The 56010-nt window shown below is 63.3% G+C and carries 58 protein-coding genes and 1 pseudogene (2 of these 59 only partly in view); 36 read left to right on the top strand and 23 right to left on the bottom strand.

All coding sequences use genetic code 11. From position 1 onward, the window contains the following. Positions 1 to 88, top strand: partial view of a hypothetical protein gene (locus FGW20_RS01185; protein ID WP_048114358.1) — the final stretch only. Its footprint begins 146 nt before the window's first position; only the last 88 of its 234 coding nucleotides appear in the window; its start codon lies beyond the left edge, outside the window; its stop codon occupies positions 86 to 88. Positions 89 to 109: 21 nt separating this feature from the next. On the opposite strand, the gene FGW20_RS01180 is transcribed toward FGW20_RS01185, so the two are convergent. Together FGW20_RS01180 and FGW20_RS01175 are read right to left on the bottom strand one after the other, a co-directional pair. Continuing rightward, positions 110 to 601: an SdrD B-like domain-containing protein gene (locus FGW20_RS01180; protein ID WP_301676278.1), complete on the bottom strand. Its 492-nt coding sequence runs from the start codon at positions 599 to 601 to the stop codon at positions 110 to 112. A 343-nt stretch (positions 602 to 944) separates the two neighbouring features. Beyond that, a complete protein-coding gene (locus FGW20_RS01175) occupies positions 945 to 3779 on the bottom strand; it encodes an SdrD B-like domain-containing protein (RefSeq protein ID WP_301676277.1) in 2835 nt (944 codons plus the stop codon). 436 nt (positions 3780 to 4215) lie between these two features. Between FGW20_RS01175 and FGW20_RS01170 the strand changes: the two genes are divergently transcribed. From FGW20_RS01170 to FGW20_RS01155, 4 genes are all read left to right on the top strand, one after another. Further along, on the top strand, positions 4216 to 4731 hold the full coding sequence (locus tag FGW20_RS01170; RefSeq protein WP_301676276.1) for a DJ-1/PfpI/YhbO family deglycase/protease: 516 nt from the start codon (positions 4216 to 4218) through the stop codon (positions 4729 to 4731). Further along, positions 4725 to 5438 (top strand): dolichyl-phosphate beta-glucosyltransferase, encoded by a 714-nt coding sequence (locus tag FGW20_RS01165; RefSeq protein ID WP_301676275.1) that lies wholly within the window; start codon positions 4725 to 4727, stop codon positions 5436 to 5438. Before FGW20_RS01170 ends, FGW20_RS01165 begins: the two co-directional genes overlap by 7 nt. 209 nt (positions 5439 to 5647) lie before the next feature. Further along, positions 5648 to 6604, top strand: a complete 957-nt coding sequence (locus FGW20_RS01160) for an HD domain-containing protein (protein ID WP_301676274.1) — start codon at positions 5648 to 5650, stop codon at positions 6602 to 6604. A gap of 53 nt (positions 6605 to 6657) precedes the next feature. Next, on the top strand, positions 6658 to 7053 hold the full coding sequence (locus FGW20_RS01155) for a hypothetical protein (protein ID WP_301676273.1): 396 nt from the start codon (positions 6658 to 6660) through the stop codon (positions 7051 to 7053). A gap of 156 nt (positions 7054 to 7209) precedes the next feature. Here the strand turns inward: FGW20_RS01155 and FGW20_RS01150 are convergent, their stop codons facing one another. Continuing rightward, positions 7210 to 7356, bottom strand: a complete 147-nt coding sequence (locus tag FGW20_RS01150) for a YHS domain-containing protein (protein ID WP_301676326.1) — start codon at positions 7354 to 7356, stop codon at positions 7210 to 7212. Next, positions 7346 to 9811 carry a heavy metal translocating P-type ATPase gene (locus FGW20_RS01145; protein ID WP_301676272.1) on the bottom strand — a complete coding sequence of 822 codons (2466 nt, stop codon included), beginning with the start codon at positions 9809 to 9811 and terminating at the stop codon, positions 7346 to 7348. The genes FGW20_RS01150 and FGW20_RS01145 overlap by 11 nt, the downstream gene beginning before the upstream one ends. Positions 9812 to 9974: 163 nt before the next feature. Between FGW20_RS01145 and FGW20_RS01140 the strand changes: the two genes are divergently transcribed. Next, on the top strand, positions 9975 to 10910 hold the full coding sequence (locus FGW20_RS01140) for a HEAT repeat domain-containing protein (RefSeq protein ID WP_301676271.1): 936 nt from the start codon (positions 9975 to 9977) through the stop codon (positions 10908 to 10910). A 19-nt stretch (positions 10911 to 10929) separates the two neighbouring features. Beyond that, positions 10930 to 11850 (top strand): HEAT repeat domain-containing protein, encoded by a 921-nt coding sequence (locus FGW20_RS01135; protein WP_301676270.1) that lies wholly within the window; start codon positions 10930 to 10932, stop codon positions 11848 to 11850. A gap of 272 nt (positions 11851 to 12122) precedes the next feature. Here FGW20_RS01135 and hisD read toward each other — a convergent pair whose 3' ends face one another. Next, complete coding sequence (gene hisD, locus FGW20_RS01130; RefSeq protein ID WP_301676269.1) at positions 12123 to 13373, bottom strand: histidinol dehydrogenase; 1251 nt, start codon at positions 13371 to 13373, stop codon at positions 12123 to 12125. Between the two features lie 129 nt (positions 13374 to 13502). Here hisD and FGW20_RS01125 point away from each other — a divergent pair, with 129 nt between their 5' ends. The 6 genes from FGW20_RS01125 to FGW20_RS01100 all read left to right on the top strand — a co-directional run bounded on the left by FGW20_RS01125 (position 13503) and on the right by FGW20_RS01100 (position 19509). Then, entirely contained in the window at positions 13503 to 14474 is a 972-nt protein-coding gene (locus FGW20_RS01125) for an ABC transporter substrate-binding protein (RefSeq protein WP_301676268.1), read from the top strand. 60 nt (positions 14475 to 14534) lie between these two features. After that, a complete protein-coding gene (locus tag FGW20_RS01120) occupies positions 14535 to 15230 on the top strand; it encodes an ABC transporter permease (protein WP_301676267.1) in 696 nt (231 codons plus the stop codon). Between the two features lie 4 nt (positions 15231 to 15234). Then, entirely contained in the window at positions 15235 to 16320 is a 1086-nt protein-coding gene (locus FGW20_RS01115; protein WP_301676266.1) for an ABC transporter ATP-binding protein, read from the top strand. Positions 16321 to 16441: 121 nt separating this feature from the next. Further along, positions 16442 to 17509 (top strand): tungstate ABC transporter substrate-binding protein WtpA, encoded by a 1068-nt coding sequence (gene wtpA, locus FGW20_RS01110; RefSeq protein ID WP_301676265.1) that lies wholly within the window; start codon positions 16442 to 16444, stop codon positions 17507 to 17509. A 70-nt stretch (positions 17510 to 17579) separates the two neighbouring features. Next, positions 17580 to 18455, top strand: coding sequence for an ABC transporter permease (locus FGW20_RS01105; protein WP_301676264.1), 876 nt, complete (start codon positions 17580 to 17582; stop codon positions 18453 to 18455). Then, on the top strand, positions 18442 to 19509 hold the full coding sequence (locus FGW20_RS01100; protein ID WP_301676263.1) for an ABC transporter ATP-binding protein: 1068 nt from the start codon (positions 18442 to 18444) through the stop codon (positions 19507 to 19509). Before FGW20_RS01105 ends, FGW20_RS01100 begins: the two co-directional genes overlap by 14 nt. On the opposite strand, the gene FGW20_RS01095 is transcribed toward FGW20_RS01100, so the two are convergent. Together FGW20_RS01095 and FGW20_RS01090 are read right to left on the bottom strand one after the other, a co-directional pair. Next, positions 19490 to 19669, bottom strand: coding sequence for a SemiSWEET family transporter (locus tag FGW20_RS01095; protein WP_301676262.1), 180 nt, complete (start codon positions 19667 to 19669; stop codon positions 19490 to 19492). The genes FGW20_RS01100 and FGW20_RS01095 overlap by 20 nt on opposite strands. 331 nt (positions 19670 to 20000) lie before the next feature. Next, the gene (locus FGW20_RS01090) at positions 20001 to 21134 is read right to left on the bottom strand and encodes a putative sulfate/molybdate transporter (protein ID WP_301676261.1); all 1134 of its coding nucleotides are present in this window, start codon (positions 21132 to 21134) and stop codon (positions 20001 to 20003) included. 178 nt (positions 21135 to 21312) lie between these two features. Here FGW20_RS01090 and modA point away from each other — a divergent pair, with 178 nt between their 5' ends. Genes modA through FGW20_RS01070 form a run of 4 tightly spaced genes read left to right on the top strand, consistent with a single transcriptional unit; the run spans position 21313 to position 24522 of the window. Further along, the gene (gene modA, locus FGW20_RS01085; RefSeq protein ID WP_301676260.1) at positions 21313 to 22131 is read left to right on the top strand and encodes a molybdate ABC transporter substrate-binding protein; all 819 of its coding nucleotides are present in this window, start codon (positions 21313 to 21315) and stop codon (positions 22129 to 22131) included. Between the two features lie 26 nt (positions 22132 to 22157). Next, a complete protein-coding gene (gene tsaA, locus FGW20_RS01080) occupies positions 22158 to 22661 on the top strand; it encodes a tRNA (N6-threonylcarbamoyladenosine(37)-N6)-methyltransferase TrmO (protein WP_301676259.1) in 504 nt (167 codons plus the stop codon). Next, complete coding sequence (locus FGW20_RS01075; protein ID WP_301676258.1) at positions 22658 to 23455, top strand: ABC transporter permease; 798 nt, start codon at positions 22658 to 22660, stop codon at positions 23453 to 23455. The genes tsaA and FGW20_RS01075 overlap by 4 nt, the downstream gene beginning before the upstream one ends. Before the next feature lie 11 nt (positions 23456 to 23466). Continuing rightward, the gene (locus FGW20_RS01070) at positions 23467 to 24522 is read left to right on the top strand and encodes an ATP-binding cassette domain-containing protein (protein WP_301676257.1); all 1056 of its coding nucleotides are present in this window, start codon (positions 23467 to 23469) and stop codon (positions 24520 to 24522) included. Here the strand turns inward: FGW20_RS01070 and FGW20_RS01065 are convergent. Together FGW20_RS01065 and FGW20_RS01060 are read right to left on the bottom strand one after the other, a co-directional pair. Beyond that, positions 24495 to 24863 (bottom strand): hypothetical protein, encoded by a 369-nt coding sequence (locus FGW20_RS01065; protein WP_301676256.1) that lies wholly within the window; start codon positions 24861 to 24863, stop codon positions 24495 to 24497. The two genes, FGW20_RS01070 and FGW20_RS01065, sit on opposite strands and share 28 nt — an antisense overlap. A gap of 48 nt (positions 24864 to 24911) precedes the next feature. Further along, a complete protein-coding gene (locus FGW20_RS01060; protein ID WP_301676255.1) occupies positions 24912 to 25145 on the bottom strand; it encodes a hypothetical protein in 234 nt (77 codons plus the stop codon). A 91-nt stretch (positions 25146 to 25236) separates the two neighbouring features. Here FGW20_RS01060 and FGW20_RS01055 point away from each other — a divergent pair, with 91 nt between their 5' ends. The 6 genes from FGW20_RS01055 to FGW20_RS01030 all read left to right on the top strand — a co-directional run bounded on the left by FGW20_RS01055 (position 25237) and on the right by FGW20_RS01030 (position 30687). Further along, complete coding sequence (locus FGW20_RS01055; RefSeq protein ID WP_301676254.1) at positions 25237 to 26043, top strand: amino acid kinase family protein; 807 nt, start codon at positions 25237 to 25239, stop codon at positions 26041 to 26043. Positions 26044 to 26123: 80 nt separating this feature from the next. Further along, complete coding sequence (locus tag FGW20_RS01050) at positions 26124 to 26822, top strand: ABC transporter substrate-binding protein (protein WP_301676253.1); 699 nt, start codon at positions 26124 to 26126, stop codon at positions 26820 to 26822. A gap of 125 nt (positions 26823 to 26947) precedes the next feature. Next, positions 26948 to 27874, top strand: a complete 927-nt coding sequence (locus FGW20_RS01045) for an ABC transporter substrate-binding protein (RefSeq protein ID WP_301676252.1) — start codon at positions 26948 to 26950, stop codon at positions 27872 to 27874. Between the two features lie 50 nt (positions 27875 to 27924). Continuing rightward, positions 27925 to 28626: an ABC transporter permease gene (locus FGW20_RS01040; protein ID WP_301676251.1), complete on the top strand. Its 702-nt coding sequence runs from the start codon at positions 27925 to 27927 to the stop codon at positions 28624 to 28626. Positions 28627 to 28630: 4 nt separating this feature from the next. Next, positions 28631 to 29728, top strand: a complete 1098-nt coding sequence (locus FGW20_RS01035; RefSeq protein ID WP_301676249.1) for an ABC transporter ATP-binding protein — start codon at positions 28631 to 28633, stop codon at positions 29726 to 29728. A 173-nt stretch (positions 29729 to 29901) separates the two neighbouring features. Then, the gene (locus tag FGW20_RS01030; RefSeq protein WP_301676248.1) at positions 29902 to 30687 is read left to right on the top strand and encodes an MBL fold metallo-hydrolase; all 786 of its coding nucleotides are present in this window, start codon (positions 29902 to 29904) and stop codon (positions 30685 to 30687) included. A gap of 4 nt (positions 30688 to 30691) precedes the next feature. On the opposite strand, the gene FGW20_RS01025 is transcribed toward FGW20_RS01030, so the two are convergent. Both FGW20_RS01025 and FGW20_RS01020 read right to left on the bottom strand, forming a co-directional pair. Continuing rightward, positions 30692 to 31951, bottom strand: a complete 1260-nt coding sequence (locus FGW20_RS01025) for a PAS domain S-box protein (protein ID WP_301676247.1) — start codon at positions 31949 to 31951, stop codon at positions 30692 to 30694. A 265-nt stretch (positions 31952 to 32216) separates the two neighbouring features. Further along, positions 32217 to 33392: a hypothetical protein gene (locus FGW20_RS01020; protein ID WP_301676246.1), complete on the bottom strand. Its 1176-nt coding sequence runs from the start codon at positions 33390 to 33392 to the stop codon at positions 32217 to 32219. A 289-nt stretch (positions 33393 to 33681) separates the two neighbouring features. Here FGW20_RS01020 and FGW20_RS01015 point away from each other — a divergent pair, with 289 nt between their 5' ends. The 7 genes from FGW20_RS01015 (at position 33682) to FGW20_RS00985 (ending at position 40027) form a co-directional block, all read left to right on the top strand. Continuing rightward, positions 33682 to 34092 (top strand): PaaI family thioesterase, encoded by a 411-nt coding sequence (locus FGW20_RS01015; RefSeq protein WP_301676245.1) that lies wholly within the window; start codon positions 33682 to 33684, stop codon positions 34090 to 34092. A 136-nt stretch (positions 34093 to 34228) separates the two neighbouring features. Beyond that, the gene (pyrG, locus tag FGW20_RS01010; RefSeq protein WP_301676244.1) at positions 34229 to 35818 is read left to right on the top strand and encodes a CTP synthase; all 1590 of its coding nucleotides are present in this window, start codon (positions 34229 to 34231) and stop codon (positions 35816 to 35818) included. A gap of 9 nt (positions 35819 to 35827) precedes the next feature. Continuing rightward, on the top strand, positions 35828 to 36745 hold the full coding sequence (guaA, locus tag FGW20_RS01005; protein WP_301676243.1) for a glutamine-hydrolyzing GMP synthase: 918 nt from the start codon (positions 35828 to 35830) through the stop codon (positions 36743 to 36745). A gap of 7 nt (positions 36746 to 36752) precedes the next feature. Then, complete coding sequence (locus tag FGW20_RS01000; protein WP_301676242.1) at positions 36753 to 37877, top strand: aspartate aminotransferase family protein; 1125 nt, start codon at positions 36753 to 36755, stop codon at positions 37875 to 37877. Beyond that, a complete protein-coding gene (gene hisC, locus FGW20_RS00995; protein ID WP_301676241.1) occupies positions 37861 to 38919 on the top strand; it encodes a histidinol-phosphate transaminase in 1059 nt (352 codons plus the stop codon). Before FGW20_RS01000 ends, hisC begins: the two co-directional genes overlap by 17 nt. Next, the gene (locus tag FGW20_RS00990; protein WP_301676240.1) at positions 38916 to 39428 is read left to right on the top strand and encodes an adenylate kinase family protein; all 513 of its coding nucleotides are present in this window, start codon (positions 38916 to 38918) and stop codon (positions 39426 to 39428) included. Before hisC ends, FGW20_RS00990 begins: the two co-directional genes overlap by 4 nt. Then, entirely contained in the window at positions 39425 to 40027 is a 603-nt protein-coding gene (locus FGW20_RS00985) for a CDP-alcohol phosphatidyltransferase family protein (protein WP_301676239.1), read from the top strand. Before FGW20_RS00990 ends, FGW20_RS00985 begins: the two co-directional genes overlap by 4 nt. Positions 40028 to 40138: 111 nt before the next feature. On the opposite strand, the gene FGW20_RS00980 is transcribed toward FGW20_RS00985, so the two are convergent. The 8 genes and pseudogenes from FGW20_RS00980 to nifS form a co-directional block, all read right to left on the bottom strand. Then, positions 40139 to 40624, bottom strand: a complete 486-nt coding sequence (locus FGW20_RS00980; RefSeq protein WP_301676238.1) for a TspO/MBR family protein — start codon at positions 40622 to 40624, stop codon at positions 40139 to 40141. Positions 40625 to 40731: 107 nt separating this feature from the next. After that, positions 40732 to 42711 carry a hybrid sensor histidine kinase/response regulator gene (locus tag FGW20_RS00975; RefSeq protein WP_301676237.1) on the bottom strand — a complete coding sequence of 660 codons (1980 nt, stop codon included), beginning with the start codon at positions 42709 to 42711 and terminating at the stop codon, positions 40732 to 40734. 734 nt (positions 42712 to 43445) lie between these two features. Next, positions 43446 to 43721, bottom strand: a complete 276-nt coding sequence (locus FGW20_RS00970) for a DUF1894 domain-containing protein (RefSeq protein ID WP_301676236.1) — start codon at positions 43719 to 43721, stop codon at positions 43446 to 43448. Continuing rightward, positions 43700 to 44173, bottom strand: coding sequence for a DUF1890 domain-containing protein (locus FGW20_RS00965; protein WP_301676235.1), 474 nt, complete (start codon positions 44171 to 44173; stop codon positions 43700 to 43702). Before FGW20_RS00965 ends, FGW20_RS00970 begins: the two co-directional genes overlap by 22 nt. Beyond that, positions 44170 to 44913, bottom strand: coding sequence for a formate dehydrogenase accessory sulfurtransferase FdhD (gene fdhD, locus FGW20_RS00960; RefSeq protein WP_301676234.1), 744 nt, complete (start codon positions 44911 to 44913; stop codon positions 44170 to 44172). Before fdhD ends, FGW20_RS00965 begins: the two co-directional genes overlap by 4 nt. Continuing rightward, positions 44913 to 45230: a divalent-cation tolerance protein CutA gene (cutA, locus tag FGW20_RS00955; protein ID WP_301676233.1), complete on the bottom strand. Its 318-nt coding sequence runs from the start codon at positions 45228 to 45230 to the stop codon at positions 44913 to 44915. The genes fdhD and cutA overlap by 1 nt, the downstream gene beginning before the upstream one ends. Before the next feature lie 26 nt (positions 45231 to 45256). Beyond that, entirely contained in the window at positions 45257 to 45700 is a 444-nt protein-coding gene (locus FGW20_RS00950) for an iron-sulfur cluster assembly scaffold protein (RefSeq protein ID WP_301676325.1), read from the bottom strand. After that, a pseudogene (nifS, locus tag FGW20_RS00945) lies at positions 45700 to 46899 on the bottom strand (cysteine desulfurase NifS). The gene FGW20_RS00950 and the pseudogene nifS overlap by 1 nt, the downstream one beginning before the upstream one ends. A gap of 114 nt (positions 46900 to 47013) precedes the next feature. Here nifS and FGW20_RS00940 point away from each other — a divergent pair. The 5 genes from FGW20_RS00940 (at position 47014) to FGW20_RS00920 (ending at position 52530) form a co-directional block, all read left to right on the top strand. Beyond that, a complete protein-coding gene (locus FGW20_RS00940; RefSeq protein WP_301676232.1) occupies positions 47014 to 48162 on the top strand; it encodes an LL-diaminopimelate aminotransferase in 1149 nt (382 codons plus the stop codon). Continuing rightward, positions 48159 to 49451 carry a diaminopimelate decarboxylase gene (lysA, locus tag FGW20_RS00935; RefSeq protein ID WP_301676231.1) on the top strand — a complete coding sequence of 431 codons (1293 nt, stop codon included), beginning with the start codon at positions 48159 to 48161 and terminating at the stop codon, positions 49449 to 49451. Before FGW20_RS00940 ends, lysA begins: the two co-directional genes overlap by 4 nt. A gap of 16 nt (positions 49452 to 49467) precedes the next feature. Continuing rightward, a complete protein-coding gene (locus FGW20_RS00930; protein WP_301676230.1) occupies positions 49468 to 50757 on the top strand; it encodes an OB-fold nucleic acid binding domain-containing protein in 1290 nt (429 codons plus the stop codon). Between the two features lie 100 nt (positions 50758 to 50857). Beyond that, the gene (radA, locus tag FGW20_RS00925) at positions 50858 to 51832 is read left to right on the top strand and encodes a DNA repair and recombination protein RadA (RefSeq protein WP_301676229.1); all 975 of its coding nucleotides are present in this window, start codon (positions 50858 to 50860) and stop codon (positions 51830 to 51832) included. Continuing rightward, positions 51826 to 52530: a phosphoglycolate phosphatase gene (locus FGW20_RS00920; RefSeq protein ID WP_301676228.1), complete on the top strand. Its 705-nt coding sequence runs from the start codon at positions 51826 to 51828 to the stop codon at positions 52528 to 52530. Before radA ends, FGW20_RS00920 begins: the two co-directional genes overlap by 7 nt. Positions 52531 to 52660: 130 nt before the next feature. Here FGW20_RS00920 and FGW20_RS00915 read toward each other — a convergent pair whose 3' ends face one another. After that, positions 52661 to 53506 (bottom strand): hypothetical protein, encoded by an 846-nt coding sequence (locus FGW20_RS00915; RefSeq protein WP_301676227.1) that lies wholly within the window; start codon positions 53504 to 53506, stop codon positions 52661 to 52663. Between the two features lie 79 nt (positions 53507 to 53585). Here FGW20_RS00915 and FGW20_RS00910 point away from each other — a divergent pair, with 79 nt between their 5' ends. Continuing rightward, positions 53586 to 54152, top strand: coding sequence for a hypothetical protein (locus FGW20_RS00910; protein ID WP_301676226.1), 567 nt, complete (start codon positions 53586 to 53588; stop codon positions 54150 to 54152). Between the two features lie 512 nt (positions 54153 to 54664). Here FGW20_RS00910 and FGW20_RS00905 read toward each other — a convergent pair. The 3 genes from FGW20_RS00905 to FGW20_RS00895 form a co-directional block, all read right to left on the bottom strand. Continuing rightward, positions 54665 to 54916, bottom strand: a complete 252-nt coding sequence (locus FGW20_RS00905; RefSeq protein WP_048113333.1) for a PRC-barrel domain-containing protein — start codon at positions 54914 to 54916, stop codon at positions 54665 to 54667. A 238-nt stretch (positions 54917 to 55154) separates the two neighbouring features. Then, positions 55155 to 55364 carry a histone family protein gene (locus tag FGW20_RS00900; RefSeq protein ID WP_301676225.1) on the bottom strand — a complete coding sequence of 70 codons (210 nt, stop codon included), beginning with the start codon at positions 55362 to 55364 and terminating at the stop codon, positions 55155 to 55157. Positions 55365 to 55507: 143 nt separating this feature from the next. Further along, positions 55508 to 56010 carry the 3' portion of a CBS domain-containing protein gene (locus FGW20_RS00895; RefSeq protein WP_301676224.1) on the bottom strand. Its footprint extends 379 nt past the window's final position, so only the last 503 of its 882 coding nucleotides appear in the window; its start codon lies beyond the right edge, outside the window; it ends in the stop codon at positions 55508 to 55510.

Below are 56010 nucleotides of genomic sequence, written 5' to 3'. Positions count from 1 at the left end.
CGCGGCTCTCCGGGAGACGGCGCTTGAGATCGCCGACCGCTACAGGCCCGACACGATGCTCCGGCAGCACGTCGCTGAGCACCAGTGAAAATAGGTGATGCGGCCGCCGTCAGGCAGCGGCCGGCACCAGACCGGCATCCCTGACGACGAGATCCATCGTCTGAACCGCCTCTTCCGTCAGGTCGATGGTGGTGGTCGTGCCGTTCGCCGCATCGACGGTGCTCGCCGTCTCGCCGGGAGCCCCCATACCGGGGACGGTGAAGCCGTAGCCCTCCGGCGGGACGATCTCGACGGTGTAGTTCCCCGGGATGACGCCGCTGAAGATGTAGAGCCCTTCGCAGGCGTGGGCGAACGTCTCCGCGGTTGCGATCCGCTCCCCTGCGGCGTCGAGGAGGTGGGCGGCAACGCCGCTCAGGCCCCGCTCGCCGGGGCCCTGGACGCCGTCCGCGTCGGTGTCCAGAAATATCGTGCCCCCGATCGTGCCGACGGTTCTCTCATACACTGCACCCGATCCGGGCCGCGCCGGGACTGCGGCGCTTGCGATCGAACCGAAGACGAACGCTGATATGATGACTGCTGCAAGAACGCTGATAGATTTCATTCGATTCACCTCGTCTGCCCGGACGCCCCGGGCGTGTAACCCTGGTGATGAGGCCGCTGTGCCTGTCCATACCGATTTTTGGCGGACTGCAGGGTCGGGATTTTTTCCGATCCGGTACCGGCCCCGGGGTTCGGTTCCTGATAGGTTTTAAAATATATTAATATTTTTATACCTCTGAGTGAGATGGCCGGGGAGTCCACTGGTTCGCCCGGGCAATCCGTCCGAATCTCATCCTGAAAAGAGAAAATATCCCGGCTTCCGTGGCCCGAACCGGTCGGGGACAGAGAGCCGTACCGGTCAGAAAACTGTAGCAGGAGCGCGCGCACAGCCGCACCCCTTCCGATCAATCATCTTCGTCCCTGTCTTCGTCGCCCCGGGCGCTCTCTCTCACCTCATCCGGCCTCTCCCGGTCATCTACCTCGTTCCGGTCGTCGTCTCCCGGCTCTTCACGATCATCATCGTCATCTCTCACCGTTTCACGATCATCATCGTCGTCTCTCACCGTTTCACGATCATCATCGTCATCTCTCACCGTTTCACGGTCATCATCGTCGTCTCTCACCGTTTCACGGTCATCATCGTCATCTCTCACTTCTTCACGGTCATCATCGTCGTCTCTCACTCCTTCACGGTCATCATCGTCGTCTCTCACCGTTTCACGGTCATCATCGTCATCTCTCACTTCTTCACGGTCATCATCGTCGTCTCTCACCGTTTCACGGTCATCATCGTCATCTCTCACTTCTTCACGGTCGTCATCGTCGTCTCTCACCGTTTCACGGTCGTCGCCGCTCTCCCGCTCGCCGGCGCCATCGCCGTCATCTCCGGCCTCACCCCCCGGAACCCGGGGAGTGTCGGTCACGGGCGGAGCGGCCGGAGACAGGGAGGTGGGGGAGAGGAACATCCCCGCACCCCTGACGACCGCTTCCCCCCCGCCGACCGCGAACGGGCCGGTCGTGCCGGTCGAGGGGTCGGCGTGGCTGTCCTGGCCGGGACTCGTGAAGGCGTAGCCGTCCGGCGCAGTGAACGCGACGGCGTACTCCCCGGGCGGGAGCGGGCCAAAGAGATACATGGAGAAGTGACTGTCATGGTACCTGGTCCGGGTCGACGCTGCTACGTTCCCGTCCACGTCCAGGAGGCGGACCTCGACGTCCGTCAGCCCGTAAGTCTCGTCCCGGACCCCGTCCCGGTTACTGTCGCTCCAGACCGTCCCGAACACCCACCCGTATTCCGCCGCCGGGGTTCCGGGCAGGAGATTCCCGACGAGTCCCGCATTCAGGGTCTGCCGGTCAACCCCGCCTTCGGCGAATATCACGTCCGTGTCGAGAGGGGCGGCGTGGTTGTCCAGGCCCGGGATGGTGCAGGAATACCCGTCCGGGAGAACGAACTCAACACCGGCGTAGCCGACGGAAGGGATGGCCGCGAACCGGTATGACCCGTCCGGGCCGGTGGCGGTGTAGTCAAGCATAGTTCGCTGGCCGATCAGCCGCACGTTGATCTCGGGGATACCCGGTTCGCCGGGATCGCGGACGCCGTCACCATTCAGGTCGAACCAGACCGTCCCCGAGAGCGATCCGTTTTCGGCGCCGCCGGTCTGGTTATTGCCGTCGTCATTGTCATCATCATCGTCATCGTCGTCGTCCCCGACCGGCGTCATGGTCGGAGACGGCCCGGCCGTCATGGTCGGGGACGGTGCACCCGTCATCGTCGGCGCGGCCGTGGGCGTCGTCGTCCAGGTGGGCCCGGATGTCGGGGCCCCCGTCGGGACTGTGGTCGGCGACGGTGGGGCGGTCCCCGTCGGAACCGTCGTCGCTCCCCCCGGGCTTGTCGGGGCCGGGGCGGCAGTCATCGTTTCAGTCGGGACCGGCGGCTTCTGGGAGATTATCGGCGCTTTCGAGGGTTTCGAAGGTGGCGCCGTGGGTTCGGGTGTCGGGGTAGCAGTCGGTGTCAGTGTCGGCGTGGGCTCCGGCCCCAGTTTCACCGCCCAGGCATCCATGTTCGCCGTCCCTCCGCTCACCGTGGCGTTGAACGTCCCTGCAAAGACGAACTCGCCCGGTGCGGACTCGACAAGCGCTGCGGCCGTGTCGCCGGGGTTTACGCCGCCGAACGTCCTGCTCCACGCCACCGCTCCGCCAGCGTCGGTCGCGACCAGCCAGGCATCGGTATCATCCACCCCGGGGTAAGCCGTCTCCCCGGCAAAGAGGTAGCCGCCGTCCGCGGTCTCGACAACGGCCGCCGCCGTCTCGTCCACACCGAAATCGCCGTAGATCCAGTTCCAGACGATATCCCCGTCAGGCGTGAGTTTGATGAGGAGGGCGTCGGTATCGACCGTCGTGTTATCGGGCCGTTCCGTGAACGTGCCGGCGACCAGCAGGTTGCCGTCGGAGGTGTTGATCACCGCCCGGCCGGCGTCGTCGTCGGGGCTGCCGAACGTCTTGTTCCAGACCTCACTACCCGACCCGTTCAGCCGGAACACCCAGACGTCGGCCATGCCCGCTCCCGAGGACTCGGTTCTGCCGGCAACGACAAGATCGCCGCCGGGGATCCGGGTTACGGCGTTCGCGGCATTCTCTCCGGTTCCGCCGAACGTCTTGTTCCAGACCTCACTCCCCGTCTCGTTCACCCTGACCACCCAGGCCGAGGATTCGTTCCCCTCCCGCGGCGCGGTGGACCCGACGAAGACGTAACCCCCGTCTTCCGCCTCGATGACCGCGGCCGCCGAGGCGTTGACGTCCGGCCCGCCGTAAGTCCGGTTCCAGACCTCGCTGCCGGAGGGGTCTATCTCCACGAGCCAGGCATCGGTGTCGGCCTCCGTCCCGTTCGTGACGAGGGTGAGGTTCCCCGCGAAGAGGAGGTTGCCGTCGTCGGTCCGGATGATGGAGCGTGCGGTGTCGCTCTCCTCCCCGCCGTAAGTCCTGTTCCATTCCTCGGTGCCTTCCGGCGTCAGCCTGCTCACCCGGGCGTCCGTCTTCCCCTCTCCGGGCAACGCCGTCTCGCCGGCGAGGAAGAATCCGGTACCTCCCGGGTCCGGGACGAACGCATATCCCGCTTCCCGGGCATCCGGTGCTCCGTAGGTCTGGTTCCAGATAACAGTCGTGTCTCCTGTCTGCGCTCCCGCGACTGCGATGAGCGCGAGTGCCGAAAGGAGAATGATCCCGAAATAGGTGCTGCGTTGCATGATGTACCTCTTCCCATCTTCACCCCGGGAACGCGCTGCGGTCCTTGCCGGGACCGCCGGTACCCTCCCCCATCTTCCGGGGTTTACGGCGAACCGAAACACGGGTTTATCGTCGAAGACCGGATCGCCTGTAGCGATCGCCGGTCCCGTAGCACTGCGGGGCCTGCACTTCAATAGCGCAATTATTATAATAAGTTTGTTTCAAAATACGGGTACGGCAGAGGTTCGGGATTACCCGGTATCGAGGGGCCGAACATCCGCGATCCTCCCCCCAAAAGGAGCGGGGGTACGCCGGTCAGGTTGCCCTCCGGCTTCCGTCCGGGGGCACGGCCCGGTTCCGCGGCTGCAGCGACCCCGGTGATCCGGCACCGCCGGCGTATCCCCCGCTCCACAACCATCAATACGCTTATGAACAAACCCTTGATAGAAGACCCTTATGAGACTCTTGCTTGCGATTGCACCTGAACGGTTCAGGGACGAGGAACTGGAGATCCCGAAACGCACCTTTGAGGAGGCGGGGATCGGCGTCGATCTCGCCTCTACGGTCGCCGGCACGTGCACGGGGATGCTCGGGGGCACCGCGGAGGCTTCCATGACGCTGGAGGACGTGAACAGCGACGACTACGCCGGGATCGTGATTGTGGGCGGCAGCGGTTCACAGGAGCATCTCTGGGGAAGCGAGCGGCTCCGGGACCTCGTGCGGTCGTTCTTCGAGCAGGGCAAAGTCGTCGCCGCCATCTGCCTCGCGCCGGTCGTGCTGGCACGGGCGGGCGTCCTCGCCGGACGGCATGCGACGGTATACCCGAGTCCGGCGGCTGTCGCGGAGATGAAGAAGGCGGGCGCAAACCTCCTTGAGATCCCCGTCGTCGCCGAAATGCAGGTCGTGACCGCGAACGGCCCCGAGGCCGCCGCACAGTTCGCCGACACCATCATCACGAAACTGGAATGCTAGACGATACCCACGCCGGCGGCGTGAATCCGGCGGACTGCACCCTGGTGATCCCCGCATACAACGAGGAGCGGCGGATCCGGTCGCTCCTCAAGGATGTCTCGGATTTCGGGGGCGAACTCGTCTTCGTCTGCGACGGGACCGACGCCACTGCAGAGATCGTCAATGCGTTTGCGGACGCTCACCCGTCGCTCTCCATCCGGTGCCTGACGTTTCCAGCCCGGCTCGGGAAGGGGGGAGGCGTCGTGGCCGGGATGACGGCGGCGGCGACGCCTTTCGTCGGCTACATGGACGCGGACGGCTCGACCGCGCTCTCCGAGATGGAACGGCTCTTCGACCATCTCGCAACCGCCGACGGCGCCATCGGCTCGCGCTGGGTTCCGGGCTCGGTTCTCACCGTGCGGCAGGGGTTCCGGCGCCGGGTCGAGAGCCGTCTCTTCAACCTGATGGTCAGGGCGCTCTTCGGGCTCGGTTACCGGGACACCCAGTGCGGCGCGAAGGTCTTCCGGAAAGATGCACTTGATGCGGTTCTCTCCTCGCTCCGGTCGACCGGGTTCGAGTTCGACGTCGAACTCCTCTGGAGGCTGCGCCGGAACGGCTACCGGGTGGACGAGGTTCCGATCACCTGGGAGAACCGGGACGAGTCGAAGGTAGCGACGTCGGACGCGAAGGCGATGCTCCGCGGGATGTTCCGGCTCCGGTTCAGGTGAGGGAGTCCAGGGACGCAGGCCGTGGCTTCGCGGCCGTCGCGCGAGACCTGTTGCTGTCCCTGCACTGTTCCTTCATACAAGGGAGAGTTCACAGATTAGCGCAAGGACGTCTCGCTTTCATGTGAGACCGGACTGGGTCTCCATACCGGAACAAATCGCCGGGTTTTAAGGTTTTCGGGGCAAACGGATGGTACAGGAACAGTGATCCGGTGCTTGAAAAGACGGTCTTTGTCGCGGGGATAAACGGGGGCATGCAGGTCGACGCGCCTTTCGTGGTGGACGCTGCAGAACTGAAGGAGAAGCGGGACGGCGGCCGGTACATCCAGCTCTCCATCTCCGATAATACCGGCCGGGGAGCCTGTAAGGTCTGGGGGGCGTCGGATAACAGCGCGGAGCAGATGGAGGCGTTCTGCCGTGCAATCCGGCCTGGCGAGGTCTATCGCATCCAGGGCTACGCGAAGGTCTACAACGGCACCTGCGAGGTGAACGTGAACGAGGGGATCGCCTGCCTCGCTGACCCGGTGCCGCCGGAAACGCTTGAACCGTCCCTGTTCGTCTACGCGCCCGTCGATATCAAAAGCATCCGGGAGAGGCTGGGGCGTATGACCGCGAAGATCGAGGAGCCCGGCATAAAGTCTCTCGTCCTGGAGGTCATCGACAGCATTCCGGAGTTCTTTGACGCGCCTGCAGCAAAATTCCACCATCACGCCTACATCGGCGGCCTTGCGGAGCACACCCTCGAGACCGCGGAGATGGCGCTCTCTCTTGCGGGCACGATCTCGCGGGCCGAGATGGATACCGACGTGACCCTCGCCGGAGCCCTCCTCCACGACGTCGGGAAGGCGTCCTGCTTCTGCCGCCGGGGGTTCTCGTTCGTCGCGCTCCCGGATTACACCCTCGTCGGGCATACGGCGCTCGGGGCCGCGGCGCTCATGAAACATTCCGCCAGGGTCGACCCTGCACGGTTCGGCCACATCCTCCATATCGTGATGTCGCACCACGGCTCTTACGGCGAGATCAAGCCCCGGACGCCGGAGGCCTGGGCAGTTCATTTCGCCGACAACGCGAGCGCGTACCTCCGGGCGACCTGCGACGACGCCGCGGATCTCGCGCAGGGAGAGGAGAGGCAGGGGGCACGGTGCCGTGTCCCGGTCTACCGGTTCTGACGGCATCTCACTATGGAGAGAAGAGGAACGACGATGATTGGAGGATGCGAGGCATGAATATAACCGTCATCACCGCATTCGGGGTGAGCGATATCGACACTCCCGGGATCTCGCCGGCAGTCCTTGAGATTGCAGTAGAGCCCGGGCAAGGCCGTGCTGCGGAAGACAAACTCATCGTCCACGCGGTTGCAGGGAGGTTCCAGTACGTTGCAGGGCCGAGCCCCGATAGGTTCCGGATCTCGCTAGATCAGTATACCGACCTTTACCATCTCAGAGAGGCACTGCTGGAGATTGCAGAGCTGGAGTCTCACCGCAGCGTTGATATATCCGCTATCCGGGACCTTATCGAAGATCTGCAGCAGCAGCGCGGGAAGACAATCGCGAGAAAGGATACCAATACCATCGAGGACGAGACCGCGACAGGGTTTACGGGGATGAGTTTTTTTTGAGCAGGCTCAGGACCCTTCACCAACACCTGACATAAACCGCGGGCTGCTATATTAAAAATACCGTCAGGTGTTTCCCTGATTCGCAAATATCCTATTATTCTTCGAGTATATGGGCCTTCCGATCCGCACCGGAACACCCGCCGGAAAAAAAGGTTATTATTCCTTCAGATACGCCTCAGGGTCGCGCTCGAAGAGTTTCTTGCACCCCGGGGCGCAGAAGTAGTAGGTCTTGCCCTGGTACTCGGCGGTGTACTTCGCACTCGCCTCGTCGACATCCATCTTGCATACCGGATCAAGTGCCACGTGCATCAGCCTCCGATAACGTCCCTCTCTTCGCCGGAGGTATATAAGTCTTGAGCAGCAGGGAGAGCGAGACGACCGTCACCGACGAGAGGGCCATCGCGAGCGCCGCAAGTTCCGGGCGGAAGGTTATCCCGAAGAACGGGTAGAGCACCCCCGCGGCGAGGGGGATGAGGGCGGAGTTGTAGGCGAACGCCCAGAAGAGGTTCTGCTTGATCCGGCTCATCACCTTCCGGGAGAGTTCGACGGCCGCGACGGCGTCGACAAGGTCATCGCGGATGAGGACGATATCCCCGCTCTCGATAGCGACGTCGGTTCCGCTCCCGATGGCGATCCCGACGTCCGCCTGCGCGAGCGCCGGGGCGTCGTTGATCCCGTCGCCCACGAACGCCACGACCTCGCCCCGTTCCTGGAGCGCCCGGACTTCCTGTGCCTTCTCCTGCGGCAGCACCCCGGCGTGGACGTCATCGATCCCGACCTCGCGGGCGATGGCGTTCGCCGTCCGTTCGTTGTCACCGGTGATCATCGTAACCGACAACCCCATCCGTTTCAGTTCCGCAATGGCGCTCTTCGTCGTCGGTTTGAGGGTATCGGCGATGGCGAGGATGCCCGCGAGCCCGGCCCCTGCGCCGACGAGAACCGCGGTCTTCCCCTCGTCCTGGAGGGCAGCAATCCGGTCTTCCGCCACGGGAGGAACAGGGATGCCGTGCTCTTCGAGGAACGGCTGGTTCCCGATCAGCACCTCGTCACCCTCCACTACGGCGCTGACCCCGCGGCCGCCGAAGGTCGTGAACCACTCCGACGCCGGGACGCCGACCCCGGCGCTCTCTGCCCGGCGCACGACCGCCTCCGCGAGCGGGTGCTGCGAGTTGTGCTCGACCGCCGCGGCGACCGCCAGCAGCCGGTCTTCCGGCACCGTGAGCGCCACGATATCGGTGACATCGGGTTTCCCCCGGGTGAGCGTCCCGGTCTTGTCGAAGACGATCGCGGTCAGTTTCTCCGAGACCTCCAGCGCCTCCCCGTTCCGGATCAGCAGTCCGAGTTCCGCGCCCCGGCCGATCCCGACGGTCACGGCGGTCGGGGTGGCGAGCCCGAGCGCACAGGGGCAGGCGACGACCAGGACGGAGATCAGCACCGTGAGCGCAAACAGGAGCGAGGAACCGAGCCCCACGTACCAGACGAGGAAGGCGCCGGCCGCTATCGCGAGGACGACCGGGATGAAGTAGGAGACCGCGACGTCGGCGATCCGTTCCACCGGGGGTTTCGAGCCCTGGGCGTCCCGGACGAGCCTGATGATCTGTGAAAGCACCATATCCTTCCCGATCTTCTCGGCCCGGATCCGGAGCACACCGTTCACGTTCAGGGTGCCGCCGACGGCCTCGTCACCCTCCTGCTTGTCGACCGGGATGGGTTCGCCGGTGATCATCGCTTCATCGACCGAACTCTCGCCGCCGACGACCGTCCCGTCCACCGGCACCTTCTCGCCCGGCCGGACCAGGATGACGTCGCCGACGACGACGTCCTCGACCGGAACCTCGACCTCCTGTCCATCCCGGATCACCGTCGCGGTCCGGGGCCGGAGCCCGACGAGTTTCTTGATGGCTTCAGACGTCCGTCCCTTCGCCCGGGCTTCGAGGTAGCGCCCGAGGGTCAGGAACGCCGCGAGCATCACCGCGGTCTCGTAGAAGTTGAAGTCCGGGGTGAGGACGATCTGAAACGTCCCGAGGAGGCTTGCGCCGTAGGCGACGCCGATCCCCATCGCGTACATGACGTCCATCGTCAGCGCCCGGTTCCGGAGCGCGGCGGCCGCGGCCCGGAAGATGGGGGCGCTGACGTAGAGGAAGACCGGCAGGGTGATGACCAGCATGACGAGATTGATGGAGACCGGGAGGGCGGCCGCCCCCGGCATCCCGAAGAGCATGTAGAAGAAGAGCGGGATGCTCACGGCGAACCCGACGGCAAACCGGCGGAACTTGTCCCGGAGATTCTCTTCCCGCATCCGGGCCTCGACGTCCTCGGGGATCTCCTCCTCGAGCCCGAGATACCGGTAGCCGGCATCCTCGACGGCGGCCCGGATATCCGCGGTCGTGACAAGCGCGGGGTTGTAGACGACGTGTGCGTTCTCGTTTGCGAGGTTGACGCGGGCCTCGTAGACCCCGTCGAGGTCGGCGAGCGAGGTCTCGATCACCTGGGCGCAGCTCGCGCAGACCATCCCCCCGATCCTGACGGTGGCCTCGCTCCTGACAACCTCGTAACCGGCGTCCGAGACCGTCCTCTCAAGGTCGGCGAGGGTTGTCTTCGCCGGGTCGTACTCGACGGTAGCGGTCTCGTTTGCGAAGTTGACCCGGGCGTCGTAGACGTCGTCCCGGCCCTGGAGAGCGCGTTCCACGTTGAGCGCGCAGGACGCGCAGTGCATCCCGGAGATCTTTAGTTCAGCCTTTCTCTTCTCCTCCGGCATGATATCCACCTCACCCTGCGCGGATAAAATACCTGCTCTCGCCGGCCCGTGTTCGCGCACCCTCTCCCGGGAGGGGCTGGATTCTCAATACAGCGCATACCGATTTTTATACACAATATTATTATACTCATGGCCGATTATATCGCCGCATCCTGAGGTGATTGTGGTGCAGAGACGGGATATTCCAACAGGTGAGAAGCAGTACGATGTCGAGCACATGACGTCGAGACAGGACGTCGACGGCCTTATCGAGGCACTGCAGAGCGGTAATCCGGCCTCCCGCCGGAGCGCCGCACTCGGTCTCGGGGCGCTCGGAGAATGGCGGGGGGTGGACCCCCTCATCCGGGCGCTCACCGATCCGGTGCAGGACGTCCGGGAGGCGGCGGCGAACGCGCTCGTCATAGTCGGAACACCGGCGGTCGAACCGCTCATCGACGTCCTCGAACGTCGCGGCGCTGCGGTCGGGGAAGGGCCGGCGCGGGAAGCGTCCGGGGAAGGATTGACCCAGGTCGATCTCCTCGGGGGCCCTGAAGGCATACCGGCCACGAAGAGGACGCTCCGGCACCGGGGAGGCATCAGGCAGCACGATGCGTTCGGCGGACCCGCCGATATCCGGGAGGCGGGAGGCGGACGCGCCCGCGACGTGGAGGAAGGGTTCGCCCAGCACGACGCTTTCGGCGGCCCGGAGGATATCAGGAGATCGGGCGCCAGAAGGGCCGTCGAAGGGGAGGAGGAGATCACCCAGCACGACCTCCTCGGCGGGCCCGGGGACGTCGGGACGAAAAAGGGTCTCCGGCACTCCGCAATCGCGCAGCACGACCTCTTCGGCGGCCCGGAGGATGCGAGGGAGCACGAGGTTCTCTTTCCTGGTGCGAGGAGGGCCGGCGCCGTGAAAGAGGGAACCGTGCCCGGCACAGGGCTCCGCCGGGCTTACGCCGCCGTCACCCTCGGCGAGATCGCTGATCCGCGGGCGGAAGGAGCGCTCGGCCGGTCGCTCTCCGACCCCGACCCCGCTGTCCGGAGGGGAGCCGAGGACGGGATGACGCGGTTCCGGCAGAGGCGGGGCGAGGCCACGCCTGTTCCGCCGGCGTCACGGTGACAAAGTGGAGGTGAACGCGTTGGAGCAAGAGAACGTGGAGAAGCGGTTCAACATCGATATGCTGAGAGCGGAGAAGAATGTCGACGGCCTGATCGAGGCGCTCGGGAGCAGCGACGGCCTGACCCGCCAGCGGGCCGCCCTGGCGCTCGGGGACTTCGGCGGTGCCGAAGCGGTCGGGCCGCTCATCCGGGCGCTCGGCGACCCGTTGACAGCGGTGCGGGAGGCGGCGGCGGACTCGCTCACGCTGCTCGGGACGCCGGCGGTCGAACCGCTGGCCGAACTCCTCGAGAACCCGGAGGCGTCGGGGAAGTACGAGGAGGAGGCCGTGAGCCCGCCGACTGTGACCGGGGCCGGCGGCCAGACCTGGGAGGTTGACACCGCGAAAGAGCTCCGGCGAGTCTACGCGGTCGCCATCCTCGGCGAGATCGGTGATCCCGCTGCGGTCGATCCACTGGCCCGGGCGCTCCAGGACGAAAACGACGATATTCGGTGCCAGGCGTCGGGAGCCATAGTAAAGTTCGGTGCCGGAGCGGCGGAGCCGCTTCGCCGGATGCTCACCGACCCGAACCCGGATACCCGGATCCTCGCGGCCGGTGTCCTCGGGGATAGCGGGGAGACGTCCGCGGTCGAGCCGCTCATCACGGCGCTCCGGGACGAAAACGACGACGTCCGGGGGGCGGCGGCGGGCGCCCTCATGCGGATGGGCGGTGCCGCGGTCGAGCCCCTCGTCGCGGCGACGAAGGATGCCGACCGGAACGTCCGGCTCTACGCGGCGGGGGCGCTCAAGTACATCGGCGACCCGCGGGCGATCGACGCTCTCAAAGACCTCGCCCGGAGCGGGGATCAGGACGAACGAACCGTCGCAGAGGACGCGATCGAGAGCATCCGGATGGTCCACGGGGAGGTTGCCCCGGAGCCTTCGCCGCCGACGTCGCGATAATTCATCTTACCATTTTGTCCAGAAGATGACCGGAGCAGGGGTCCTGTTTCTAGGCATCGATTCCGAATTATCGGACTCTGCTTGCCGCTCATCGCCCCTCCGGAGGTGCTGGATCTGGTTCTTCCCCGGGGTCATCCCGGACAGTGGACCGTGGCGATATCCTATGGAAAGCCGTGCACGGGGTTGTGACCAGTTGGAAAGTTGGCGTTCGAGAAGCGATCAGATCTCCCAACGGCTCCCATAGAACAGTCCCGATAAGATGAATTATTCGCCTATCCTCTTCTCCGAACCCGCACCGACTCCGCGTGAGCGTGGAGGCCTTCCGCGTCGGCGATCGTCTCCACCACGTCGCCAATGGCGTCAAGCCCCTCCCGCGTGATCACCTGGACGGTCGAGCGCCGGCAGAAGTGGTTCACGTCGAGGCCAGAGTAAAGGCGAGCGTAGCCCGCCGTCGGGAGGACGTGGTTCGTCCCCGAGGCGTAGTCGCCGCAGGCCACCGCCGCGTAGGGGCCGACGAAGATCGACCCGGCGCTCCGGATGCGGTTGATGACCGAGAGCGGGTCGGCCACCTGGATCGAGAGGTGTTCGGGGCCGACCCCGTCGACCGTCGCGACCGCTTCGTCGATGTCAGCGGCAACGATGTAACCGGAGTGTTCAAGCGCCTTTGCGACGATATCGCGGCGTTTTGCCTCTCCGGCCATCCGTTTCACCTCGGCGCCGACCGTTTCCGCGAGAGCCGCGTCGGTCGTCACCAGAACACAGGCGGCGTTCGGGTCGTGCTCGGCCTGGGCGAGGACATCGGCCGCGATGAACGTCGGGTTCGCCGTGCCGTCCGCGAGGATCGCGATCTCGCTCGGGCCCGCCGGGAAGTCGATCTCGGCCTCGTCGCGCAGAAGCATCTTCGCCGCGGTGACGTAGACGTTCCCAGGGCCGACGATCTTCTCCACCCGTGGGATTGACTCGGTCCCGAGCGCCATCGCCGCGATCGCCTGGGCGCCACCGACCCGGTAGACCTCGTCAACCCCGGCGATATCGAGCGCGACGAGAGTGATTGGATTGACCGGCGGCGGGGTGCAGCAGCAGATCTCCGCGACCCCCGCGACCTTCGCCGGGATCGTGCACATCAGCGCCGTCGAGGGGTAGGCCGCCCGCCCTCCGGGGACGTAGGCGCCGATCCGGGAGAGGGGCGTCGTCTTGACGCCGAGGGTGATCCCGGGCTCCATCTCCTGCAGCCAGAGGTCGCGCCCGCGCTGCAGTTCGTGGAACCGGCTGATCCGCTCCTCCGCCTCCACGAGACTTTCGACCAGCCGTGCATCCACCTCATCGTAGGCCGCCTCCCGCTCCTCGTCGGGGACGGCGATCTCCTCGAGATCGATCCCGTCAAACCTCTTCGTCAGGTCGATGAGGGTAGCGTCGCCCTCTGAGCGCACCCTCTCGATGATCTCCGAGACCGATCCTTTCACCCGGTCAAGGTCCGACCGCCGTCCGGCGATCCAGGTCTCGATATCCAGCGCCTGCCACATGAGGAAAAGAATCGGCGGGCCAGAGCGTTAAGGTTTCGACCTCGGTGGCAACCTCCCCCCGGAACGAAGCCCATTAACTTTCCGGCCAGGATAACTATATATCCGAGGAGGGCTCCCTAACGCGCTGGTATGAAGACGAATGCTACTCATCTGACGGCAGGCATCGTTGCGATCCTGCTCATCTTCGCCCTCTCTGTGGGATGCACGGAGACGGCGCCGGGCGAAAACGAGACGCCGGGGGCCGGGGCGACGACCGCTCCCGCCGGCGGAGGGGACATCCTGCGGATAGCCACCACGACGAGCCTCGAGAACACCGGGCTGCTCGCGGAGCTCGAACGGGTCTACGAGGGCGAGACAGGAATGGATCTGCAGTTCATCGCCCAGGGCACCGGACAGTCCATCGACTCCGGGAGGCGCGGCGACGTGGACCTGGTGCTCGTCCATGCCCCGGACCTTGAGCAGCAGTTCATCGACGACGGCTTCGGGATCAACCCGCGATGCATCGCCTACAACTACTACATCATCGTCGGCCCCGAATCCGACCCGGCGGGGATCGCGAACATGACCCCGGTGGAGGCCTTCCGGACGATCTATCTCGCCGGCACGAACGACACGCAGGGTGTCGCCTTCGTCTCCCGCGGCGACAACTCCGGGACACACACCCAGGAGCAGGTGCTCTGGGAGGAGGCGGGCTACGACTACGACGGCGAGATCCTGAACGCCGGGGGCTGGTATGTCGAGGCCGGCAAAGGCATGGGGGACACCCTGATCCTTGCAAACGAGCAGCAGGCATACACCCTCTCCGATGAGGGCACCTATCTCTCGTTCGCCGACCGGCTCGACCTGGTGCCGGTCGTCGCCGAGGGTGCGGAGCTCATGAACCGCTACAGCGCGATCGCCGTCAACCCCGAAGAGCACCCCGGAGTGAACGCAGAGGGGGCCGCGGACTTCATCAACTGGCTCACCACGAACGAGACGAAGCAGATGATCGGCGAATTCGGGACCGAGGAGTTCGGCAAACCGCTCTTTACACCCCTCTACGCACCCGAGTGCACCGAGCCGCCGTTCAACTGCACCTGCGCGGAGCCGGTGACTGCCTGAAACGTGGAGTGGTAACAAGGTGATCGGCAGGGTGACAGGGAGTCCGGAGGGTGAGGGAGTGTGGTGAACGGGAACCCAATCATCGAGGGATTCATCGAAGCAATCGAGCTCATCATCACCCTCGACCCGCAGGTGGTGGAGATCACCATCCGCTCGCTCTATGTCTCCCTCACCGCCACCTTCTTCGCCGCGCTCATCGCCCTGCCGCTCGGGGCGCTGATCTACTTCTACGAGTTCCGGGGGAAGCACGCGGTCGTCTCCACGCTGCAGACGCTGTACGCCCTCCCCACCGTCATCGTGGGTCTGGTCATCTTCCTGCTCCTCTCCAACGTCGGCCCCTTCGGGTTCCTCCGCTTTCTCTACACCCCCGGCGGCATGATCGTCGCCCAGACCGTCCTCATCATCCCGCTCCTGATGGGGCTGACGGTCTCGGCGCTCTCCGGGATCGACCGGGACAAGCGCTACACGATCACCGCGCTCGGCGCGAGCAGGCTCCAGACGGTCATGACGATCATCGCGGAGGCGCGGTTCGCGGTCATGTCCGGCGTCCTCCTGGGCTTCGGGCGGGCGATCGCCGAGGTCGGGACGGTGATGATCGTCGGCGGCAACATCCGGGGCGCCACCCGCGTCCTCACCACCGCGATCGCGCTCAACACCTCGATGGCAAACTACTCCCTCTCGATTGCACTCGGGATCATCCTCCTCGCGGTGGCGCTCGGGGTGAACATAGCCCTCTCCCTGGTGCAGCGGCGGTGATACCATGACGGTCATCGAAGCACACAACATCAGAAAATCCTACGGCAGCCTTGAAGTCCTGCACGACGTCGACCTCTCGGTCGAAGAAGGCGAGATCCTCGCGCTCATCGGCCCGAGCGGGTCGGGGAAGAGCACGCTTCTGCGGCTCCTCGACCTGATCGAGCCCGCGAACGCCGGGGAACTCTCGGTCTTCGGGGTCGACACGGTCGCGGATCACGGCACCTGGCTCGACCTCCGCCGCCGGATGGGGATGCTCTTTCAGAGGCCGATCGTCTTCAACTCGTCCGTCTACGACAACGTCGCGATGGGGCTCCGGTACCGGCGTGCTCCCGGCGACAATATCGACCGGAAGGTGAAGGAGGCCCTCGAAGCCGTCGGGCTCTCCCGCTACATCAAGAGCCGGGCGATCGATCTCTCCGGCGGCGAACAGCAGCGGGTGGCGCTCTCGAGGGTGCTCGTGACCGATCCCGAGATCCTCTTCCTGGACGAACCGACGGCGAACCTCGACCCGACATCGACCGCCACCATCGAGGCGATCGTGACCCGGCTGAATCGCGAGGCCGACATGACCGTCCTCATAAGCACCCATGATCTGGCGCAGGGTCAGCGCCTTGCCGACCGGGTCGGGGTGATGATCGAGGGCACGATCGCCCAGACCGGGCCGTCCCGCGAGATATTCCGCGAACCGAAGAACCAGCAGATTGCCCGGTTCGTGGGCGTCCAGAACATCATTCCCGCCCGGGTCGTCTCCCGGAGAGGGGACTTCACCGTCGTGGAGGCGAGGGAAAAGGAGATCCTCTCGGCGACCCCGCCGCCCGCCGACGAGGTGAAGATGGTCATCCGTGGGGAAGACATCTCCCTGCACCGGAGGAAGCCCGGCTACGAGGAGGCCGAGAACCTCTTCCCGGCGACGGTCACCGCCATCGAGCCCACGGCGCCGTTCGTGAACGTGACGGTGCGCTGCGGGTGCGATCTTGTCGCACTGGTGACCGCGAGGAGGGCGGAGGCCCTCGGTCTTCACGAGGGGATGGAGGTCTGGGTCTCTCTCCAGGCGAAGGCGGTTCATCTCATCCCGCGGAAAGGGGCCTGAATCCCCATCAAAGCCCTTTCCACCGGAATCTGATCCGTCCGGGAATGCCAGGTAAATCAATTTGATTAACATTTGCCGAGATGAATACTTTTAACATTGGGCCACCGCCAAACGTTATTTCATGAAACTAACCCGCCTATGTGCGTTTATCGGTCTCATCGTCGCTGCCGCGGTTCTGTTCTCCGGCTGCACGGGGACGACCGAAGACCCGACGACGACCCCCACGCCGACGGCGACCGCCGCCGAAGACGTCCAGGTGAAGGTCTTCCATGCCGGGAGCCTGACCGGACCGTTTGAGAAGGTGAAAGCAGAATACGAAGCAGAACATGCCGGCGTCACCGTGCTCCTCGAGCCAGCCGGCAGCGTCGACTGCATCAAGAAGGTGACCGAGAACGGCAAACCCGCCGACGTCGTCGCCTCCGCCGACTACTACCTCATCCCGGAGATGATGATCCCGGAGCACGCCGACTGGTACCTCACGTTCGCGAAGAACCGGATGGTCCTGACCTACTCTAACGAGAGCAAGTACGCAGACGAGATCACCGCCGAGAACTGGTACGAGATCCTCGACCGTGACGGCGTCCGGTGGGGCTTCTCCGACCCGAACTCCGATCCCTGCGGCTACCGCACCCCGATGGTGATCCAGCTCGCCGAGGCCTACTATGAAGACGACCAGATCTTCGAGACCCTAGTCAGCGAGCACAGCGCGATCACCGTCACCGACGAGGACGGGGTCTACACGATCCACGCCGCCGACCCGAAGCCCGACAGCACCACCCTGACGATCCGCCCGAAGAGCGTCGAACTCGTCCAGATGGTTCAGGCCGGCGGACTTGACTACGCCTGGGAGTACCGGAGCGTTGCCGTCCAGAACGACCTCGAGTTCATCGAACTCCCTGAGGAGATCGATCTCTCGTCGATAGACTTCGCGGAGAACTACGCGACCGTCCAGACCGAGGCAAAGAAGGGCGACGGCACCACACTCTACGTGGGCTCGCCGATCGTCTACGGCGTGACTGTCCCGAAGATCGCCGAGCACCCCGACCTCGGTATCGAGTTCGTGGAGACGCTGATCGGCGCCACCGGACAGGAGATCCTCACCGGCGACGGCCAGCCCCCGATCGTGCCCGCGGGCGGCTACGGCGACGTTCCTGACGCTCTCCAGTCGCTTGTTGAGATGAAAGCCTGAACCCCACTCTTCTTTTTCCCAACCGGTTATCAGTGAAGCGTGCATACCAGTTATCAGCGAATACACGGACATGAAGACTGAAGCGCTCTCAACCGATCCCTTCCCGGCAAAGACAGTCGCCACCCGGTGGAAAGAGCACCTGGGGCGGCATATCGACTGGTGCACCCTCGGGTTCTGCATCATGGGCGGGCTGCTTGTCGGGATCACGGTGCTTGCGCTCGCGAACATCGCAACGACGGAACTCGCCGACCCGGCTCACCTCCTCAAGGTCGCGGCGTCGTCGCAGGTGATCGAATCCATCCTCCTCACGTTCGGCGCGGGGGCGAGCGCCGTCCTCCTCCTCATCCTCTTCGGAACCCCGCTCGCCTACGTTCTCGCGCGATCCCGCCCCTCCCGCCTCAAGGGCGCCGTCGAGAGCATCGTCGACATCCCGCTCATCCTGCCGCACACCGTGGCGGGCCTGCTCGTCTACCTCCTCTTCATGCGCCGGGGATGGCTCGGCGCGCCGCTCTCGGAGATCGGGCTTGCGTTCGAAGACGCGCTCCCGGGGACGATCGTCGCGATGCTCTTCGTCGCCTCGCCGTTCTACGTCAACACCATGCGGGAGGGGTTCGAGAAGGTGCCGGTTCACCTGGAGAACGTCGCCCGCACGCTCGGGGCGGGCACCTTCACCACGTTCCGCACGGTCACGCTCCCCCTGAGCCTCCGGCACATGTACAGCGGGGCCATCCTCGCCTGGGGGAGGGCGATCGGGGAGTTTGCCGGCGTTATCATGATCGCCTACTACCCGTTCATCATATCGACGCTGATCTACTACTCCTTCACGACGGACGGCATCCACACGAGCAGGAGTATCGCATTCACGGTCATCCTGGTCAGTTTCGGGGTCTTCTACCTCCTGCGAAGAATGACCCGGTACTTAGGGAGGTACGATGATAGAGTTTGACCGTGTCTCGCTCGCACTCGGCTCGTTCCGCTTAAACGACGTCAGCCTGACGATCAGGAAGGGCGACTACTACTTCATCGTCGGGCCGTCGGGTGCGGGAAAGACGGTGCTCCTCGAGGCGATCGCCGGACTCCACCGGCCGGACAGCGGCCGCGTCCTCCTCCGGGGCGAGGAGATCACCGCACTCCCCCCGGAGAAGCGGAAGGTCGCTCTCGTCTACCAGGACTACTCGCTCTTCCCGAACATGCGGGTCAGCGACAACGTCTCCTACGGGCTCCGGGTGCAGGGGATGGGGAAGAAGGAGGCCCGGGCCGAGGTCGCCCCCCTCCTCGAGCGGTTCGGGATCGCTCACCTCACCGACCGCTACCCGGGGACGCTCTCCGGCGGCGAACAGCAGCGGGTGGCGCTCGCAAGAGCCATCGCGGTGAAACCCGACATCCTCCTCCTCGACGAACCGCTCTCGGCGCTCGACCCCGTCACGCAGGAGAAGTTCATCGACGACCTCCGGCGGCTCCACCGGGAGGACGGGCTCACCGTCGTCCAGGTGAGCCACTCGCGCCGCGAAGCGCACCTCCTCGCCACCAGAATGGCGGTGATCATCGATGGGGCTCTCGTCGACGAGGGGAAGGCCGGTATCGTGCTGAACACCCCGAAGAGCCGCGAAGTCGCGTCGTTCGTCGGGATCGAGAACATCCTGGACGGAACGGTGACGGCAAACGAGGACGGGCTCGCGACGGTGGTTGCTGGAGGGCTGGTCTTCGAGGCGGTGACCGACGCAACGGCGGGCGAGGAGGTCACGCTCTGTATCCGGGCCGACGACGTCGTCCTCGCCGCCGGGGGCGGACGGCGCACCAGCGCCCGGAACACGCTGGCCGGGACGGTCGTCCAGGTTGTCGAGAACGGCCCCGTCGCCGAGGTGCGGGTTGACGCGGGCGTCACGCTCACCGCGGTCCTGACCCGGCGGTCGGTGCAGGATCTCGGCATCGTTTCGGGAACGCCCGCCACCCTCTCCGTGAAGGCGACGGCGATCCACGTCATCCGTTCTTTTTCTTGAGCGAGGGGGTAAGCCCGACCAGGACGGCTGTCGCGGCGTTCGCCGCCACGATGGCGATATCCCCTCTCACCACCCCGTAGGCGAGCCAGAGCAGGACGCCCGCGAGGAGCACGACGAGTGTCGCGAGCGAGAGGTCGGCGGTCGAGCGCGTGGCAGCCACGCCCGGAAGGCCTGCGGTGCGAACGCGAGCGTCGTGAGCGAGCCGGCGAGAAGACCGAGTGTGGTGACGGTGTCCATCTCCCCCCGGTCTTACGCCGGATGAGATAAACCCTGGTCAGATCCTTCGCGGCTTCGCGCTCTTCGAAGCCTGATGGCTTCTCAAGCTCCGGATGCCCCATCCGTCGCACTTCGCGTGAGGCTGTATCGTTGCTCATCCCGGTTAACTCACGCGAAGAACGACGCTTCGCCAGAAGCGGAGCTTGAGCACCGCAGGTGCGAAGGACGCGAAGTTCAGTAGATAAAGGGTGGCTCCCTTTCGCAAACGACCCTTATCATGACCGGGACGCTGCCGCACTCCTCCGCCGCTCGATGATGTAGGCCAGGATCATCCCGACGATGAACGCGACCGTGAGGCCGATCGCGAGGGTGAGGACGGCGATGGTCCCCGTGACCAGGTAAGAATCCGTCTTGGCGCTGTGCTTCCCGAGTTCGAGCGCCACGAAGACCAGGAGCGCGCCGAAGACGCCGAAGGGGATGAGGGTCAGCACCTCCGGCGGGGCGAAGGCGACGGCGAAGATGAGGATGAAAATCCCGGCGACGATGTTCGCCCCGCCGGTTCTCGCGCCGAACCGGTACATCGCCGCAAGCCCCCCGGCGCCATGGCACATCGGAAACCCGCCGAGCGGCGTCGAGACCAGGTTCATCGCCCCGATCGTCCGCGAGAGCCTATCAGGGTTCACGCCCTGCTTCGGGAAGAGGTCGTAGGTGAGGAGGGATGTCGCGAGGATGGCGTTCGTGAGCGTGAGCGGTATCTGCGGGAGGGCGAGGTCCCAGGTTCCGGTGATGAAGTCCATCGGCATCGGGATGACGAGGGCGGGGAGGGGCATCAGGCGGAACGGCGGCATCCCCTGCGTTGCGATACCGGCGGCGAGCCCAATGCCGAGCACCAGCAGGGCGGAGACGTCCGGGATCCGGGTGCGTTGCGATGCGACGAAGAAGACGAGGATGATCCCGATGGATACGGCCGCAAAGAGAGCGTCGGGAACGATGTAGCCGAGCGACGTCCTGAGGAGGATGAGCGCAAGACCCGCCTGCACCCCCCGGACGACGCTTTTTGGGATTCGCTCCCCGATCCAGGTCATGCCGCCGACGAGGCCGAGGACGAGGAAGAGCGCCCCGACGACAAGGCCTGACGCCACGATCTCGCCGGCGCAGAGCCCTTCGGCGATGACGATGGCGCCGATCGCCTTCATCGGCTCGATTGGCATGGGGAGGCGGTAGTAGAACCCGGCGATGATGTACCAGGCGGCGAGGAAGAGGAAGAAGTGGCTGACGTTCACGTCCGGGCAGACGATAGCGACGCCGAGCAGGATGGGAAAGATGGTGCCGAAGTCGCCGACGGCTCCGGCGATCTCCTCGAGGGAAAACCTGATGCTTCTTTCCTCCGTTCCAGTGTTCTCCGCCATTGTGCAATTCCCGGTATGTATCGTCTCCATTTCTCGGTTTCGGATTGGTTCCGGCCCGCTCCGAACGGATGTTACGAACCAACATTACCATTTCGGACAAAGTAAATCCATTAAGTTATTTAGGTTAATTTGATCCGATGTATAAACGTTTATTTTGCTCTCCTGAGTAATTATCCTTATGAAAGCACACCTGCTTCTCATTCTCACACTGCTTGTCGCGGCATCCGCCGCTTTTGCATGCGGATGCACCGGAACCACCGCCGATACGCCGGCGGTGTCCGACACGACAAAACCCGAGCTGCTCGTCTACTGCGGCGCGGGCATGCGCGAACCGATGGACGAGATCGCGATGACCTTCACGAACGAGACCGGCATCCCGATCAACTTCGTCTTCGGCGGGTCGAACACCCTGCTCACCCAGATGGAACTGACGGAGATGGGCGACGTCTACATGCCAGGCGCGACCGCCTACTTCGATGCGGCCCACGAGAAGGGGCTGGTCGAGGAGGAGCACCTGGTCGTCTACCACGTCCCGATCATCGCCGTCCCGAAGGGCAACCCGGCCGGCATCACCTGTCTTGAAGACATGACAAAGCCCGGGGTGCGGGTGGCGCTCGGCGAGAACCCCGGCACCGCCATCGGGCAGCTGACCAACAAACTCCTCGAAAAGAACGACCTTCTTGAGGATGTGGAGAAGAACCTCGTGACCCGCAGCGGCACGGTGAACGAACTGCTGGTCTACATCTCCATGGAACAGGCCGATGTCGGTATTATCTGGGAAGACCTCTACGTGCCCGAGAAGATGGATATCATCTACATCCCGAACACCAACAACCTGGTCAAGATCGTTCCCATCGGCGTGCTGACGTCATCAGAACACCCCGATGAAGCCCATCAGTTCAATGCGTTCGTCATCTCCGACGAAGGAAAGGAGATCTTCACCAAACACGGTTTCGTCACCTACCCAAGCGACACCTACGCGGACGTCGAACCCTGATATACGAGGAAGGAGGGAGAAGTCGCATGGAAGTCACCTACCAGATCATAGGAACCATTCACTCACCGTTCACCGAACAGGACACCACGCCCATCCAGAGCATCTTCTCCGAGGCGGAAGGGACGATCGAGGTCTTTCCCGAGTATGCGGAAGGGCTGCAGGGGGTTGAGGGGTTCTCCCACATCATTCTCCTCTACCATTTCCACCAGGCAAAGGGTTTCCGCCTGCTCGAGCGCCCGTTCGTCGACGGCAGCAAAGAGCGCGGGATCTTTGCCATACGCCATTTCAACCGCCCGAACCCGATCGGAATCTCTCTCGTCGAGGTCGTCTCCGTTGAAGGCAACACCGTTCGGGTCCGCGGGATCGACGTGCTGGACGGCACGCCGCTCCTGGACATCAAACCCTACGTCCGCCAGTTCGACCACCGCGACGACGTCCAGAGCGGCTGGGTCGACGCAAAGCACATCGAGGAGGTGAAGGTCCGGAGTTTCTCGCCAAAGGATCTCCGGGAGCATGAGGAGTCTTCATGAACCTGAAAAACTCCTCCTATTTTCGGATGGCGACCGTTGCGGTCGCACTCCTCATCGCCGCCTTCATCGTGATGATCCTTGTCGGGGTGGTCACGCACTCCCCGCCGGCCGTTCTGATTGAATGCCTCCTCTCCGAGGAGATCCAGTTCGCTATCAGGCTCTCGATCATCACGTCGATCATCTCGACGCTCCTCTGCATCCTGGTCGCCGTGCCGGTGGCCTACGCCCTCGCCCGTTACACGTTCCCGGGCAAGACGGTGATGAACATGCTGATGGATATCCCGATGGCGCTCCCGCCGCTCGTGGCGGGCGTGGGGCTCCTGCTCTTCTTCGGGGTCTCTCCGATAGGAAAGTCGCTTGCTGCGGCAGGACTTGCGTTCGTCTTTACACCGCTCGGGATCATCATGGCCCAGTTCTTCGTGAACCTACCCTACATGCTCCGGGTGACCCGTTCGACGTTCCAGGGCGTCAACCCCCGCTACGAGTACGTGGCAAAGACGCTCGGCTGCACCGACGCACAGGCCTTCTGGCGGGTCACGCTTCCCATGTCGTGGAACGGTCTCCTCGCCGGATCGGTGATCACCTGGTCGAAGGGGATCGGTGAGTTCGGCGCCGGGCTGATGCTTGCCGGGGCAACGCGGATGAAGACCGAGACGCTCCCGCTCTCGCTCTTCCTGAACATGTCTACCGGAAAACTCGAGTATGCCATCGCTGCGGCGACGATCCTCATCATGATCTCGGTCGTCTCGCTCTACGCCTTCGAGCGCTACGGCGGAGCCACGCACGTTTATTAGGAGGTTTGTCCATGCTTACCATAGACTCAGTATCAAAGAGCCTCGGAGAGTTTTCGCTCTCGAACGTCTCGCTCTCGATCGAAGACGGGGAGTACTTCATCGTCCTCGGCCCCACAGGGGCGGGAAAGACGATCCTTCTTGAGACGATTGCCGGGATCTACACCCCCGATGCGGGCAGGATCTTCCTAAACGGCCGGGAAATCACGGACGTCCCGGCCCGGGAGCGTAAGATCGGCATGGTCTACCAGGACTACATGCTCTTCCCGCACCTGACCGTCGAGGACAACATCAGCTTCGGGCTGAAATCGCACCGTGCCGACCCCGCGTTCATCCGCGGGAAGGTGCAGGAGAGCGCGGATCTCTTAAACATCGGCCACCTCCTCCACCGCTACCCGGGAACGCTCTCGGGCGGCGAGCAGCAGCGTGCGGCGATTGCCCGGGCGCTGGTGATGGAACCCGAAGCCCTGCTGCTCGACGAACCGCTCTCCGCGCTCGACGTGAAGACGCGCGAGAACCTGCGGGCGGAACTCGCCCGGATCCACGAGGCCACCGGGACGACGATCGTCCACATCACCCATAACTTCGAGGAGGTCTTCGACCTCGCCGACCGGGTGGCGATCATGCGCGGCGGCGACGTGATCCAGGTGGGGTCGGCGGAGGAGATCTTCCGGAAGCCGAATTCCGACTTCGTCGCGGGTTTTGTCGGGGTGGAGAACCTTCTCCGCGGAACGGGTTCATCCGACGGGACGGTCGCGGTGGGGGATCTCCAGATACGTGCGGAGAACGCCATACCCGGCCCCGTCTCCGTTGCTATCCGGCCGGAGGAGATCCAGCTCTCAAAGGCGCCTCTGTCAAAGAACGGAAGAAACGTCGTCTTCGGCCGGGTGGATTCGGTGCGGCCGAACGGGGGGCTGGTCAAGGTCTCTGTCGATGCCGGAGTTCCGTTTCGGGTGACGCTGACGCGGCAGGGGTTCGAAGAGACGGGCTTCGCACCCGGCGAAGCGATCTATCTCGCCTTCCTGCCTTCAGCCGCCCACGTCTACTCTTCGGAAGAAGAAGAGGCCTGAGCGGCGCGGATCTCGAGCGCCCGGAGGACCCCGGCACCCAGAACTTCTTCCGCACGATCGCCGTGCCGCTCCGCCATGACCGCGAGGAGACGCTCCGTCCCCGCGGCCGTGGTGGAGATACCGACCCGCTCGGCCCGGCGAATCAGCCCGTCCCGCTCCATCTCCCCGAACCGGGGAAGGACGTAGTAATGCGGGATCCCGAGGTGCTCGGCAAGTTTCCGGGTCGTCGGGAACCGTAGCGAGATGCCGTCCGGGGAAAAGCCGACGGTCAGGCACCGGTCCTCTTCGAGGAGGATCCGGACGGCCGCATCGATTATGTCGTCGTGTTCGTGTGTGGACATCCAATCGTAGAAGTACTCGTGCCCGGCGCAAAAAAAGAGGTCGTCTGGTTATGCCGCTTCCGCCTTCATCTCGCCGCGCTCTTCTTCGGGCATCTCCTCGAGGTAGATGATCTCCGCCCCGACGTCCTTTGCAATCTGTTCGAGTTCGACTTTTCTGAAGTGCGTTCCTTCCACTTTCAGATGCTTGTTCTCACCCTGCTCTTCGACGACGGCGACGACGCGGAAGCGGGGCTGCTTCACGCCGGTGCCGACTTTCTGGCGTTCACGTACGTAGATCTTCATCTTCTTCCCATCCCATACCAGTTGGTATACCAGCAGGTATACACCAAAGACACTTAACTTTTTCTATCATACAAGTAGTAAGGCTGTTATCATGGCAGAACGGTTTGAGATGGAATCAAAGTTCCGCGGCGAGAGTCTGGTCCGGCGCGGCCTGCTCCGCGAGACCCGGAGCGGCAAACAGGTCAGGATCATGCCCGACCTGAACGTGATCAAGATCGGCGGCCACGGGGTCATCGACTACGGGCGAGACGTGATCTATCCCCTGGTCGAGGAGATCGGGGAACTCTCCCGGAATAACAAGGTCCTGGTCGCCACCGGCGGCGGTGTCCGGGTGCGGCACATCCTCGACGTCGGGATCGATCTCGGCATGCCGACGGGGGTGCTTGCGGAGCTGGCGGGCAAGATCAGCGAGCAGAACGCGATCATGATGTCCATCCTCTTCTCGAAGTACAACGGCACCCGGATCCACACCGACGATCTCTTAAACCTCCCCTCGCTCATATCCCTCGGGATGCTGCCGGTCGTGCAGGGCACTCCGCCCTACGGGCTGTATGAGCATCCGCCGAAACTCGGGAGCATCCCGCCGCACCGGACGGATACCGGGGCGTTTTTGATGGCGGAGGTGGTCGGCGGAAAGAACTGCATCCTCGGGAAGAACGTGGACGGCCTTTACACCGAAAACCCGTTCGTGAATCCCGACGCCGAGTTCATCCCGGAGATCACGGCCGATGAACTCATCGAGATGGAGATGGAGGATATGGTGCTCGAACCGAAAGCCGTCGAGCTGCTCCGGGACGCCGTCCACGTGACCGAGATCAAGATCGTGAACGCTCATGTCCCGGGCAACATCACGAAAGCCGTCAACGGGGAGCGGGTCGGCACCCTGATCCGGGCATGACGGCCCCGGGTCAACCACTTTTAGTTTACTCAAGAGAAGTCTTCTTTTGCCCGGGATACGGATAGATATAGAGCAATTCTATGACCCTCTACCTTGGCATCGACGACACCGACACACGCGAGTCCCGGGGCACCGGACGGCTCGCACGCGCGATTGCAGCAGAACTCGCACACTCCTACATGGTGACCGGGGTGACCCGACACCAGCTCTTTGTCCATCCGGCTGTCCCCTACACCTCCCATAACAGTTCCGCGGTCATCCACATCCAGGATACCGGGAACGGGACTGCGGCCGACATCTTCGTGGCGGCAAAGGAACTGATGCTTGCCGACTTCATCGAGGGGAGCGATCCCGGGATCTGCGTCGCCGCCGACCGGAACATCAACTGCGACCTCTCCCGGTTCGGTTTCTCCGCGAAGGCGAGCGTCGTGACGCAGGATCAGGCACGAGGGCTCGCCCGACAGGCCGGAATCCGCCTTGAGGGGCTCGGCGGCACCGAGGACGGCGTGATCGGTGCGCTTGCCGGGGTCGGGCTTGCGGCATCGGGGAACGACGGCCGGTTCATCCAGAAGGGAACGAACCGGGACCTCAGCGGCAGCCAGACGGTCACCGCGATCCTCGCTTCCGGCGTCGACCAGGTGATGACCCGGGACGGGACGGCGGTCGGGGAAGGCACGATCAGCCTGCGAAAGTTCCCGAAGCCTGCCTGCGTCGGTGGGAAGGCAGTCCTGTTTGTCGAAGCGGACGGCGATGCCTACCGCGATATCGTGATGGGGTGAAGGGCAAATCAACAACATCCCATTTAATAATCCCATTTGTAAAATGCATTAATTATATTAAGTTGCCATTAACTCAAAACGCATCTATTTAAATGCACGTATTGTGATACATCTAATTGATAACTATGCATAAACGAATTATTTTTGCCGTTGCGGCCGTGATGGTCGCCCTCATGCTGATCTGCGGCTGTACCGGGACAACATCCGACCCGACCCCCGTGGAGACGCAGCAGCTTCGTATCGCCACGACGACGAGTCTCTACGACACCAAACTCCTCGATCACCTCACCTCGATCTTCGAGGAGGAGTACAACGCCGAAGTGCTGATCGTCTCCGCCGGGACCGGCAAGGCGATCGAATACGGACAGAACGGCGACGTGGACGTCCTGATGGTGCACGACCGTGCGCGTGAAGATGCCTTCCTCGCCGATGGCTACGGTACCGACCGGCGCGTCTTCGCCTACAACTACTTCGTCCTCGTCGGCCCCGAATCCGACCCGGCAGGCATCAACGGCATGCAGCCTGAGGCGGCGTTCACCGCCATCCGCGAGGCGGGAATGGCCGACGGATCGGATGTCGTCTTCGTCTCGCGCGGCGACGCGTCGGGCACGCACTCCAAGGAGAAGGCCATCTGGAAGGGCGCCGGGTTCAACTACTCTGCAGACGTGCAGGGCTCCGGCGACTGGTACCAGGAGGCCGGGACGGGCATGGGTGCAACCCTGACGATGTCGAACGAGAAGCAGGCCTACACCCTCTCCGACATCGGGACCTACCTTGCCTACAAGGGCGATCTCGACCTCGTGACGCTCGTGGACGAGGGCGACATCCTGCTCAACATCTACTGCGCCATGCAGATCAACCCCGCAAAGTACCCCGACACCAACACCACCGTCGCGAAAGACTGGATCAACTTCATGATCTCTGACGATGTCCAGAAGGAGATCGCCTCCTTCGGTGTCGACCAGTACGGCCAGCCGCTCTTCTACGCTGCCCAGGACGACTGGGAGAAGATCGGCGTGCCCCAGGCTGAAGTGAAGGATCCGATCGCTTGATCCGTCTTAAATCACCCTTTTTTTCGGCCGCGTAAAGTCAGGTAGAGAGCATGTACGAGATCATCGAAGGATTCCTGGAGGCGATCCGGCTCATCGTCACGCTTGATCCCGACGTGATGGCCATCGCCGCACGAAGCATCATCATATCGCTCACCGCAACGATCATCGCCACGCTGTTCGCCGTTCCGCTCGGGGCCGCCATCAACTTCGGCACGTTCCCCGGAAAGAAGAGTCTCATCAACCTGATCCAGACGCTGTATTCCCTCCCGACCGTCGTCGTCGGGCTCCTGATATTCCTGCTCATATCCCGTGTCGGTCCGTTCGGCTTTCTGCGGCTGCTCTTCACCCCGACCGCCATGGTCATCGCACAGACGGTCCTCGTCCTGCCGATCATGACCGGCCTCACGATATCCGCGCTCTCGGGGGTCGACCCGGTGATCAGGGATACCCTCTACTCGCTCGGGGCGACACGTCTCCAGTTCCTCATAAACATCATGAAAGAGGCCCGGTTTGCGATCCTCGCGGCCGTCGCGGTCGGGTTCGGGCGTGCGATCTCCGAGGTCGGGGCGGCGATCCTCGTCGGCGGCAACATCATGGCGTCGTCGTTTGCGAGTTCGACCAGGGTGCTGACGACCGCGATATCGCTCGAGACGTCGATGGGGAACATCTCCCAATCTATCGCGCTCGGTATCGTCCTCCTCGTCATCGCCCTCGGCGTCAATCTCGCCATAGCCAGGGTGCAGCACCGGTGATCTCATGATTGAACTCGATAGCGTCTCAAAAAACTTCGGCGATACGACGGTGCTCGCCGGCGTCACCGGACAGGTGAACCGGGGAGAGATCTTCGCCGTCATCGGGCCGAGCGGGGCCGGGAAGTCGACCCTGCTGCGCCTCATCGACCTCCTCGATACCCCGACGGAAGGGGCGATCCGCATCAACGGCCTCGACATCCATGCGGATAAGGGAAGGCGCCTCTCCATCCGCCGGATGATGGGGATGGTCTTCCAGAAGCCTGCCGTCTTCAACACGACGGTCACGGAGAACGTCGCCGTCGGGCTCCGGTTCCGGGGAGCGGGCAGGAGCGAGATACGGAAGATGGTCGAGGACGCCCTCGATATGGTCGGCCTTGCCGGATACGGAGACCGAAAAGCCCGGACACTCTCGGGTGGGGAGATGCAGCGGGTGGCTCTCGCCCGGGCGATGGTGATCGAGCCGGAAGTCCTCCTGATGGACGAGCCGACCGCGAACCTCGACCCGGTCTCGGTGGCGATGATCGAGGACCTGGTGGTGCGGATCAACCGCGACCTCGGGACGACGATCGTCTTCTCGACCCACGACATGTACCAGGGCCAGCGGCTCGCCCACCGGATCGGGGTGCTGATGGACGGCGTCTTCTCGCAGGTGGGGACGCCGCGGGAGGTCTTCACCCTCCCGGCAAGCCGGGAGGTCGCCCGGTTCGTCGGGATCGAGAACATCGTCGAGGGCGGCGTCGTCGAGGGGGAAGACGGCACCGCCGTCGTCGATGCCGGGGGTGTCCGCGTCCGGGCACGTTCGCCGGCATCGACGGGAGAGCGGGTCACCCTCTGCATCCGCTCAGAGGATCTCCGGATCGCCGCGCCGTCGATGGATACACCCGGCAGGAACAGCCTCCCCGGCACCGTGACCTCCATCGTGCCGCGCGGGCCGTTCAGCAGGGTGACGGTCGACTGCGGGGTCCCGCTCTCATCCGTCCTCTCCTGGAAGGCGGTGGACGTCCTCGAGATCCGGGAGGGGAGCCGGGTCTCGGTCTCGTTTGCGCCGGAGTCGGTTCACGTCGTCCGCGGGGTGAACCACCGGGGTTCAGGGCGCGGGTAGGTCTCGACGAGAGGTCTCATCCTCACCCGGGACGATCCGGCCGACGACCCCCTGCCGGGACTCCTCCGTCGTGCTCACCCGCTCTCACCGGGGATTGGAACCCCGATCCCGGTCTTCATTCTGCACGCCGTCTTCCCTGATATTAAATAGCCGCAAAGCCCACAATTTCTACAATGGAACTGACAGTCCTCGCCAGCGGGAGCAAAGGAAACTGCACCTATCTCCAGGGGGAGCAGGGTGCGCTGCTCATCGACGCGGGGCTCTCCGCTCGCGAGACCCTTCGGCGCCTCGAAGCCGCCGGCGGGGACGCTACACGCATCGAGGCGATACTCGTCACGCACGAACACATCGACCACGTCCGGGGCGTCGACGTCCTGGCACGGAGGCTCGGGGTGTCGGTCTACGCGACCGGCGGGACACTCGAAGCGTTCACCGCGAAGTGCAGGGGAACGACCGCGGAGACCCGGCAGTGCCGCTGCGGCGAGACGTTTTCCGTCGGCGATTTCTCGATCGAACCCTTCGCCGCCTCCCACGACGCCCGGGAACCCTGCGGGTTCTGTGTCGCCGAAGGCGATCTCCGTGTCGGGTGCTGCACCGATACCGGCACCGTCACCACCTCGATGTTTGACAGGCTCGCATCCTGCGACGCCGTCCTCCTCGAGAGCAACCACTGCCCCGATATGCTTGAAAACGGCCCGTATCCCGCCTACTTGAAGAGCCGGATACGGTCAAAACGCGGGCACCTCTCGAACCCCGACGCCGCCCGCTGCCTGCAGAGGCTCGCCGACCGCATCCATATGGCGATGCTCGCACATGTGAGCGAGATCAACAACACACCGGAAAAAGTGCTTCTCTCCGCGCTCGAAGGGCTCGGGCTCTACTCCGACCAGATCGGGGTCGCTGTAGCGCCCCAGGATCCGGGAGCGGCTCACCCCGAATCCTACGGCTTCCGGCTCTGAAGCCTCACGCCCGCCGGAACGTGCAGACCATACCGACCACGGCGCCGCCGGCATCGGCAATCGGGTCACCGGAGACGCGGACGGCCTCTCTCGACCCATCTTTCTTCACGAGTTCCACGACCTCTGCGTACTCAGCCGACCGGCCCTGTCCCAGCACCTCCCCGGAAAGAAACTCCCCCAGACCGGCGCCTGGAAAGAGCGACCAGACCGGCTTCCCGGCCAGCTCGTCCCCCGTGTAGCCGGTGAGGCCTTCGACCACCATATCCACGATGACGATCGTCCCGGCGGCGTCGGCGGTGATCCTCGCCTCTTCGGGCTCATCCGCCCCCAGGGTGCCCTGTTCGACCGATAAGTCCAGCCAATCCTCCGCGGCTTTGCGCTCGGTCATCTCGATGTAGTAGAGCAACTCCTCGAGCTGCTTGTTCGCACGCTCGAGTTCGGCGGTCCGTCCGGCAACGAGTTCTTCCAGGTGCTCGCGGTGACGGTGCAACTCCTCTTCCGCCTTCTTGCGCTCCGTGATCTCCCTGATGATAGCCATCAGGTGCATCTCCCGGAACGGTATGACGCGGGCCTCGAAATGCCGGGTCTCTCCGGCAACCGTTCGGCTGAACTCGAGGGGTTCCGCGGGCGTATTCGCCCTGACGGCCTCCTGTAACGCGCCCGAAAGCGCCTCGCCCACCCCGGCGGGGAGCAGATCCTGCACCCGCCGCCCAAGATGCGCCCGGGAGATGATCGACACCTCCGCGAGCCTCCCCGCCCGGACATCGAGGATCGTCCCGTCAGCGTTCAATCGGATGAAGAGATCGGGAAAGGCCTCGATCACCGCGGTCAACTCAGACGTCGCCTGCCTGAGATCCTCCTCGGTCAGGGCCTGCTCGGTGACGTCCCGGACAGTGAGCAGGACAGAGCCGCCCTCGACCGCCACCCGCCGGAGTTCGATATCGCGCACCCTGCCGTCCCGGCAGACCACGCCGGCAACCAGGGTATCCCGGGTGCCTGAAAAGAGTTCCTCCCCCAGTTCCTGCACCTTCTGCCGGTATGCAGGGTTCGGGTGGGCACGCTCAAGCCATAGAGCGAGTGTCGGGACATCCTCTTGAGTATACCCGCTGATCCGGGTAAACGCCGGGTTCAGGTACCGGCATTTGCCCTCTCCATCCACCAGAACAAAGCCGTCCGGCATTTCACGGAGGATCGATAAGCAGATATCCACTCCAGGGCCCGGCGATTTACGGGCACCGTCCCGGGTTGTCTTATTTCCCGTCATCGCAACCGGTCCTCCACGGCGTCCCTGTATATTCGGGCCTGTAAGCGGCGCTCACAGGAAGTTTTGCCTTTTGGGATAGAGATATGCATCATTCTGCTTTTCCGCGTTATTTTTGAAATTGGTCGATTCAACCGCTTTTCCGGAAGAACTCCGGCATTCCGGCACCGTTCATGAGCAGTGGCCGGAACAGGGGCGGGACACAGGATTCCCCGCCGGAATGCTCTGGATTCTCCCAGGAGGATCTGCAGCACAACAACCACCTCCGTCACTCCCTGAACTTCAGAACCCGCATGCAGTACTGATCCACGGACGTGAAGAACGTAGACCGCGCACGTTTCGCCCGTTCCTCGTCACCCTCGATGAAGTCGTGGAGGATGTAATCCAGTGCCATGATGTAGTACTCCCGCCCGGGAGAGGCCTTCTTCGCCTCCTCAAAGCAGACGTAACTCTCCATCTTGTGGTTGCACATCACCTCGAAGACGGCATCGAGCATCAGGAGCAGGTGCCGGGGGAACTCTTTCAAGATCGCCAGTTTCCGGAAATTCGCGTAGGATTTCGGCTGAGATCCGAGGATCGCGAGTTTCATCCCGTAGTAGAGCGGTTCGAGGTCGTTCGGGAACTGCTGCATCATCTGTTTGACGACAGCGGCGGCACCGCTTCCGTTGCGCAGTTCAACACGGGTGTTAAACGCCTCCGTCAGGAAGAACCTGTCGTCCGAGAACCGTTCCGTTGCATGAGCAAGGAGATAGTTGCGGCGTTCGGCATCCCCCTCGTCCTTCGTCCAGGCAACACCCATGCGGTAGAACTCCGGTTCGCTCGGGAACCAGGTGAACGCCAGATCCAGCATGAACCAGAAGATCGAGTTCAGCTGGTTGTCTTTGTGATTGAAGAGCCCAAGACGGTTGACCGGGGCGCGGATCCGGGAGAGGGTCAGCATCTCCTCACGGGCATGCAGTTCCAGGTCGTCGGGGCGAAGTCTCGACTCCTGGTTCTTCGCGAGGGACAGGGCGTAGTAGCAGTAGGCGATTGCAGCATTGATACGCCCGTCGTAACCCCTGTGTGGAGCAAGATACTCGATCGCCTGGTAGTAGTTGCCGGAATCGATCAGTTTGAGGGCAACGATCACGTCGAGCGTTGCCCGGCCCTTGCGACGGCGCTTGTTCCCCATGGCATGCCGCAGGACTTTTTCGAGAAACTCCGGGGCAGGGGGCTCGCGCGTGGCGCTGAGAAGTGCAAAAGCAGTCGCATCGACGAAGTCGTCATAGGACCGGTCGTCAAGCTCGGGAAACGTCTTGTCAAGCGTGGCGGCAACGTGTCCGAAAAAGACCGGGAGGTTTCCCTTCACCTGCTCGGTGTTCTTTGCGATGTAGTCGTCCATGGTAGCCCGAAGCTGCTCGAGTCGCCTGTTGTGGAGTGCCCCGGGCTGCCACGCGTCTTCCATGTTACACTGGTTGAGAGCGGAAGAGATATTTGTTGTTATATGTTCTCCGGGCCTCCCCATCCTGGAGATAGGGCCAAATCGCGTATCTGCAGCAATTCAAGGATATTTTTTTCAGGAAAAAGGGTTTTTTTTACCGGATAGCGACGCGGTGGCAGATCCTGCCGTCGCGATTCCGGTCTCCGGCCGGCAAACGAGCAGGATAAACGAATCAGATTTCGCATCAGGCACCGGTATTCATAACGTTTATCCCCAAAAGACCCCAAACCCTCCGGGAGACAGGTGTGGTCGCGTGGGGTACATCGACGAACTACAACGGGTAGGAAGGGACGCAAATCCTTTCTTCAAATTGATGGGGATAGACGTGGACGAATACGGCGACGGGCGCGCCCGGCTCAGCATGGGGGTCCGGCCGGATATGCTGAACGGCGCCGGGTGGCTCCAGGGCGGGGTCTACGTGGCGCTCGCCGACGAGGCGATTGCGCTTGCGCTCTACACGCTTCTTGCCGAGAACGAGAGGATCGCCACGATCGATGAGCATACCAGTTTCATCAAAGGCGTCAACACCGGGACGATCGTCGCCACCGGGAAGGTTGTCCGCAAAGGCCGCCGGGTAGCGTTTGCAGACGGAGAAGTCAGGAACGCGGCGGACGATACGCTTCTTACCCGGACGTCGACATCGTTCGCAGTCATCGGGGAGTAGCGTCGGGACGGCCCGCCCGGCAAAAACCCTCTTTCGCCGGTGGGGATTCCCCGGGACTGCTGGAACAATACATTCTCAATACCCAGGACACATACATAAGAGAGAGTATCCGGAAGAACCGGAGGGGAACGAGAGCTTGAAGTATATCGTTGTAACCGGCGGCGTGATGAGCGGGCTTGGGAAAGGCATCACCACCGCATCCATCGGCCGCCTCTTGAAAAACCGCGGCTACCAGGTGACGGCGGTAAAGATTGACCCGTACCTGAACATCGACGCCGGCACCATGAATCCCGCCCAGCACGGTGAAGTCTTCGTCCTCTCCGACGGAGGGGAAGTCGACCTTGATCTCGGCAACTACGAGCGGTTCTTAGACATCAACCTGAAATCGATCCACAACATCACGACAGGCAAGGTCTACCGGAACGTCATCGAGAAAGAGCGGCGCGGGGATTTCCTCGGCGCTACCGTCCAGATCATCCCCCACATCACCGACGAGATCAAGCACTGCATCAGCCGCGCGGCACAGGAGGCGGTCAACGGCGGCAAGGTTGCCGATATCTGCCTGGTCGAGGTCGGCGGCACGGTGGGTGACATCGAGAGCATGCCGTTTCTGGAGGCCGTCCGGCAGATGCACGGCGAACTCGCGCCGGAAGAGATGATCCTGGTTCACGTCACCCTGGTTCCAATGGACACAATGGGGGACTTCAAGACCAAACCCACGCAGCACTCGGTGAAGGCGCTCCGCGAACTCGGGTTGCAGCCCGACATCATCGTCGCGAGAAGCAGCGACGTGATCAGCCCGCAGACGAAGAAGAAGATCTCCGCCTTCACCGATGTCCCGGTAAAGGCCGTCGTCTCCGCAAAGGACGCCCCGGACATCTACCAGATCCCGATGGAACTGGAGAAAGAAGGGGTCGCGGACGTCGTCTGCAGTTATCTTGGCCTCGACAACCACGAACCGGATTCCACGTGGTACCGGGTCGTCTCGCAGGAGTATACGAACCGGGCGACGGTCGCCGTCGTCAGCAAATACGGGATCGAGGACGTCTACATGTCCATCAAGGAGTCGCTCAAGCACGCCGGAAGAGCGCTCTCCACCGAGGTGAACATCCGCTGGCTTGATGCGGAGACGTTCGATGTCTGCGATCTCGCCGACGTCGACGGTATCCTGATCCCGGGCGGGTTCGGGAAGCGCGGGATTGAAGGGAAGATCCGGGCGATCCGGTACGCCCGCGAAAACAACAAGCCGTATCTCGGCCTCTGCCTCGGGTTCCAGCTCGCGGTGATCGAGTACGCGCGGCACGTCCTCGCCATCGAGGACGCCACGAGCGAGGAGATGGGAGAGGGAACGCACGTCATCGCCATCCTCCCCGAGCAGGAAGACGTCAGCGACCTCGGGGGCACGATGCGTCTCGGGGACTGCGACGTCGTCCTGAAGGATGGGACGAAGGTGGCTGGCCTTTACGGCAAAACGGCAATCGTGGAGCGGCACCGGCACCGCTATGAGGTGAATCCCGCGTTCATCGCGGAATTTGAAGGTGCCGGGCTTGTCTTCTCGGGTTCCTGCGGGCCGCGGATGGAGGTCTGCGAGATCCCGGATCACCCCTTCTACCTCGCGACGCAGTTCCATCCCGAGTTCAAATCGAGCCCGACAAACCCCTCCCCGCCCTACGTCGGCTTTGTAGAGGCATGCAAGAAGAATAAAACATCATCAGAGGTCAGGTGAAACAACAGAATGGTAAACGTCGAGAAGTTTATCGACCAGGCAGTCAAGCAGATACGCGATGCTGCCGGTGAGGATAAGGTCGTGATGGCGCTCTCCGGCGGCGTGGACTCGTCGGTCTGCGCGGCGCTCGCGACCCGTGCGATAGGCGACCGTCTCGTCCCGATATACGTGGACACCGGCCTCATGCGGAAGGGCGAGACCGACCGCATCCGGTCGCTCTTTGCCGACGCAAACCTCCGCGTCGTGGATGCCGCGGACGAGTTCTTCGAGGCTCTCGCGGGCATCGTCGACCCCGAGGAGAAGCGCAAGGCCATCGGCGCGAAGTTCATCAGGATCTTCGAGCGGGAAGCGAAGCGGACGGGGGCGACGATGCTCCTGCAGGGGACGATCTACCCCGATCGCATCGAGAGCGAGGGGGGCATCAAGAGCCACCACAACGTCGGCGGCATGCCCCTCAACATCGAGTTTAAGGGCGTCATCGAACCGCTCGCCGACCTCTACAAGGACGAGGTCCGCGAGGTCGCCGGCGGGCTCGGGCTCCCGGCGGAGATCCAGCACCGGATGCCCTTCCCGGGCCCGGGGCTCGCCGTCCGGGTGATCGGTGAGGTGACGAAGGAGAAGATCGCGATCGTCCGTGAGGCGAACGCCATCGTCGAGGAGTGCCTGGTGGAGGAGTTCCACCCCTGGCAGTGCTTCGCGGCGCTGATCGGCCTTGGAACCGGGGTCAAGGGAGACGTCCGGCTCCACGGCTGGATCGTCGCCGTCCGGGCCGTCGCATCCCGTGATGGGATGACCGCCGATCCGCTGCTCCTCCCCCACGAGACGCTGTCACGGATGGCGACCCGGATCACCGCCGAGATCCCCGGTGTCGCCCGGGTCGTCTACGACGTCACCCCCAAACCCCCGGCAACGATCGAATACGAGTGAGATAATCATGGCAGAAGATTCACGCGTGCTTGATGCACGCTACTACATGCCCGCGTTTAGCCGGACGATGAAGATCGTCCGGGGCGCGGGGTCGCGTGTCTGGGACGACCAGGGACACGAGTATATCGACTGCGTGGCGGGTATTGCGGTCTGCAGCACCGGCCACTGCCACCCGTTGGTCGTCGAGGCGATCTGTGGTCAGGCTAAAGAGTTGATCCACTGTTCGAACCTCTACTACATCCCGAACCAGGCGGAACTCGCGGAGAGGCTTGTCGGAATCACGGGACTCGCAAAGGCGTTTTTCTCGAACTCCGGCGCGGAGGCGAACGACGGCGCGATAAAACTCGCCCGCGTCCGGACAGGACGGAAAAACTTCGTTGCGTTCAACCACGGGTTCCACGGCCGGACCTGTGGGTCGCTCGCCGTCACCCACAAGCCCGCCATAAGGGAGCCGTTCGAACCGCTCTCGACCCCCTGCACCTTCGTCGACTACGGCGACCTGAACGCTCTTGCGGGTGCGGTCGATAAGGATACCGCCGGGGTCTTCATCGAGCCGATCCAGGGCGAAGCAGGCGTCCTGATCCCGCCCGACGAGTTCCTCCAGGGCATCCGGGAGATCTGCGACGATACCGGGGCGCTGATGATCGTCGATGAGGTGCAGACCGGGATGGGCCGGACCGGGAAATGGTTCGCCTTCCAGCACTCAGGGGTGACCCCCGACATCGTCACGACCGCAAAAGGGCTCGCGAGCGGGTTCCCCATCGGTGCGCTCGTCGCCCGAGAGGGGCTCGAATTCAAGAAGAGCGAGCACGGGAGCACTTTCGCCGGAGGCCCGCTTGCCTGCGCCGCGGCACTCGCGACGATCGGTGTCATCGAGGAGATCCTCCCCGACGTGGCCCGGAAGGGAGAACGGTTCAAGAAAGCCCTTGCCGCCCACAACCCGCGGGGCCGCGGCCTGATGATCGGCATGTCGGTCGGCGACCGGTGCCCGGAGGTGCAGCAGACCTGCGCCGAGAACGGGGTGCTCGTCAACTGCGCCGCCGACGGGAACCTCCGGCTGATCCCGCCGCTCGTGATCACGGACGAGGAGATCGACACAGCTGTCGGTGTCATCAATGCGGCGCTTGGTTAGAGCGTGCTATACGGGTGCGAGCGGCTACTCCTACGCGAAGAAGGCCGGGGACGTCGCACGGGAACACGGGTTCGACCGGGTGGCCCTTCTCGCGAGCAACGAGAATCCCCGGCCCCCGTCGCCCGCCGCGATCGAGGCGGCGACAGCCGCCCTCAGAGAAACGAACCGCTACCCTGATGAGCGGGCATCCGCGCTCGTCGAAGCCCTCCGCCGCTACCACGGCGATTACCGGTTCGTCGCCGGCGCGGGGATGGACGGCGTCATCGAGACGGTGATCCGGACGATCGTCGAGCCCGGCGAGACGGTGGCCGCCTCGACCCCGACCTTCTCGTTCTACGGGATCGCGGCCGCGGCGCACGGCGCACAGGTGGTGAACGTCCCCCGCAGAGACGACTTCTCGGTCGATCCGGCAGCGTTCGTCGAAGCCTCACGGGGCGCAAAACTCGCCTTCCTCTGCACCCCGAACAACCCTACGGGGAACTCGGTTCCGCTGGAGGATGTCGAGACGATCCTGGAAGAGATGGACGGGCTGCTCTTCCTCGACAACGCCTACGTGGATTTTGCGGATATCGACTACCGGCCGCTGATGCGCCGGTACGAGAACCTGGTCATCGGGCGGACGATGTCGAAGATCTTCGCCCTTGCAGGGCTCCGGGTCGGCTACGCATTTGTCCCGACGTGGCTGGAGCCGTTCTACCAGAGGGCCGCAACGCCGTTTGCGCTGAACGCGGTCTCGGCGGCCGCTGCCGCGGGAGCCCTCGCCGACACCGATCAGGTGAGGGGGACCCTTGATCACGTGCGGGAGTGGCGACGACGGTTCCTTGAAGAGGTGCCGTTCCGGGTATACTCCTCGGACGCAAACTTCGTCATGATCGACGTCGAACCTCACACCGGTGACGAAGTGACGGAACGCCTCGCGGCAGAAGGCGTCATCGTCCGGTCGTGCACCAGTTTCCCGGGGCTCGGGAACCACTATATCAGGGTCTGCATCGGAGAAGACTGGGAGAACATTCGATTCCTCGAGGCGATAACGAAGATATGATGACAGGCATCACCGGCACGCCGGGAACCGGGAAGACATCCATTGCGGCCGAACTCGAACGGCGGGGGCACACTGTCGTCCGCCTGACGGATACGGTGCGGCCTTACGTTATCGAAGAGGACTGCTCCCGGCAGACGCTGGTGGTGGACGTCGACCGGTGGGTGGACGAGTTCGAGCCCCTCGACGGGTTTGTCGAAGGCCACCTCGCCCACCTCCTCCCCTGCAACCGGGTGGTGGTGCTCCGGTGCCGCCCGGACATCCTGCGGGAGCGGCTTTTGCCCAGGAACTACCCGGAGGAGAAGGTCGCGGAGAACGTCGAGGCGGAGGCGCTCGACGTCATCCTGGTCGAGACGCTCGAAGAGCACCCCGGCGAGCACGTCCTCGAGGTGGATACGACCGATCTCTCCGTCGGCGAGTGTGCCGACCGGATCGAGTGGTTCGTCCGGGGAGAACTCCCGCCGTCCTACGGCTCCATCGACTGGTCGGACTACCTGGAGGTCGGAAGATGACGCTCGACCAGTTCCGGCCGCAGGTGCAGTGGATCGTTCAGCCCGTGGTGAACCTGATGCGAAGGGCCGGGGTCACCCCAAACGCGCTGACGATTGCGTCGTTCCTCGTCTCGGCGCTTGCGGGCGTCGCGTTCTACGCCGGGGGAGTCGTCTTCGGCACCATCATGGTCGTGTTCAACGCCGTCTTCGACGCGCTCGACGGGGCGCTCGCCCGTGATATGGGGATCGCGGGCATCCGTGGAGACTTTCTCGATCACGTCATCGACCGCTACGCCGATATCTTCATCATCACCGGGATATTTGCGGGCGGGGCCGCGCCCTGGCAGATCGGCGTCTTTGCCCTGACCGGCGTCCTGATGTCCTCCTACCTCGGCACCCAGGCGCAGGCCGTCGGGGTGGGCAGGTTCTACGGCGGGATCCTCGGCCGGGCAGACCGGCTGGTGCTGATCATCATCGCAGGCGCTCTCACAGTGCTGATACCGGGGGAGATTTACGGCCTGAACTACCTCGGGTGGCTCCTCGTCATATTCGGTTTCCTCGGGCACTACACCGCGTTCCAGCGGTTCGCCCACGTCTGGCGGCAGATAGAAAAACAGTAATCTACTATTTTTACCCCTCCGCACGAGAGGCCGTGCCGCCGCTCGCCGGAGGGTGCAGGTGCATCGGCGCGAACCTGCCTTTGCACCCGACGATCCGGGTTGGAGCGTCCCTTACGGGTTGAGAAGGTAGATCCCGTAGTTGAGGTAAGCCGCAAAACTCACCCAGAACAGATAAGGAATGAGCAGAACTGCCGCGGGTATCGAGACCCGGTCGAAGGCGACTATCGTCATGAGGATTGCAAGCCAGAGGAGCAGGATCACGATGAACGCGAAGAACGGTGCCTGCATCCCGAAGAAGACAAACGACCAGAGGACGTTTAAGACCAGCTGGACGCCGAAAACCGCCGTCGCAACGCGCACGTTCTTATGTTTCCACCCCTTGCTCCAGACAAGATAGAGCGCGATGCCCATGAGGATGTAGAGCACTGTCCAGACGGGGCCGAAGACCCATGAAGGTGGACTGAACTCGGGCATGGTAAGACCGGCATACCAGGTAGAGATCGCCGGCATCGTGAAGAACGAGCCGATCTGTCCGGCCGCGAGACTGATCCCTATCGCCATGATGAACTGGATGATTCGGACGTAGGCGGGCGTCACGCTGGGAAATAATGTTTCTCACATTCTTAAGCCTTTTGATCTTGGTCGCAATCGTCAGCCCACGCCCCGACGGAAAGCCGACGATGCACCGTTCCCGGAATGGAATTTTATTCGCACTCCTCCCCGTCCGGGTACTCGTCGTCCTCGTCGTCGCCGGCGGGGAGAACCTCATGGAGGGTAAACCTGAATGCCGCACCGAGATCCGGCCGCCCTTCCACCCGATCTTCCACCCGGATGGTGCCGCCGTAGCGCTCGACCAGAGCGCGGACGATGAAGAGGCCGAGGCCGTCGCCGTACCCCCCGACCCATTCCCGCTCGAACCGGCGGAAGATCGATTCTTTCATGCGATCGGGTATGCCCGGCCCGGTATCCTCGACCGAGACCAGCACGTTCTCGCCGTCGTAATCCTCCACCCGGATGGCGATCCTGACATCCTGGCCGCCGAACTTGACGGCGTTCCGGATAAGGTTCGTGAAGACCTCGGAGAGCAGGTCGTCAGCCCAGACCCGGGCGGGGGTGCCCCCTGCAACCTCGATCGCGATCTCCGGGAATGCGGCGACCTCTTCCCGGATGACGGCATGGAGGTCGACCGGTCCGACGTCGGGCGCGTCGTGGTGGATGCGGCGGATCGTGGTGACGTTGCCGAGGATCTCGGCACTCCGATGAATGCTGCTCCGGATCTTTTTCGCGTAGAGCGCGGCCTCGCCTTCCAGCATCTCGAGGAGGAGGTCGTTGTAGAGGTTCGAGACGTTTTCGGCGTTTTTTATGTCGTGCGTCATGATGTCGAGGTAGAGGTTCGCCTCCCGGTTGGCCGCCTCGAGTTTCTTGTGCAGCATCCCTTTCAGGATCCCCGACCCGATCTCCTGCCCTATCGTCTCGAGGAGCGTCCGTTCATCGCGGGAGAAGGATTCTTTCGTCCGGCTGCCGGCGTAGACCGCGCCGACGACGACTGATTCCGCGACGAGGGGGATGCAGGCGAGCGCGGAGACCTCGAGTTCCCGGAGGATGCCCGCCTCGATGGAGTTGAGGTCAGCCTGCTGCTCGATGTAGCGGGGCTGGCCGGCGATGAAGACGAAGTTGAACGGCCAGTGGTGGACTTTGATCAGGCGGTGCCGGGCCAGGGCGGATCCGGGGAGTCCGTTCTGGTGCTGCAACAGCGCCCGTTTCCGCTCGGAGTCGAGCATGTAGACGATGCCGACGTCGAGCCTCATCAGTTTGAGGGTCTTTTTGAGCGACTCCTCCAGGAGTTCGGCAAGGGAGAGGGAGGCGGCTGTGACGCCGATGATCTGGTTGAGCACCATGAGGTGTTCGTTCCGGATCAGGAGTTCTTCTTCGGCGCATTTGCGCTCGGTGATGTCCATGACACCGGCAATCGAGCCCCGGAACCGGCCGGACTCGTCGGTGACCGGCGACGTGACCACGAGCGCGTGGATGCGTCCGCCGCCCGAGTGGAGGAGGTCCAGTTCGAACTCCTGCCGTTCGTCGGTCTCCCGGCAGAAGGGGTTCTTCGAGACCGACCCCTCCCGGCCGGAACCGTCGAAGAACCCGGCGACCGGCGAGCCGACCAGGCGTTCGGCGGGGTAGCCGAGGATCTCTTCCATCGCGGGGTTTGCGAAGGTGATGCAGCCGGTCTCGTCGACGGCGATGACGCCTTCGTTGAGGTTCTCGACGAGCCTCCGATACATCGTCTCCGAGTGCCGGAGCGCGGCCTTCACCTGTTTGCGTTCGAGCGCGTACCGGAACGCCCGGCAGAGCAGTTCCGCATCGGTCTTCCCCCAGACCAGGTAGTCCTGCGCGCCGTTTTGCATCGCGTGGAGCGCAGCGGGAGAAGAGCCGGCCGTGGTGAGCACGATGACCGGGACGTCGGGGGCCGTCCGGCGCAGGCGGTCGAAGGCCGCCGCCCCCTGCCCGTCCATGAGATCGAGGTCGAGGAGCACGATCTCGATCCTGCCCCCCAATACCAGAGCAAGCCCGTCCCGGGGGCGCTCGCAACGGATCAACTCGACGTCGCGTCCGCACTCGCGAAGCATCTCCCCGAGTTTGCCGGGACTCTTCCCGATCAACAGCACGCGTAAGGGTTCGCTCATGGTCTCACTTGCATCCAGGGCCGGTACCTGCCCGTATCGGTGTAGATTCAGGTGTCCCGGCCGCAAACGGCTCGCCGCACGGGCTGCTCGCCGATCCCCTCGCGGGGGTCTGACCGCACGCGCCCGGGTTCTCACTAGTGTAGTACGGTTCTCCGGTAATTTATATCTCGTTCTTTGGGCCCGGACGTCGCCCTTGTCGCCGGGGCCGTCCAGGTGCTTGCCGTCGGCGGGTTCCTGGTTCGCCGCTGGTGGATGCACCGGCAGAACCCGGCGCTCTTCCAGAAATACGATTGACTCCGGGATCGATGAGACGGGGCAGATCGCCCCTCCATTTTTCTGAGGGATTCCCGGGAGTCTCTATCAATATACTCTTTTAAGGGAAGAACCAGCTTTGTTGAAATCCTTCCCCAGAGGACGAGTCACCTCCTAACTATACATCACGACGTACACGAAGCCGCGAAGAACGCGAAGGGTCGCCAGAAACTAGATGCCGGAGTTCGCGCCTTCGCGCCTTCGCGTGAGGCAACTGTGCAGGGGAGGGGATACAGCCTCACCCCGGGTGTGATGGTTTGTGAGTGCGACTACCGTCCTGGCAGGAGCTTGAGCACCGAAGGTGCGAGAACCGGAACTCGAGCACTATCAGGCGCGAAGGTGCCATCAGCCATATGGGTTCCGCGCAAAGCAACGGTGCAACTGAACGACCGGGACAAACACAACGGGTTCTAAAAAAGGGGCTACTTCTTCCTCGCCCGCAGCCGTGCAATATCCTCGCCGCCCGCGACCTTCACCACGAACGTCCCGTGGCAGGGCTTGGTGTAGGGGAAGATCAGGTGCTCGCCCTCGACGCCGACATACAGCGGCGGCACGCCGATGATATGGACATCATGGATTTTGTAACCCGGTTCGACCTCGTGGTACTCCCGGACGTTCTTCTTGATATACTCCCGCGCCTCCTTAAAAGACGACTGCGAGAGAATGACCTGGGGTTTCAGCGCTTCGAGACAGCCCATTGCATCACCTTGTCAAGTTTCCGCTTCAGCGGCATGGGGTTGTGGACGGCCTTCGCCGCCACGACCTCGCAGGGGAACTCGATCTCACCGGCGAGTTCCTCCGCGTGCTCCCCGAAGAGGAGGGCATACACCCGTGCCTTCGATATGTAGGCCACCGTCCCGGCATACGCGACTCCCGAGTCGTTGTGGATGAAGACGAAGCAGAGGTCGAAGTCCCGCTGCTTCCCCGTGATCTCGTCGATCGCCGCGTCGAGATCGGTCATCTCCAAAACGTAGTGCCGGTCCGGGTCGGCCACCTCCATCAGTTTACGGGCCGCCTGTGTCCCGGCAATCACCGGCCGGATCCCCTGCTGTCTCAGGCCGTGCACCAGGTAGAGCGCCATGCTCGTCTGGACGGGCACCTGCGGGCACCCGAGCAGGATCAGCGCGGTTTTTTCGTCGTTCTCCGTCATGGTTTCTCCAGAATACTCAGGACTTCGGGCACCCGTTCGGGGTGCGTGTAGATGGTGAACCGCTCCCCCCGCGAGAAGCCGACCAGCGTGAGCCCTGCCCGCTCTGCCGTGAGGATGCCCCCGTCGGTCGTGGCGGCGCGGGAGACGACGATCGGGATCCCCGCGTTCGCCGCCTTCGCCACCATCCCCGCCGGCTGCCGGCCGGTGCACCCGAGGACGCACCTCGACCGGTCGAGCCCCCGGAGAGCCGCATGGCCCACGACCTTGTCGACGGTGTTGTGCCTCCCCACATCGCACGCCCGGGTGACGAGTTCGCCGTCGCAGAAGAGGACCGAACAATGGACGCCGCCGGTCCTCCGCCAGGTATCGGACTCGATCGCCGCCGTGACCGCACGGATGCCGTCCGCCGTGATCGTGACCGACGACGCGACCGATCCCGGCTCGCCGAGCACCCGGGAACCGCCGGACGACTCCGTCTCGAGCCGGATCTCCTTTTTCACCGGGGCGGTGATGTAGACGTCCTTTTCCGAGACCTCCACCGACTCGACCGAGTCCGCCAGCCCTTCGCAGACAACGAACCCGGCCCCAAGGTCGCCCAGGCGGTCGGGGCTCGCCACGAGCGCCGTGAGATACTCGCCATTCAGAAAGAGCCGGACGTGATCCTCGACGATGATGTCGTCGTGGACTTCGCGCGCGCCGTCACCCGTCACCTGGATGCCGGCGCGGCAGACGATCTCCATCAGGCCGTCTCCCCCCTGACCCAGTCGAGATACGGCGCGTAGCCGCCGACGATGGGAAGGGCGATGATCTCGGGGGTCTCGTAACTGTGCAGCTCCCGGATCCGCTCGATGAGCGGATCGAGCAGGCGGTGCTGCGTCTTCGCGACAAGGAGCCGCTCGGGCTCGTTCGTGACCGTCCCCTCCCACCAGAAGCAGGACTGCACGTCGGCAACGTTCACGCATGCAGCGAGGCGTGCATCGACAAGCGCTCTTGCAAGGTCTTCCGCCTCGCCGGCGGGGGCCGTGCAGAGGACCACGACAAATTCCGGGAGAGCCATGGTTTTACCTTCACCTCCGCCCGTATTTAACCGTTTTCGGGCCGGACACAGCATCCGCCCTCCCCGCAGCAGCACCCGCCGGACTCCCTCTCCAGGGGCTCGAGCCCTTGCCGGTTTCGCAAATCGTCGATCGCGGCCCGAATGGCGTCGCGGGCGAGGAGCGAGCAGTGCACCTTCGGTTCCGGGAGACCGCCGAGAGCGTCCACCACGTCGACGTTCGAGAGGTTCCATGCCTCGGTGACCGTCATCCCCAGGATCATCCGGGTAGCCATCGAACTCGAGGCGATCGCCGCCGCGCACCCGAAGGTCTGGAACCGGGCATCGGTGATCCGGTCGTCCTCGACTTTTAAGTAGATCTTCATGATATCCCCGCAGGTCGGGCTCCCGGCCTCGCCGACAGCGTCGGCGTCAGCCAGTTCGCCCACGTTCTCGGGGTTCGTGAACTCTTCGATTACTTTCTCCGTATACATCATTCGGCCTCCGGTACCCGGGCACAGGGCGGTGTCAGCGGCGATATCCGCCGCAGCCTCCCGATCACCTCTGGCAGCACATCAAGGACATAATCGACGTCATCCACCGTATTAGCATCGCCGAGCGTCAGCCGGAGCGACCCGTGCGCCTCCTCGTGGGAGAGTCCGGTCGCAAGCAGGACGTGTGACGGTTCCGACGACCCCGACGAGCAGGCGCTCCCCGTGGAGGCGCAGATCCCGCGGCCGTCGAGCAGCAGCAGGATCGACTCCCCCTCGACGTAGCGGAAACTGAAGTTCGCGTTGTTCGCGAGTCACTCAGTCGGGTGGCCGTTTAAGCGGCAGTCCGGGATGGAACCGATGACACCCCGAACCAGCCGGTCACGCATCGCGGCGATCCGGCGGTTGTGCCCCTCGATATCGGCGGTCGCAAGTTCGATCGCCCGCCCGAGCCCCACGATGCCTGGGACGTTCTCGGTTCCGGCGCGCCGGCCCTGTTCCTGCCCGCCGCCGTGGATGAGGGTCTCGACCCGGGTTCCCTGCCGGATATAGAGCGCCCCCGTCCCCTTCGGGCCATAGAACTTGTGCCCGGAGAGCGAGAGGAGATCGATATTCATCCGCTCCACATCGATCGGCACCGCCCCGATCGCCTGGACGGCGTCGGTATGGAAGAGAGCGCCGTGCTCGTGCGCAACCCGGCCAATCTCCGCGACCGGCTGGACTGTCCCGATCTCGTTGTTCGCGGTCATCACCGAGACGAGGATCGTCGCATCCGTGATCGCCGCTTCGACCGCCACCGGCTCGACCCGCCCGAACTCGTCGACCGGGAGGTAGGTGACCGAGAACCCCTGCCGCTCCAGCCACTCGCAGGTATGAAGGACAGCGTGGTGCTCGATCGCAGAGGTGACGATATGGTTGCCGCGCTCCTGGTTCGCGAAAGCGGCCCCCTTGATCGCCCAGTTGTCGGCCTCCGTGCCCCCGGCGGTGAAGAAGATCTCCGCAGGTGTAGCGCCGACGGCCGCCGCCACCTGCCCCCGCGCCGTCTCGACACCGCTCCGGGACCCGGCGGCAAACCGGTAGAGGGACGAAGGGTTGCCGAAATGCTCCGAGAGGTACGGGGCCATCGCCGCGACGACTTCGGGCTTCATGAATGTCGTCGCCGCATGATCCATATACACGGGACGCTCTGCCAGGTCGTTCATGTCCAATACATCGTTTGGTCCGGGAACGTATCAGCGTTACCGGTCACGTGACGAACGGGAACCCCGGAAGTGTGAGTGAGAAAATACATAGGCTCCCGTGCGCAATACCTGATGATGTATTCGAGACGCATGGAACACCTTCCCCCCTACCTTTTTGCACGCATTGACGAGATGAAAGAGGAGAAGCAGCGACAGGGTGTCGACGTCATCGATCTCGGGGTCGGTGACCCCGACCTCCCCACCCCGCCGCACATCGTGGAGGCGCTCTGCGACGCGGCCAGGAACCCGAAGAACCACCACTACCCCTCCTACACCGGCATGCTCGCCTACCGCGAGGCGGTGGCGGAGTGGTACCGGGCCCGGTTCGGGGTCGACCTCGACGCGAAGAAGGAGACCCTCGCGCTCATCGGCTCGAAAGAAGGCATCGCGCACATCGCCGAGGCTTTCGTCAACCCCGGCGAGGTCGTCCTCGCCGCGGACCCGGGCTACCCGGTCTACAAGACGTCCACGCTCTTTGCCGAGGGCAAAGTCCACGAACTGCCCATCCGGGCGGATAACGACTTCCTCCCGGTGCTCGAGGATATCCCCGCCGACGTCGTGAAGCAGGCGAAGTTGATGTTCATCAACTACCCGAACAACCCCACGGCCGCAATCGCGCCCCTCTCATTCTTCGAGGAGGTCGTCGAGTTTGCACGGGAGCACAACATCGTCGTCGTCCACGACAACGCCTACTCCGAGATCACCTTCGACGGCTACCGGGCGCCCTCGTTCCTCGAGGCCGACGGCGCGATGGAGGTCGGGGTCGAGATGCACTCGCTCTCGAAGACCTACAACATGACCGGGTGGCGGATCGGTATGGCCTGCGGCAACCCGGATATCATCGCCGGGCTCGGCCGGGTCAAGACCAACGTCGACTCGGGCGCGTTCGAGGCCATCCAGCACGCAGCCATCACGGCGCTGACCGGGCCGCAGGACTGTATCGCGAAGGCCTGCTCGATCTACCAGGAGCGCCGGGACGTCCTCGTCAAAGGGCTCACCGAAGTCGGGCTCGACGTCACGGCCCCGAAGGCCACCTTCTACGTCTGGGCGCCGGTCGACGACAGTATGGCGTTTTCCGCAAAACTCCTCGACCAGGCGGGGATCGTCGCGACGCCGGGGGTCGGGTTCGGCAAGAACGGCGAAGGATTCGTCCGGTTCGCGATCACCCGGTCGATCGACCGGATCAACGAGGCCGTAGAGCGGATGCGGGGGATTGACCTGTGACCCTCCCCTCGCACCTCACGGTCAGGGACGGCCGTCTCCGGATCGGCGAGCACGACACGGTCGACCTCGCGGAACGGTTCGGCACCCCGCTCTACGTCACCGACGAAGAGCGGATCCGTGGAAACTTCCAGCGGCTCTCCGGCGCGCTCACTGCCCACTACCCGAAGATCCGCGTCCTCTACGCCGCGAAGGCGAACGGCAACCTCGCGATCTTTAAGATCCTTGCATCCATGGGCGCCGGGGCCGACGTCTTCTCCGCAGGAGAGGTCGCGCTCGCCCTCGCCGCCGGGATGCGCCCGGAGTCGCTCCTCTTCAACGGGAGTTCAAAGACCCCCGCCGACCTCGCCCTCGCAGTAGAGAAGGGCATCCGCGTCTCGGTGGACTCACCCGACGAACTCCGGCAGCTCGACCGCGCGGCCGGAGAAGCAGGAACAACCGTCGATATCGCCTTCCGGGTCAACCCGGCGATCGAGGTCCCCACCCACCCGAAGATCGCGACCGGGCTTGCGACGAGCAAGTTCGGCATCCCCGCCGGGCAGATCCTGGATGCCTACAAGGAAGCGCTCGCGCTCGAGCACACGAACCCCGTCGGGATCCACTGCCACATCGGCTCGCAGATCCTCGCCGTGGAGCCCTTCGCCCGCGAGGTCGAGGTGCTGACTGACGTCGCCCGCGATCTGCTCGACATCGGGGTCAACCCCTCGTTCATTGATATCGGGGGCGGCCTCGGCATCCCCTACCACCGGGGGACCGATCGCGCCCCGACGCCGGAGGAGTACGCGGAAGCGGTCATGCCGGTCTTCCTCCGCGGCGTCAAAGAACTCGGGATCGAGCCCGAACTCTGGGTCGAGCCCGGCCGATGGCTCATCGGTGACTCGACGCTTCTCCTGACACGGGTCAACTCCGTCAAGACCGCTCACAAGACGTTTGCGAACGTCGACGCCGGGTTCAACCTCCTCGTCCGGCCGACGATGTACGATTCTTACCACGAGGTCGTCGCGGCGAACAGGGCCGACGCACCCGCGGTGCGGGAATACTCCGTCACGGGGCCGATCTGCGAGACGGGCGACATCCTCGCGAAAGACCGGATGCTCCCCGAACTCGAGGCAGGCGATCTCGTCGCGGTGCTGGACGCCGGGGCGTACGGGTTTGCGATGTCGTCGCAGTATAACAGCCGTCCCCGGTGCGCCGAGGTGCTCCTCGCGGGCGAGCAGGCCGCCCTGATGCGCCGGGCCGAGACGATCGACGACCTGACGGCTCCCATGATGATACCGCCCTGGCAGGAGTAGGAGCGGGGCCGCAACCGTGAAGTTTCACTACCTCCTGGTCGATGACCTCCTTGGAAAGGAAGAGTTCGAGCGCCGCGTAGAGGAGAAGGTGGCGGAGTCGGGCGACCTCCTCGACGATCGGACGGCGGCGATGCTGGTCGTCCGGGATCTGGGGCGCTCGCACATCCGTATACGCGACCTCGCCGCGGCCCCGAGCCTCGCGTGCTTCTTTGCAAAGGTGCTCGCCGTCGAGGAGCCGCGGGAGTTCGAGCGGCCCGACGGCACCCCCGGCATCGTCGCGAACGTTACGGTGGGCGACGAGACCGGCAGGGCCCGGCTGACCCTCTGGGACGAGAAAGCCGCCGCGGTCGCGGAGATCGAGGCGGGCGACGTGCTCGAGATCCTCGGTCGGCCGAAGGGCGGCGGGAAGGTTCCGGACGTCACGGCCGTCGCCGTCCAGGAGGCAGCGTGCGAGATCACCTGCGAGGAGACCGCAACACCCGGGGGGCCCGAACCGGCGGGGGATCTCGAGGTCCGGCTGATCGCGATCGAGAGCCCGCGAACGTTCACCCGCCGCGACGGGACACCCGGCGAGATGGTCGAAGCGGTGATCGGGAACGAGGACGGCGTCTTCCGGCTCGTCGCCTGGGCACCGGCCATTCTTGAAGGAGTGGACGCGGGGGAAACGGTCGTCATTCGCGGCGCCGTTGCACGGGAAAGCGACCGGGGAATCGAGTACAGTCTCGGTGAAACGGCATCGATATCCCGCTCCGGCCATGAGATCGGCGTCCCGATGAATACCGTCACCGAGATCGAGGAGGGCGGGACGTATTCGCTTGCCGGGAAGGTTCTCTCCGTGCAGCCCCCTCACTCGTTCGTCACGCGGAGCGGGCGGCAGTCTTCGGTCAGGAATCTCGTCGCCGCCGACGATACCGGCGAGATCCCGGCCGTCATCTGGGGCGAGAAGGCTCAAGAGCACCTGGTGCCCGGAGACCGGATCGAGGTCTACAACGCGAACGCACGGCGGGGGCGGTACGGCGACCTCGAGGTGCACCTCTCGTGGGGGAGCGCTCTCGTCATCATCGGTGAGGAGGAGGAGGAGATCGAAGTGGTGGGAACGGTCGTTCCCACCCGGCAGGGAACCGCTCTCGATACGGGCGACGCCTGCTACCTCCTCCGTGAACCGCTGCCCGTCGGATACATCGTCCGCGCGCGAGGCACGGTGCACAGAGGCGTGATCAGTCCGAGCGCTATCGAGGCCGTACAGCCTGATCCCGACGACCTGCAACGCCGCCTGGATCGGATCTCCGGGCACCCCGGATCCTGATCTTCACTTTCACCCCGCACGGCAAGCGACCTTTATGTCTCCGGCTAGAGAGTCTAGTGTAGCATACAGAAACACACCTAGAGATCAAGTGAGGATTGAGATGTCAGAGATTGATCTTGAAGATTTACCCGGCGTCGGAGCGACCACCGCCGACAAGCTCCGCGAAGCCGGATACGGGACCGTCGAAAGCGTTGCGACGGCCACCACGGCGGACCTCGCCGAAGCGGCGGAGATAGGCGAGGCCACCGCAAAGAAAGTGATTCTCGCCGCCAGGAAGATGGCGGATATCGGGGGGTTCAAGACCGGCCGGGACATCCTCGATAAGAGGAAGGATATCAAGAAGCTCCAGACGCTGGTGCCCGAGTTCGACGAACTGGTCGGCGGCGGGTTCGAGACGCAGGCGATAACGGAGGTTTATGGCGAGTTCGGGTCGGGTAAGAGCCAGCTCGTTCACCAGATGGCCGTCAACGCCCAGCTCCCCGAAGAACTCGGCGGGCTTCACGGCGGGGTCATCTACGTCGATACCGAGAACACCTTCCGACCGGAGCGGGTCGAGCAGATGCTGAATGGTCTCCCCGAAGAGGCGGAGATCGGGGAGATCGATGAGGTCCTCGAACGGATTCACGTTGCGCGGGCGCACAGCTCCGACCACCAGATGCTGCTCCTCGATACCGCACGGGAACTTGCAAACGACCTGCGGAACTCCGATTACCCGGTCAGGCTCTTCGTCATCGACTCGTTAACGTCGCTCTTCCGTTCGGAGTACGCGGGGCGGGGCACCCTTGCTCCCCGGCAGCAGAAACTGAACCGCCACATGCACGACCTCCTGAAACTGATCGACGACCACAACGCCGTCGGGCTCGTGACCAACCAGGTGATGTCGAACCCCGGCGTCCTCTTCGGTGACCCCACGAAACCGATCGGCGGCAACATCGTCGGCCACACCGCAACCTTCCGGCTCTATCTCAGGAAGAGCAAGGGCGGCAAGAGGGTCGCCCGCCTGGTGGACAGCCCCAACCTCCCCGAGGGCGAGGCGGCGTTCATCGTCGAACAGGCAGGGCTCAAGCAGTGTTGAAGGCGCTCGTAACGGACGTCGACGGCACCATCACCGACCGGCGGCGGCGGATCAACACCGCTGCCGTCGAGACCATCCGTAGCCTCGTCGACGTCGGAATAGAGGTGGTGCTCGCAAGCGGCAACACCGTCTGTTTCATGGACGGGCTCTGCAAGATGGTCGGGACGGACGGGACGATCATCGGCGAGAACGGCGGTGTCTACCGGAGGACATTCTCCGGCACCCTCCGCATCCCCGGTGACAAGAACGCCTGCCTCGCGGCGTTCGAGATTCTCAAGGACTATTTTACCGAAAAAGGCGTGGAACTCGAACTCTACAGCGCGCAGTACCGGTTCGCCGACGTTGCCTTCGCCCGGAACATCGCCCCCGACGAAGCGAGAACGGTCATCCGCGACCACGACCTCCCCGTTCGGGTGCTGGACACCGGATTTGCAATCCACCTTCAGGCGCCCGGTATCAACAAGGGAACCGCGCTCCGGGATCTCGCCGGGGAGATGGGGCTTTCCCCCTCAGAGATGATGGCTATCGGCGACTCCGAGAACGATATCGAGATGCTCGAGGCAGCCGGTATCGGCGTCGCTGTTGCAAATGCTCCTGCCGCGACCCGGGCGGCGGCGGACCGGGTCACCAAAGAATCCTACGGGGACGGGTTCGTGGAAGCGGTAAAAGAGTATTTTGATGGTTTTGAGGGGCGGTAACCGCGTTGGTGGTCCGGCTCTCAATGGTCGACCTTGAAGGTCATTATTTAACACCAGGGATTCTGTATTTCAATTATTACCTCGTCCTCCCGAATCCACCAATCATACCGGCTCCCCGCAACGGCGGAGTTTAATTGGTTCTGTTCTCGTCTTCCACAGGAGTCTGCTCCTCTATCGGTTCCTCAGTCGGTTCCGGTGTGAACGTTGAAAATTCTTCCAGTTCCGGCTCCACAATCGTGGTCACTTCCGGGGTCGGCTCCTCGACCGTGGGCTCCGCAGTTGGCTCCTCAATTGGCTCCTCAACTGGGGTTGGCTTCGGTGTTGTCGATGGAGTGGCCGGGGGAACGGTTGGCGGTGGTGTCCAGTCTTCTGGCGGTTCCCGGTCATCCCGGGGCGGGGTTGCGGTAGGGTGGGGCGGCAAATGTTGCACCGGGGTTGGTTGCGGAACCGATGTTCCTACCGGGGTTGGTGTTTCTATAGCCGTAGGAGATGCAGTTGGAGCAGTAAAGGTTGGTGTGACCGTGGGCGACCCAGTGGGCGTCGGAGTGGCCGGTAAATAGGGATTATCGGGCCTTCCTTCGCGAAGCAGCCGTATTGGCGCAGAAACCGGGAGATCATAATACCTTGGTATACCTGGCTGCTTCTCCGGCATTACCGCTTTCATATTATAGTATTTCCGTGGGATGTAATCTTGTTCACTCGTATAGGGATTTCTCGTAAATGAATATTGGCCGAAATCCACCGTGCTTATCACATACACCGGGACATTCTCCGAGTAAATGAGAATTACCGACTCTGTGAGCGGGTAATTCCATTCCATAAGCCAATCATAATAACCGAAACGGGTTTCGAGGGTCGGACCACCGTAATTCTCACCGTTTGGCCCGGCGCTCCGGCTATAGAAGTGTAAATAGACGTTTTTCAGTTCAATGTTGCTGAAGTAGTAAACGTGGTCGTGCAGTTCCACGCTCATCATACCGGCTAATTCCGGGGGAAACTCCGATTCAACGATAACACTTGTTGTTTGCGTAGCATGGTCAACGATGTAATAATAGGTGCGGGGAACGCCCGCCGTTCCCGTCCAGGTCTCGATAGTAACCTCCGTTGTCGGCGTTGGCGTCGGTGTCGGGTCAATCGTTGGGGATACCGTTGGTGTAGAATCCGGTGCAGGCTCCGTGGTCGCCGTAGGAACGGGTGTCATGGTCGCGGTGGGTGTTGGGCTCGTAGTTGGGGTGGGAGTCGCCGTCTCATTCGTAGTCGGGGTTGCGGTCACCTTCACCGTCGAGGCCGTTGTTGGCTCGGTCGTCGGGCAGGGTGTCTCCGTTGCCGTTGGAGTAACCGTTGTCCCTCCGGAAGAACTGCTACTACTGCTACTTCCTCCAGATGATGACGAAGACCGTACCGAACCGCCAGAACTGCTTGTTTCAACCACATTTGAAAACATCCCGATAATTGTATTCACGATCCCCGGTCCCGGTTCACCCGGGGTCCCAACGGTCTTATTCTCGGTCGCATTCGTCGTATTATCAATAGTCCGCGAGACGACCGCGTCTTTCACGATAACAGAATTCATTTCCGTCGAATCGTTCAACTCCCCTGTTTCAAACCCGCCAGTGGCGTAAACAACGCCTACAGCCAGAGCGAGGGCGAGAACGATTCCAGCGACGATTTCGGATTGTTTCATGATTATAACCCCATTTGACTCGCATCCCCACAAATTCAGCCACGTATATATTTTACTCCGAATACATGCTTGCGGATATATATGTTTGCAAGCAATCGCCGAACCCGAATGAGGAGCGATTCGCTACGCAGACTGATCAATCACGCGCGATACAGGGGAGTTGAGTCCTGATGTACAGGGCTGCCCTGTCGTCATTTCTCCAAAAAGTGTGGCGCGACCAGGGCCTGCAACCCTGACCGCGCCCGATCCATCGTGCGAGGCCGGGTCATTCTCCGCCGATACACAAGCCAGAGCCCGATCCCCGGGCTCAGGACAGAATCGTCATGCTCACCGTCCCGGTGCGAGTATCGATGCGGGCGGTGTCATGAACCTTTGACGGGCCTGGAAACCCGTAGGTATCCAAACCAGTATCGTTACCGCACCCAGGTGTGGTCAGAAAAAGTATTATCCCTATCTCTTCAGCAGGTAACGGTCGACGACGACGTAATCTTTTATATCTTTCACCGACTCAAACGGCACGAGCATCTTGTCCCCGTCCGTCCTGTAGCCGTCGGTCTTGAACGTCTCGTCCGGTTTGACGAGCAGGTCGGCAACCTGCCCCGTGTTGAGGTCGACAATAATATTCTTGATGGTCCCGATGAGCATGCCATCGTTACTCATCACTTTCTTCCTGGCAAGGGAGCGGCAGAAAGTTTTGCTCATACAGAACCGTGGGACGTTTGTACTATTTAAATCTTCTAAAGTCTATAAAATCACGGAAAAGAGCGTTCCAAATTATTGCCGGATGTGCATGCACCGCCGCTGCCCGCAGCGGGAGAAACCACAATGCAGAGACCTCCTTCACCGGAGAGTTGCATACCCGATCGCCCACACCCAACCGGCGTCAGTACGGTCTTCCCGGAGGTACAAGTATAGCCTGGAGAAAAAGAGATTTTTAGGGTTACTTCACGGTCTCGGCCGCCATCCGGACATCGGTTGCCTTGACCGTCTTCCTGCCCGCGTGGCCCGCCAGCTTGATCGCCTCTTTCGCGATCTTTGAGGCGTACTGCTCCATCAATTTTGCCAGTTCTTCATTGGCATCGGAGCTCACACGCTCCGCGCCGGACTTCTTTACAATTCTGCCAACAGGTGCCAGTGGTATATCAGTCATGATCCATTTCCCCCTTTTCATTGAGTTCTGTGAAATGCACTCACACACAGAACTCGTTTAACAGAAGCACCATAGGTATTCTCATATAAATACTTATCCGTCTCCAGAGGGGTTGAAGCACGAAATTTCGAACGGGGAGGGGATCAAAGTGAGGGAAAGACCCGAATAATATCGGTCTGGGTAACGATCCCGACAGGCTTGCCGTCCTCGACCACAATCAACCTCCCGATCTCCCGTTCCTTGAACCGGCCCACGAGCTCGTAGAGCCGGATCGACGACGGAGCCTCCACCACATCGGCCGTCATGACCTCCACGACGGGCGCATCCAGCGTCAGACCCGCATCCAGGCCGCGGGCGAGATCGCTCAGCGTTATGATGCCCGCGAGGGCGCCGTCGTCCTTCAGCACCGGCGCGCCGTGGATATGATGGGTATTGAAGAGGTGCACGGCATCGCGGAGGGTGGCGATGAGCGGCAGGGTCAGGACCGGGGTGCTCATATAGTGCTTGATGGGCTGTTTGGGGAGGGATATCATCTCCGAGACGCTGATAAGCAGCGCCTGCAGGTTCTCGTCCATCCCGAAGACCTCGCCGCGGACAAGGAGTTTGTTCACCGGCGTGGGCCCGATCGAGACCATATCCCCGACGC

The organism is Methanoculleus methanifontis, assembly GCF_030464365.1.
Taxonomy (GTDB): Archaea; Halobacteriota; Methanomicrobia; order Methanomicrobiales; family Methanoculleaceae; genus Methanoculleus; species Methanoculleus methanifontis.
Note: the sequence above shows the minus strand (reverse complement) of the source record. Positions and strands in the feature narration are given on the sequence as shown.

Coding starts and splice junctions, on each gene's coding strand:
- FGW20_RS01180 (WP_301676278.1), bottom strand. CDS start 601: ATGAAATCTATCAGCGTTCTTGCAGCAGTCATCATATCAGCGTTCGTC.
- FGW20_RS01175 (WP_301676277.1), bottom strand. CDS start 3,779: ATGCAACGCAGCACCTATTTCGGGATCATTCTCCTTTCGGCACTCGCG.
- FGW20_RS01170 (WP_301676276.1), top strand. CDS start 4,216: ATGAGACTCTTGCTTGCGATTGCACCTGAACGGTTCAGGGACGAGGAA.
- FGW20_RS01165 (WP_301676275.1), top strand. CDS start 4,725: ATGCTAGACGATACCCACGCCGGCGGCGTGAATCCGGCGGACTGCACC.
- FGW20_RS01155 (WP_301676273.1), top strand. CDS start 6,658: ATGAATATAACCGTCATCACCGCATTCGGGGTGAGCGATATCGACACT.
- FGW20_RS01145 (WP_301676272.1), bottom strand. CDS start 9,811: ATGCCGGAGGAGAAGAGAAAGGCTGAACTAAAGATCTCCGGGATGCAC.
- hisD (WP_301676269.1), bottom strand. CDS start 13,373: ATGTGGCAGGCGCTGGATATCGAGACCTGGATCGCCGGACGGCGGTCG.
- FGW20_RS01125 (WP_301676268.1), top strand. CDS start 13,503: ATGAAGACGAATGCTACTCATCTGACGGCAGGCATCGTTGCGATCCTG.
- FGW20_RS01115 (WP_301676266.1), top strand. CDS start 15,235: ATGACGGTCATCGAAGCACACAACATCAGAAAATCCTACGGCAGCCTT.
- wtpA (WP_301676265.1), top strand. CDS start 16,442: ATGAAACTAACCCGCCTATGTGCGTTTATCGGTCTCATCGTCGCTGCC.
- FGW20_RS01105 (WP_301676264.1), top strand. CDS start 17,580: ATGAAGACTGAAGCGCTCTCAACCGATCCCTTCCCGGCAAAGACAGTC.
- FGW20_RS01100 (WP_301676263.1), top strand. CDS start 18,442: ATGATAGAGTTTGACCGTGTCTCGCTCGCACTCGGCTCGTTCCGCTTA.
- FGW20_RS01090 (WP_301676261.1), bottom strand. CDS start 21,134: ATGGCGGAGAACACTGGAACGGAGGAAAGAAGCATCAGGTTTTCCCTC.
- modA (WP_301676260.1), top strand. CDS start 21,313: ATGAAAGCACACCTGCTTCTCATTCTCACACTGCTTGTCGCGGCATCC.
- tsaA (WP_301676259.1), top strand. CDS start 22,158: ATGGAAGTCACCTACCAGATCATAGGAACCATTCACTCACCGTTCACC.
- FGW20_RS01075 (WP_301676258.1), top strand. CDS start 22,658: ATGAACCTGAAAAACTCCTCCTATTTTCGGATGGCGACCGTTGCGGTC.
- FGW20_RS01070 (WP_301676257.1), top strand. CDS start 23,467: ATGCTTACCATAGACTCAGTATCAAAGAGCCTCGGAGAGTTTTCGCTC.
- FGW20_RS01065 (WP_301676256.1), bottom strand. CDS start 24,863: ATGTCCACACACGAACACGACGACATAATCGATGCGGCCGTCCGGATC.
- FGW20_RS01060 (WP_301676255.1), bottom strand. CDS start 25,145: ATGAAGATCTACGTACGTGAACGCCAGAAAGTCGGCACCGGCGTGAAG.
- FGW20_RS01055 (WP_301676254.1), top strand. CDS start 25,237: ATGGCAGAACGGTTTGAGATGGAATCAAAGTTCCGCGGCGAGAGTCTG.
- FGW20_RS01050 (WP_301676253.1), top strand. CDS start 26,124: ATGACCCTCTACCTTGGCATCGACGACACCGACACACGCGAGTCCCGG.
- FGW20_RS01045 (WP_301676252.1), top strand. CDS start 26,948: ATGCATAAACGAATTATTTTTGCCGTTGCGGCCGTGATGGTCGCCCTC.
- FGW20_RS01040 (WP_301676251.1), top strand. CDS start 27,925: ATGTACGAGATCATCGAAGGATTCCTGGAGGCGATCCGGCTCATCGTC.
- FGW20_RS01035 (WP_301676249.1), top strand. CDS start 28,631: ATGATTGAACTCGATAGCGTCTCAAAAAACTTCGGCGATACGACGGTG.
- FGW20_RS01030 (WP_301676248.1), top strand. CDS start 29,902: ATGGAACTGACAGTCCTCGCCAGCGGGAGCAAAGGAAACTGCACCTAT.
- FGW20_RS01025 (WP_301676247.1), bottom strand. CDS start 31,951: ATGACGGGAAATAAGACAACCCGGGACGGTGCCCGTAAATCGCCGGGC.
- FGW20_RS01020 (WP_301676246.1), bottom strand. CDS start 33,392: ATGGAAGACGCGTGGCAGCCCGGGGCACTCCACAACAGGCGACTCGAG.
- guaA (WP_301676243.1), top strand. CDS start 35,828: ATGGTAAACGTCGAGAAGTTTATCGACCAGGCAGTCAAGCAGATACGC.
- FGW20_RS01000 (WP_301676242.1), top strand. CDS start 36,753: ATGGCAGAAGATTCACGCGTGCTTGATGCACGCTACTACATGCCCGCG.
- hisC (WP_301676241.1), top strand. CDS start 37,861: ATGCGGCGCTTGGTTAGAGCGTGCTATACGGGTGCGAGCGGCTACTCC.
- FGW20_RS00990 (WP_301676240.1), top strand. CDS start 38,916: ATGATGACAGGCATCACCGGCACGCCGGGAACCGGGAAGACATCCATT.
- FGW20_RS00985 (WP_301676239.1), top strand. CDS start 39,425: ATGACGCTCGACCAGTTCCGGCCGCAGGTGCAGTGGATCGTTCAGCCC.
- FGW20_RS00975 (WP_301676237.1), bottom strand. CDS start 42,711: ATGAGCGAACCCTTACGCGTGCTGTTGATCGGGAAGAGTCCCGGCAAA.
- FGW20_RS00970 (WP_301676236.1), bottom strand. CDS start 43,721: ATGGGCTGTCTCGAAGCGCTGAAACCCCAGGTCATTCTCTCGCAGTCG.
- FGW20_RS00965 (WP_301676235.1), bottom strand. CDS start 44,173: ATGACGGAGAACGACGAAAAAACCGCGCTGATCCTGCTCGGGTGCCCG.
- fdhD (WP_301676234.1), bottom strand. CDS start 44,913: ATGGAGATCGTCTGCCGCGCCGGCATCCAGGTGACGGGTGACGGCGCG.
- cutA (WP_301676233.1), bottom strand. CDS start 45,230: ATGGCTCTCCCGGAATTTGTCGTGGTCCTCTGCACGGCCCCCGCCGGC.
- FGW20_RS00950 (WP_301676325.1), bottom strand. CDS start 45,700: ATGTATACGGAGAAAGTAATCGAAGAGTTCACGAACCCCGAGAACGTG.
- FGW20_RS00940 (WP_301676232.1), top strand. CDS start 47,014: ATGTATTCGAGACGCATGGAACACCTTCCCCCCTACCTTTTTGCACGC.
- radA (WP_301676229.1), top strand. CDS start 50,858: ATGTCAGAGATTGATCTTGAAGATTTACCCGGCGTCGGAGCGACCACC.
- FGW20_RS00915 (WP_301676227.1), bottom strand. CDS start 53,506: ATGATGAGCGTGGAACTGCACGACCACGTTTACTACTTCAGCAACATT.
- FGW20_RS00905 (WP_048113333.1), bottom strand. CDS start 54,916: ATGAGCAAAACTTTCTGCCGCTCCCTTGCCAGGAAGAAAGTGATGAGT.
- FGW20_RS00900 (WP_301676225.1), bottom strand. CDS start 55,364: ATGACTGATATACCACTGGCACCTGTTGGCAGAATTGTAAAGAAGTCC.